43 protein-coding genes and 2 pseudogenes are annotated in these 47,397 nt (G+C 44.9%); 34 read left to right on the plus strand and 11 right to left on the minus strand.

Annotated features, from left to right (window positions below):
* Window positions 1-10: 10 nt before the first annotated feature.
* From ACKX2L_RS10455 to ACKX2L_RS10470, 4 genes are all read left to right on the plus strand, one after another.
* Window positions 11-1,087 carry a GTP-binding protein gene (locus tag ACKX2L_RS10455; protein WP_497553234.1) on the plus strand — a complete coding sequence of 359 codons (1,077 nt, stop codon included), beginning with the start codon at window positions 11-13 and terminating at the stop codon, window positions 1,085-1,087.
* A gap of 278 nt (window positions 1,088-1,365) precedes the next feature.
* The gene (locus ACKX2L_RS10460; RefSeq protein WP_497551887.1) at window positions 1,366-2,574 is read left to right on the plus strand and encodes a hypothetical protein; all 1,209 of its coding nucleotides are present in this window, start codon (window positions 1,366-1,368) and stop codon (window positions 2,572-2,574) included.
* Window positions 2,575-2,664: 90 nt separating this feature from the next.
* Entirely contained in the window at window positions 2,665-4,290 is a 1,626-nt protein-coding gene (locus ACKX2L_RS10465; protein ID WP_497553235.1) for a DUF8451 domain-containing protein, read from the plus strand.
* Between the two features lie 390 nt (window positions 4,291-4,680).
* Complete coding sequence (locus ACKX2L_RS10470) at window positions 4,681-5,037, plus strand: DUF1304 domain-containing protein (protein ID WP_497551885.1); 357 nt, start codon at window positions 4,681-4,683, stop codon at window positions 5,035-5,037.
* Between the two features lie 180 nt (window positions 5,038-5,217).
* On the opposite strand, the gene ACKX2L_RS10475 is transcribed toward ACKX2L_RS10470, so the two are convergent.
* The 3 genes from ACKX2L_RS10475 to ACKX2L_RS10485 all read right to left on the minus strand — a co-directional run bounded on the left by ACKX2L_RS10475 (window position 5,218) and on the right by ACKX2L_RS10485 (window position 8,046).
* Window positions 5,218-5,562 (minus strand): type II toxin-antitoxin system HicB family antitoxin, encoded by a 345-nt coding sequence (locus ACKX2L_RS10475; protein WP_497551884.1) that lies wholly within the window; start codon window positions 5,560-5,562, stop codon window positions 5,218-5,220.
* The gene (locus ACKX2L_RS10480) at window positions 5,559-5,813 is read right to left on the minus strand and encodes a type II toxin-antitoxin system HicA family toxin (RefSeq protein WP_497551883.1); all 255 of its coding nucleotides are present in this window, start codon (window positions 5,811-5,813) and stop codon (window positions 5,559-5,561) included. Before ACKX2L_RS10480 ends, ACKX2L_RS10475 begins: the two co-directional genes overlap by 4 nt.
* A gap of 898 nt (window positions 5,814-6,711) precedes the next feature.
* Entirely contained in the window at window positions 6,712-8,046 is a 1,335-nt protein-coding gene (locus ACKX2L_RS10485) for a sodium-dependent transporter (RefSeq protein WP_497553236.1), read from the minus strand.
* Between the two features lie 456 nt (window positions 8,047-8,502).
* On the opposite strand from ACKX2L_RS10485, the pseudogene ACKX2L_RS10490 reads away from it, so the two are divergent.
* From ACKX2L_RS10490 to ACKX2L_RS10500, 3 genes and pseudogenes are all read left to right on the plus strand, one after another.
* Window positions 8,503-8,619 (plus strand): annotated as a pseudogene (locus tag ACKX2L_RS10490) (zinc transporter); the annotation flags it as partial.
* Window positions 8,620-8,633: 14 nt separating this feature from the next.
* On the plus strand, window positions 8,634-9,089 hold the full coding sequence (locus ACKX2L_RS10495; protein WP_497553237.1) for a GAF domain-containing protein: 456 nt from the start codon (window positions 8,634-8,636) through the stop codon (window positions 9,087-9,089).
* A 106-nt stretch (window positions 9,090-9,195) separates the two neighbouring features.
* Window positions 9,196-10,116: an alpha/beta fold hydrolase gene (locus ACKX2L_RS10500; RefSeq protein ID WP_497553238.1), complete on the plus strand. Its 921-nt coding sequence runs from the start codon at window positions 9,196-9,198 to the stop codon at window positions 10,114-10,116.
* A 388-nt stretch (window positions 10,117-10,504) separates the two neighbouring features.
* Here ACKX2L_RS10500 and ACKX2L_RS10505 read toward each other — a convergent pair whose 3' ends face one another.
* Window positions 10,505-11,791, minus strand: a complete 1,287-nt coding sequence (locus tag ACKX2L_RS10505) for an IS4 family transposase (protein ID WP_497553239.1) — start codon at window positions 11,789-11,791, stop codon at window positions 10,505-10,507.
* 393 nt (window positions 11,792-12,184) lie between these two features.
* On the opposite strand from ACKX2L_RS10505, the gene ACKX2L_RS10510 reads away from it, so the two are divergent.
* The 4 genes from ACKX2L_RS10510 to ACKX2L_RS10525 all read left to right on the plus strand — a co-directional run bounded on the left by ACKX2L_RS10510 (window position 12,185) and on the right by ACKX2L_RS10525 (window position 13,357).
* Window positions 12,185-12,301 (plus strand): LysM peptidoglycan-binding domain-containing protein, encoded by a 117-nt coding sequence (locus ACKX2L_RS10510; protein ID WP_497553240.1) that lies wholly within the window; start codon window positions 12,185-12,187, stop codon window positions 12,299-12,301.
* Window positions 12,302-12,494: 193 nt separating this feature from the next.
* Window positions 12,495-12,620, plus strand: a complete 126-nt coding sequence (locus tag ACKX2L_RS10515) for a hypothetical protein (RefSeq protein WP_497553241.1) — start codon at window positions 12,495-12,497, stop codon at window positions 12,618-12,620.
* Between the two features lie 79 nt (window positions 12,621-12,699).
* Window positions 12,700-13,014 carry a type II toxin-antitoxin system RelB/DinJ family antitoxin gene (locus ACKX2L_RS10520; RefSeq protein WP_497553242.1) on the plus strand — a complete coding sequence of 105 codons (315 nt, stop codon included), beginning with the start codon at window positions 12,700-12,702 and terminating at the stop codon, window positions 13,012-13,014.
* Window positions 13,001-13,357 carry a type II toxin-antitoxin system RelE/ParE family toxin gene (locus tag ACKX2L_RS10525; protein WP_497553243.1) on the plus strand — a complete coding sequence of 119 codons (357 nt, stop codon included), beginning with the start codon at window positions 13,001-13,003 and terminating at the stop codon, window positions 13,355-13,357. Before ACKX2L_RS10520 ends, ACKX2L_RS10525 begins: the two co-directional genes overlap by 14 nt.
* A 650-nt stretch (window positions 13,358-14,007) precedes the next feature.
* Here the strand turns inward: ACKX2L_RS10525 and ACKX2L_RS10530 are convergent.
* Entirely contained in the window at window positions 14,008-15,129 is a 1,122-nt protein-coding gene (locus ACKX2L_RS10530; RefSeq protein WP_497553244.1) for an IS110 family RNA-guided transposase, read from the minus strand.
* A 126-nt stretch (window positions 15,130-15,255) separates the two neighbouring features.
* Here ACKX2L_RS10530 and ACKX2L_RS10535 point away from each other — a divergent pair, with 126 nt between their 5' ends.
* Both ACKX2L_RS10535 and ACKX2L_RS10540 read left to right on the plus strand, forming a co-directional pair.
* The gene (locus tag ACKX2L_RS10535; RefSeq protein ID WP_497553260.1) at window positions 15,256-15,534 is read left to right on the plus strand and encodes an HNH endonuclease; all 279 of its coding nucleotides are present in this window, start codon (window positions 15,256-15,258) and stop codon (window positions 15,532-15,534) included.
* Between the two features lie 96 nt (window positions 15,535-15,630).
* Entirely contained in the window at window positions 15,631-18,777 is a 3,147-nt protein-coding gene (locus ACKX2L_RS10540; protein ID WP_497553245.1) for a type I restriction endonuclease subunit R, read from the plus strand.
* A 590-nt stretch (window positions 18,778-19,367) separates the two neighbouring features.
* Here ACKX2L_RS10540 and ACKX2L_RS10545 read toward each other — a convergent pair.
* Both ACKX2L_RS10545 and ACKX2L_RS10550 read right to left on the minus strand, forming a co-directional pair.
* Window positions 19,368-19,541: pseudogene (locus tag ACKX2L_RS10545) on the minus strand (phage tail tape measure protein); the annotation flags it as partial.
* 195 nt (window positions 19,542-19,736) lie between these two features.
* Window positions 19,737-20,129: a hypothetical protein gene (locus tag ACKX2L_RS10550; RefSeq protein ID WP_497553246.1), complete on the minus strand. Its 393-nt coding sequence runs from the start codon at window positions 20,127-20,129 to the stop codon at window positions 19,737-19,739.
* A gap of 44 nt (window positions 20,130-20,173) precedes the next feature.
* Here ACKX2L_RS10550 and ACKX2L_RS10555 point away from each other — a divergent pair, with 44 nt between their 5' ends.
* From ACKX2L_RS10555 to ACKX2L_RS10605, 11 genes are all read left to right on the plus strand, one after another.
* Window positions 20,174-20,503: a hypothetical protein gene (locus ACKX2L_RS10555; RefSeq protein ID WP_497553247.1), complete on the plus strand. Its 330-nt coding sequence runs from the start codon at window positions 20,174-20,176 to the stop codon at window positions 20,501-20,503.
* Window positions 20,504-20,505: 2 nt separating this feature from the next.
* Window positions 20,506-20,694 carry a hypothetical protein gene (locus tag ACKX2L_RS10560; RefSeq protein WP_497553248.1) on the plus strand — a complete coding sequence of 63 codons (189 nt, stop codon included), beginning with the start codon at window positions 20,506-20,508 and terminating at the stop codon, window positions 20,692-20,694.
* A gap of 128 nt (window positions 20,695-20,822) precedes the next feature.
* Window positions 20,823-22,601: a GmrSD restriction endonuclease domain-containing protein gene (locus ACKX2L_RS10565; protein ID WP_497553249.1), complete on the plus strand. Its 1,779-nt coding sequence runs from the start codon at window positions 20,823-20,825 to the stop codon at window positions 22,599-22,601.
* A gap of 407 nt (window positions 22,602-23,008) precedes the next feature.
* Complete coding sequence (locus ACKX2L_RS10570) at window positions 23,009-24,004, plus strand: Fic family protein (protein ID WP_497552018.1); 996 nt, start codon at window positions 23,009-23,011, stop codon at window positions 24,002-24,004.
* 767 nt (window positions 24,005-24,771) lie between these two features.
* Complete coding sequence (locus ACKX2L_RS10575) at window positions 24,772-25,242, plus strand: flavodoxin family protein (RefSeq protein ID WP_497553250.1); 471 nt, start codon at window positions 24,772-24,774, stop codon at window positions 25,240-25,242.
* 249 nt (window positions 25,243-25,491) lie between these two features.
* Window positions 25,492-26,265 (plus strand): nuclear transport factor 2 family protein, encoded by a 774-nt coding sequence (locus ACKX2L_RS10580; protein WP_497553251.1) that lies wholly within the window; start codon window positions 25,492-25,494, stop codon window positions 26,263-26,265.
* A gap of 57 nt (window positions 26,266-26,322) precedes the next feature.
* Window positions 26,323-26,763, plus strand: a complete 441-nt coding sequence (locus ACKX2L_RS10585; RefSeq protein WP_497553252.1) for an Rrf2 family transcriptional regulator — start codon at window positions 26,323-26,325, stop codon at window positions 26,761-26,763.
* Window positions 26,764-26,822: 59 nt separating this feature from the next.
* Window positions 26,823-26,975: a 4Fe-4S binding protein gene (locus ACKX2L_RS10590; protein WP_497553261.1), complete on the plus strand. Its 153-nt coding sequence runs from the start codon at window positions 26,823-26,825 to the stop codon at window positions 26,973-26,975.
* A 4-nt stretch (window positions 26,976-26,979) separates the two neighbouring features.
* On the plus strand, window positions 26,980-27,774 hold the full coding sequence (locus ACKX2L_RS10595) for a protein-ADP-ribose hydrolase (RefSeq protein WP_497553253.1): 795 nt from the start codon (window positions 26,980-26,982) through the stop codon (window positions 27,772-27,774).
* Complete coding sequence (locus ACKX2L_RS10600) at window positions 27,755-28,744, plus strand: SIR2 family NAD-dependent protein deacylase (RefSeq protein ID WP_497553254.1); 990 nt, start codon at window positions 27,755-27,757, stop codon at window positions 28,742-28,744. Before ACKX2L_RS10595 ends, ACKX2L_RS10600 begins: the two co-directional genes overlap by 20 nt.
* A 259-nt stretch (window positions 28,745-29,003) precedes the next feature.
* Window positions 29,004-30,149: a glycerate kinase family protein gene (locus ACKX2L_RS10605; protein ID WP_497552015.1), complete on the plus strand. Its 1,146-nt coding sequence runs from the start codon at window positions 29,004-29,006 to the stop codon at window positions 30,147-30,149.
* A gap of 6 nt (window positions 30,150-30,155) precedes the next feature.
* On the opposite strand, the gene ACKX2L_RS10610 is transcribed toward ACKX2L_RS10605, so the two are convergent.
* The gene (locus ACKX2L_RS10610; protein WP_497553255.1) at window positions 30,156-31,094 is read right to left on the minus strand and encodes a DUF2238 domain-containing protein; all 939 of its coding nucleotides are present in this window, start codon (window positions 31,092-31,094) and stop codon (window positions 30,156-30,158) included.
* A gap of 156 nt (window positions 31,095-31,250) precedes the next feature.
* Window positions 31,251-31,664 carry an EamA family transporter gene (locus tag ACKX2L_RS10615; RefSeq protein WP_497552034.1) on the minus strand — a complete coding sequence of 138 codons (414 nt, stop codon included), beginning with the start codon at window positions 31,662-31,664 and terminating at the stop codon, window positions 31,251-31,253.
* A gap of 177 nt (window positions 31,665-31,841) precedes the next feature.
* On the opposite strand from ACKX2L_RS10615, the gene ACKX2L_RS10620 reads away from it, so the two are divergent.
* The 10 genes from ACKX2L_RS10620 to ACKX2L_RS10665 all read left to right on the plus strand — a co-directional run bounded on the left by ACKX2L_RS10620 (window position 31,842) and on the right by ACKX2L_RS10665 (window position 46,030).
* Window positions 31,842-32,420 (plus strand): uracil-DNA glycosylase family protein, encoded by a 579-nt coding sequence (locus ACKX2L_RS10620; protein ID WP_497552013.1) that lies wholly within the window; start codon window positions 31,842-31,844, stop codon window positions 32,418-32,420.
* 282 nt (window positions 32,421-32,702) lie between these two features.
* The gene (locus ACKX2L_RS10625) at window positions 32,703-33,986 is read left to right on the plus strand and encodes an O-acetylhomoserine aminocarboxypropyltransferase/cysteine synthase family protein (RefSeq protein WP_497552012.1); all 1,284 of its coding nucleotides are present in this window, start codon (window positions 32,703-32,705) and stop codon (window positions 33,984-33,986) included.
* Between the two features lie 158 nt (window positions 33,987-34,144).
* Window positions 34,145-37,774: an EAL domain-containing protein gene (locus ACKX2L_RS10630; RefSeq protein WP_497552011.1), complete on the plus strand. Its 3,630-nt coding sequence runs from the start codon at window positions 34,145-34,147 to the stop codon at window positions 37,772-37,774.
* A gap of 152 nt (window positions 37,775-37,926) precedes the next feature.
* On the plus strand, window positions 37,927-38,760 hold the full coding sequence (locus ACKX2L_RS10635) for a flagellin N-terminal helical domain-containing protein (RefSeq protein WP_497552010.1): 834 nt from the start codon (window positions 37,927-37,929) through the stop codon (window positions 38,758-38,760).
* 158 nt (window positions 38,761-38,918) lie between these two features.
* A complete protein-coding gene (locus ACKX2L_RS10640; RefSeq protein WP_497552009.1) occupies window positions 38,919-40,964 on the plus strand; it encodes a LicD family protein in 2,046 nt (681 codons plus the stop codon).
* 87 nt (window positions 40,965-41,051) lie between these two features.
* Complete coding sequence (locus ACKX2L_RS10645; protein ID WP_497552008.1) at window positions 41,052-41,723, plus strand: ribulose-phosphate 3-epimerase; 672 nt, start codon at window positions 41,052-41,054, stop codon at window positions 41,721-41,723.
* A gap of 46 nt (window positions 41,724-41,769) precedes the next feature.
* Window positions 41,770-42,477 (plus strand): IspD/TarI family cytidylyltransferase, encoded by a 708-nt coding sequence (locus ACKX2L_RS10650; protein WP_497552007.1) that lies wholly within the window; start codon window positions 41,770-41,772, stop codon window positions 42,475-42,477.
* A gap of 78 nt (window positions 42,478-42,555) precedes the next feature.
* Entirely contained in the window at window positions 42,556-43,779 is a 1,224-nt protein-coding gene (locus ACKX2L_RS10655; protein WP_497552006.1) for a galactitol-1-phosphate 5-dehydrogenase, read from the plus strand.
* A 313-nt stretch (window positions 43,780-44,092) separates the two neighbouring features.
* Window positions 44,093-45,238: a DUF4422 domain-containing protein gene (locus ACKX2L_RS10660; RefSeq protein ID WP_497552005.1), complete on the plus strand. Its 1,146-nt coding sequence runs from the start codon at window positions 44,093-44,095 to the stop codon at window positions 45,236-45,238.
* A gap of 54 nt (window positions 45,239-45,292) precedes the next feature.
* On the plus strand, window positions 45,293-46,030 hold the full coding sequence (locus ACKX2L_RS10665) for a glycosyltransferase family 2 protein (RefSeq protein ID WP_497553256.1): 738 nt from the start codon (window positions 45,293-45,295) through the stop codon (window positions 46,028-46,030).
* A 46-nt stretch (window positions 46,031-46,076) separates the two neighbouring features.
* Here ACKX2L_RS10665 and istB read toward each other — a convergent pair whose 3' ends face one another.
* Together istB and ACKX2L_RS10675 are read right to left on the minus strand one after the other, a co-directional pair.
* The gene (gene istB / locus ACKX2L_RS10670; protein WP_497550999.1) at window positions 46,077-46,838 is read right to left on the minus strand and encodes an IS21-like element helper ATPase IstB; all 762 of its coding nucleotides are present in this window, start codon (window positions 46,836-46,838) and stop codon (window positions 46,077-46,079) included.
* On the minus strand, window positions 46,831-47,397 hold a 567-nt coding region (locus tag ACKX2L_RS10675; protein WP_497553257.1), incomplete at its 5' end, for a Mu transposase domain-containing protein. The genes istB and ACKX2L_RS10675, both read right to left, overlap by 8 nt.

The following is a 47,397-nucleotide window of genomic DNA, read 5'->3' on the forward strand; positions in this document are numbered from 1 at the left end:
AGAATAAGTTTTGCCCATAGTAGACTCCTTTCGGCGATTGTTTTGTGGTGATTCAATTCTACCAGAAGATCTGCTATGGGTCTTTCTTTATTCAGTTGTTCAATTTGATTTTACAATCTACCTCCAGGAACAAAAGGCCATATTTGCTATAAAGAAATGGTCAGCTGATAGTGCGAAAGCTGGACATGAGGACGCTCAGATTAATGAACTCTGGTTTTGCGTAGATGGCACGTCTGGGAAGTTGTTCAAAAATGAATTGGAGAGCTTTAAACATGCAACTTCTCTCTGGCAAAGCCTTCCAATCATAATTGTTATTACAAAATCATATTCTAAGGCAGATCAGGATGCTAATAAAAAAATGGTTTCCGAGGCTCTGCAAACTGATCCTAAATTGAGAAGCAGAGTAAAAGGCATTATTCCTGTTGTAGCAAAACCATATCCGATTGATGATGAGATTATCGTACCTCAGTCAGGTGTGTTAGAGCTTATTGAGTTATCGAATTCTTTACTTCCGGAAGGATTTAAATCTGCTCAGAAAGATGTAGCAGCCTTTAATATGGCTAGAAAAAGAGGGATGGCAGAGGGCTTTACTGGGGCATGTACAGCAGCTGGAGTTGGTATCGCATGGGCTCCCATCCCATTTGCAGATACTCCGGTACTAAGTGGGTTGGAAACAGGAGAAATACAGGGGATTGCAAAGATTTATGAAATTAATCAGGGAGAGAATGCAAAAGAATTTATTGCTTCTCTGGTAAGTGCAGGAACAATAGGTATTGCAGCAAAGACAATTATTAGTGGTTTAAAAGCAATTCCTGGAGTCAACATAGCCGCATCTATTCTGAATGCTATTGTCGCTGGCTCGATTATAAGTGCATTAGGGGCAGCATGTATATACATATTTGAGGAAGTTGCTAGAGGAAACAAGTCTTTCTCTGATATCGAGTGGGCCCAAAAGATCATTTCGGATAATATTAACAATCAGGCACTGAAGAAGGTAAATAATATTATCGATAGTATAAAGAATAAGGACGTGAATAAGAAGGATATTGCAGATCTTATAAATAACTTAAACAAGTCAATAAGTTGATAAGATATCAGGAATCTATGGCCTTTTCGCCAAGTACCGCATAGAAAATAATAATTGACGATACCTGGTTCAAAAGGCCATTATAATTTTCTGAAAAAAGTGTAGGCACTGTTAAGAAAATATAAAATGTCTCTTAACAGCCTTAACGGTGCCTGGCACCTCCTTCGGCCAGGGTAGGAAGTGCCAGGCACCTACATTCAGGGTTTTCGGGATGGCTTTGACAATAGATAACAGGCATACGCTATTATGGCAAGCTGATGAAAAAGGAGAAATGGATTATGGAATCAGATGGTAACAAGAAAGAAGAGATTATCAAAGCAGCTACAAGTATGGAGTTTTATCCTGTGGAAATAGTAGATCAGGATAAAGCTTATGAGGGGTACAAGAAGATACCGCTTACCGAGATTTCAGGATTGGGTTCGATGTTTGCCGAGATGGTGCCGTCGTTAAGGACAGTGACTTCAACAACGAAAGTGAATGTAGAGGGACTCTATAAGTGCACTTTCCCGCAGGGAGTGAAAGGAACCTTGGCCCAGTTTAAGGACGGGAGCGGTTCTCTTGGCACTATAATGAAAAATAATAACATAGTAGGTCAGGCAAGATGGAATCCTGCCGGACCGGTATCTGCAACGCAGAGCATTGTGGCACCGGTTAGTCCTGTCAGTATGTTTATGGCTGCAGCTTTGATTGAGATAAATCATAAGATTGATAATATACAGAAGACAGCAGATGACATTCTTGATTATCTGCAGGAAAAGGATAGAGCAACTCAGAAAGCCAATTATGATGAACTGCTGGATGTCTATAATAAGTTCAAATTTAATCTGACAGATACCACTTGGCAGATTGCGAAATATCATGAAGTTCAGGATATTCGAAGAGAAGCTTCTGCTCAGATAAAACAACTTCATACTCGTATTGAAAAAACCATGGACAGGCATGATCTGGTGCATTTTGAACAGCAGACCAGAGATATGGTGGCAAAGGTTCAAGGCGATTTTTATTATTATCGACTTGGCGTTTTCATGTATTCCTTTGCAACTTTTCTCGAGATCCTTCTGCATGGGAAGTTCGACCAGGAGTACCTTGCATCTGTCAAAGATGATGTTGCAAAGATTGAGAAAGAATATGAGGATTTCTACGATGAATGCTATAGAAATATCGAACATTCATCAACTGCAACGGTCGAATCAAAAGCACTAAAAGGTATCTCTGGAGCTGCTTCGAATGTAGGAAAGTTCATTCATGGTATACCCGTGATTGAAAAGGGCCCAGTAGATGAATTGCTGTCTGATGCCGGCGAAAAGCTGAATAATTACAACAATAAGCATACCACCCAGCTCCTTGAAAAATTCAGCGAAAAGAATGACAGCGGTGCAAGGCAGTTTGAGGAGGGCATAGAAAATTTAAGCAGGCAGTATAACTCCCCTATGGAAGTCCTTGTTGATAAGGATAATGTGTATATCAAGCTGGAAGGTGCGCAATAATAGGAATAAAGCATAAGGTTTACCAACAATAAAGAAAGGTAGGATTATTTGATATATACAGACGCTCAGTTGAAGGGAAAAATCTATCAGATGATTAAGAATTCTGAAAGTGAAGTCGTAGAGTTCAAAGAAGCTAATACTAACTTTTCTTTTAAAGAAATTGGAAAATATTTTTCTGCTCTTGGAAATGAAGCAAATATTAGAGGTAAGGCTGAAGCATGGCTCATTTTTGGCATCACAGATACGAGAGAATTTAAAGGAACAGATTACCGTCGAAGTGGTAACCTGCAGGCTTTGAAGAAAGAAATTACAAACGGTACAAATAATAGACTGACATTTTTTGATATCTATGAGCTTATCATTGAAAAATGTAGAATTGTTGCATTTCAGATTCCTCCAGCTACGCCTGGAATTCCAACTACCTGGTATGGAGCAGCGTACGGCAGAGAAAATGAATCACTGGTACCACTTTCAATGAACAAGGTAGATCTAATTCGCAGTCAGGTTGGTATGGACTGGTCAAAAGAAATAGTAGAAGACGCTACAATTGATGATTTAGATCCAGAAGCTGTCGTTTATGCTAGGAAGATGTTCGCACAGAAACAGTCAGATCGAAAAATGTCTCAGAAGATTTTATCCGACTTATCGGATATAGACGTGCTTAACAAGGCCGGCATCTGTTTCAAAGGTAAAATCACTAGAACAGCACTTCTTTTGCTGGGGAAAAAAGAGTCTGCATTCTATTTTGATGGATTTACGCCACGAATTACATGGACCCTTTATAATGCAGATAAAACTGTTAAGGCATACGAGCATTTTGATATGCCGTTTCTGCTAGCTGTTGATAAAGTATATGCAAAAATCAGGAATGAAAAGTATAGGTATATTGCTCAGCAGCAGACTCTTTTCCCAGAGGAGGTTCAGCAATACGATGCAGATCTTGTAAAAGAAGTCATAAATAACTGTATTGCACACTCTGATTATCGTCGCCACGGTAAGATTAATGTTGAGGAGTTTGAAGATCATCTTGTATTCATCAACGAAGGGTCATTTATTCCGGAAACGATTGAGAAGGCACTAGAACCAGGTTATAAGCCACCATATTACAGGAACGCCTTTTTATGCAATGCCATGGTAAATATGTACATGATAGATACAAACTCGATGGGCATTCCGATGATTTATAATATTCAAAAGAATAGATGCTTTCCTTTACCAACATACGATCTGAGTGTTGTAGATAGAGTAAGCGTTACAATATATGGGCGTGTTTTAGATAAGAACTATACTCGGTTATTACATGATAATGAAGATTTGGATTTAAAAACAGTATTTCTTTTGGATCAGGTTCAGAAAGGTCAAACTATAACGAAGGAGGATTGCCGAGTCCTTAAACGTAAGGGTTTGGTAGAAGGACGTTATCCGACATTATTTGTTTCTTATAGAATAGCCGAGGCTGTAGGAGATAAGGCTGGGTATGTACGTAATAAAGGACTGGATGAGAAAATCTGCAAGGAGCTTATTTTAGCTGCTCTTAATAATGACTCTCTAAAAAAGTCAGATATTTTTCAAGCTGTAAAGCATGCGCTTCCTGAGGTATTATCTGATAAGCAGAAGTATAAAAAACTTTCAAACTTACTGCAAAAGATGAAAAAGGAAGGCACAATAGATGTTAAAGGTGTTGCTTCACATTCGGAATGGTTTCTGCGGAAATAAGATTAGTCAAAGAAAATAAGATATTAGTCAACGATTTAGTCAAAGAAAGTCAATAGTTTGGTCCATAGAAATTTTAAAAACCTTGAAATATCGGGCTTTTTTATGACTAACTTTTCATTTGCTTCATTTGTATTTAGTCAACAAAATAGGCTAATGAAGAATTTATCAAATAGAAGAGAATTTTGAACGCCGATTAAAGATTACTGATAAGAATAAAGGAGAGTTCTGGGGGTGAGTACAAGGCTGGCGCGGATCATGTTGCTGGAGGGGAGTGACAAGAAGAATCTAGCTGAATGATAGAATTACGCTTCGATTGCAGTAGGGCTGATGACTGGAAATGATGGAATTGGTCTATATTTGAACCAAAGGGACTGAAGAAAGGACAGAACTATGAATATTATAACAAAGATTCTGGCTGTGCTGGTGGCGCTGGAGTTTCTCTATATCTTCTATCTGGAGACGATTGCGACGGCTTCGGAGAAGACTTCGAAGGTTTTCGGCATGACCAGGGAAGAGCTGGAGCAGAAGAATGTGAATGTCCTCTTCAAAAATCAGGGTGTCTATAATGGGCTGCTTTCGGTGCTGATTCTTCTGGCGGTCTTTGCTTTTGCTAGTAAGACGGCGGTTATCTGTCTCATGGTCTATATTGTGGCGGTTGCTTTGTACGGGAGCTTCACCAGCAATCCGAAGATCATTCTGATGCAGGGCGGACTGGCGATTCTGACTTTGATTTCCTGTATTTTCTGAAGGTTCGATTGGCTGCAAATGTTGCAGCTGTTTTGAATCTATATTAGGAAAGGCGGAGGACGATCTATATTTGAAGAGGATGACTGTCAGCGGGATTCTATGAAATCTCAAAATAATTAAGGGCAGGTTAGAACCTGCCCTCAGTTACGGATCGCACTAAGAATTGCAAAATATGTATTTTTAGCTTTCCTTTGCGGCCGGAGATTTCTTCAGAGTTTCTTCAATGTAATGGTTTATAGACATCTGATGTGAAACAGAATAGAGATAAATCTTTCTATGGAGTTCAGGTGAAATCCGGATATTAAAACTGCCCTTAAATGCGACCTCAGGCTTTTTCCCGTTTTCCTTACATTCTTTCAGATAATTATCTACAGCGTTATGAAAATCTGTAACCAGTTCATGGGCGTTTTCTCCCTCGTAGGAAACCAGTGAGCGGATTCCCATGACTTTTCCATAGAAGATGCCGTCTTCTTCAGAAAATTCAACGCTGCCGATGAATCCCTTATACTGCATTGTGTTATTCATAACAGGCCCTCCTGTTCTAGAAATTCCACTAGCTGTTTTACCTGGTAGGCTTTCAACTCTTTTTGAGGATGAGGTTTATGGAGCAAAATACTTCCATGCTCTTTGCTTACAAAAGCAATTCTCGATCCACTGGTTTTACCTTTGTCAGTTTTTACATAATCAAAGTATTTTAGTAGTGCTTCCGCTTCTTCAAAAGTAAAATCTTTCGGCTTGGACTTCAGCCGCTGTATAAGTTTTTCTTTCCTCCCCATAATTTTACCTCCCCGTTGATCTTATTTTATACCTAAGAAGTTAAACATGCAACTATTAATAGTTGCAACAACCTGAAAATTAACCACGCTGTTGCCAGGCACCAGGCTACTCGAAGATCATTCTGATGCAGGGCGGGCTGGCGATTATGACTTTGATTTCCTGTATTTTCTGAGGGGTGGATAGGCTGCAAATGCGGCGGCTGACTAGTATCTATACGAGGAAGGGCAGTGGCGGTACGCTTACTTTAATTCTGGGAAAAAAGTGCCAGGCACCAACGTGGTATATCTAGCGTCAACCGAGAGCACTTGTAGGTTATACTAATTTCTGCTGCTCCAATTTTTTTGATGGAAATGACAGCCGGAGCTAGGCAAATGCTATTTTTTAGACATGATGAATAAGCTGTCAAGAGTTGAGACAGCTTGAACTATTTGATAGTATCAGTTGTGAAGGTGCGCGGTATTTATAAAACGAATTTGCGATTATTAAAGTGCTTCCGGTCGCGGGCGTCTGCTTTCTTTTTTCGGGGATCGCGTCTGCCTGGTTGAATCTGCGATCGGTTAGCACACGCACCTTCAAATATGTTGTCCAATAAGGAAAGACTGCAGGTACTTGCAAGGAACCTGGCAATAAACATTTTTCTACGTCCTATGATATAGGCCCTGTTTGCCTGGTAGCGGTATCTGTTCTTTTCTTTTTTATGAGATTCAATTTTCTGATCTGCTGCACATTTGACCAAGGCAGACAGATTTGAGAGCAGCAGATTAATATAAAACTCCTGCTCAATTGATGTGCTGGTAGCGCCTGAAAATTCTTCCAATAGGAACTGATTTTTCAGCTCTTAGGAATCTTGGTGACAGGCACCGTTAACACTGAAAAACCAGCACATTCATTTGGAAATCAGCCGATTCCACCGAGGATCGCACCAGCGATCAGGGCAAGCAGAGCAGCTCCGCAGTAAACATATTTACCAAAAGTATACCACTTTGTGCCCCGCGGTTTCGATGCACTTTGATTGACAGCGGCCAGAGCATATTTCTTCCCGAAGACCCAGAAGAACATGATGCCTGCGATCAGGGCGCCCAGAGGGCAAATATAGATCGATACCACATCCATCCACTGAGATACAATTCCCTGAATCAGTAGAGACACGACAAGACCGATGCCGCCGATGATAAGAACCGCCGGAAGGCGGTGCATATGCAGCTGCTGCTGAAGGGTGGCAACCGGAGCCTCGAACATATTGATGAGAGAGCTTAAGCCGGCAAAGAGAACGCAGACGAAGAAGATAATTCCGATCAGGCGTCCGCCGGGCATCTGATTCAGGACATTGACGAGATAGATAAACATGAGACCGGGACCGCCGGAGGAAAGCTTAGCTCCTGAGGTTGCCATTGCCGGTATGATGACAAAGGAGGCCAGAAGTGCAGCAATAGTATCAAAGAGGGCTACATTTCTTGCTGCAAAGGGGATGTCTTCCTCATCCGGCAGATAGGCACCATAGATGACCGTGCCGTTTCCGGCAACGGACAGGGAGAAGAAAGCCTGGCCGAAGGCGAAGATCCAGAGACGGGGATCCAGAAGTCCTTTGGGATTCATTGTAAAGATGTAGCGGTAGCCGCCGCTGGCACCCGGCTGGAAGGCCACATAGATGGCCAGAATCACAAGGAGGAAGAAGAGGATCGGCATCATGAATCGGTTGGATTTCTCAATGCCCTGGGCAACACCGAAGGCCATGATGAGAAAGGTAATGACCAGAGCGATGGTCAGCCAGAAATTGTTGCCGAAGGAGGAGGCCGTCTTTCCGAAGGTGCCTCCGATCTTGTCCAGATCGCCTCCCATACCGATTAGCTGGCCGGAAAGGGCCATGAAGACGTATTTAAAAATCCATCCGACAACACAGGTGTAGCCGATAGCCAGTGACAGAGAGCCGATGACAGGGACAATGCCGATCCCTTCACCGAGTTTTCTGCCTTTTCCGGCGTGCTCCGTGGCAGTGCCGAAGGCTCCGATGGGGCCGGATTTGGTGCTTCGGCCCAGGGCAATCTCTTCCGCAACACCAGTCGAGCCGATCAGAATAACAAATAAGACATAGGGGATGAGAAAGGTCATTCCGCCCCAGGCAGAAACCAGGACCGGAAAGCGCCAGAGATTTCCCATGCCGACAGCAGAGCCGATGCAGGCCAGAATAAAGCCGTATCGCCCCGAAAAATGGTCACTTTTTTCTTTTTTCATAATCTTCCTTTACTACTTTTTCATCTCTGGATTTTAGAATCAGAACACGCTTATGAATGTGAAACATGGCATTCCCTCCTGCTTATTCCTTCTGATTTAAGATTGGTCTCAGCACTGAGATTTGTCAATATTTTTCAATTACTATATTTTCAGTCAATCTGTATCCGGTAATAATGTATCTCGTAAAATGTAGTTCCACACGTTTGTTTTTATATTGAGATCCTGCCGTCCCGATTGGGACAGGTGCATCCGGAGGACAGAGAGAGTTTGTAGATTTTCTGGCCATATGCAGTTTTCAGCACTTCTGAGATGGTTTTATGCATGGGATGCCTCTGGTATAAATTACTGCCGCAATCTAATTCCCGATCATGCTATAATTTTATATTATCTTACGGAAATCTCCAGAGGAATCGGAGAATCCGAAATAAATGGATTGATTAACTGTCAGAGACGAACGTTGTTGTCGAGGAGCTGATTCCTGAAATGATGGAAGGAAAGCATTCCCATATCGGAGTTCTGTCCTATGCTTTTGGATTCACGCTTATGATGGTACTGGATGTGGCTTTGGGATAAGGAGAGGAGTCAATATGAATTATTCTATGATCGCAGAACAGATCAGAGCCTTATGTGCAGTTGAAAACGGCTGGGTTCCGGTATTTTCCAATGCATCTGCCGTGCTGTTTCAGGAGATGCCGGATGTCAGCTGGGCCGGCTTCTATGTGGAAAAGAATGGGAGTCTTCTGATCGGCCCTTTTCAGGGGAAGATGGCCTGCATTCGAATCCCTCATGACAAGGGCGTATGCGGCAGTGCCTACGCAAAGGATACCGTCATGCTGGTCCGGAATGTTCATGAATTTCCGGGACATATTGCCTGTGACTCTGCTTCCAACTCTGAAATTGTTCTTCCAATCCATGGGAAAACCGGCATTGTGGCAGTTCTTGATATCGACAGTACCTCCATAGGGAGGTTTACAGAGGAAGACAGGGAGGGTCTCCTTCAGGTGGTGAAGGTGTTTGAAGAATGTGTGGATTTAAATATCTGAAAATAAAAGAAAAATTTTAGAATTGAATATACATAGAAAGAAGCTATAATTTGGATAGAAGAACCTTATAAATCTGGGGTTAAAGCTATACTTGGAGGTGATTTTTATGCTTTATGAGGATTCTTTTCTATCTACTAACCAGAGAGATCAGGTACAGTACTGGATTTATGTGCCGGCAGCAAAGCCGAAGGGGGTCATCCAGCTGGTACATGGTTTCGGGGAGCATTCCCGCCGTTTCCTGTACATGATCGTCCGTTTTCTTGAGGCAGACTATATTGTCGCAGCAGATGATCATGTCGGCCACGGTAAGACGGCAATCGCAAATCCAGGTACCTGGGGTGACTGGGGCGATGGCGGATTTGAAACCATGGTAAAGGATGAGCATCTTCTGAAGGATGAAGTTCAGAAGAAATTCCCGGATATCCCTTATTATATCTTTGGACATAGCATGGGATCAGTCATTGTCCGTGAATTTATGGCCAGATACGGTGAAGAACTGGAAGCTGCAACCATCTGCGGCACCTGCGGTGATTTCCCGACCGAGAAGGCAGAGGAAATCCTGAAGAAAGATATTGCCGAGGGCAAGGGCAAGGAAAGCGATCCCGAAGCTGCCGTTGTGGCAATGGGCTGGATGGGTGAACGATGCGGAGAGATCAAACTCGGAAACGAGTGGATCTGCCATGATCCCTATGTGCAGACCGATCACGCCAATGATCCCTTTGATGCTTTTACCAAGCCTACAACGAATCAGTCCATGCTTTATTTCATGGAAATGATCGATGATGTCAAAGGCACAAAATGGGCTGAAAAGGTTCCGAAGGATCTGCCGATCTACAGCATTGCCGGTGATCAGGATCCTTTTGGCAGCTATGGAAAAGGCGTTTATGAAGTTGCAGACTGGCTTTATAGGACAGGCCATGTTGTAACAACAAAGATGTATTCCGGCTATCGTCATGAAATCCATAATTACAAGGAAATCAAGGGTGAAGTAGTTGACGGAATCATTGAATTCTTTGATGCGCACTGATACCGCTCCATCAATAAAAAATAAAAATACCCTCCCGGGCATGTAGGAGAATGGAAATGCCATTCTCTTGGATAGCCTGAGGAGGGTATTTTACTAACAATCATGAGATACTGCCATATAGAAAATATAAGAATCTGAAAGAATATTAGAATTGAAAAAGGAGTGCCTGGAGTGAAAATATGGGATCTTGGTGACAGGCACCAACGTGGTATACCTAGCGTCAACCGAGAGCACTTGAAAGTTTGATAATTTCAGCTGCTCCTATTTTTTTGAAGGAAATGACAGCCGGAGCTAGGCAAATGCTATTTTTTAGACATGATGAATAAGCTGTCAAGAGTTGAGACAGCTTGAACTATTTGATAGTATCAGTTGTGAAGGTGCGCGGTATTTATAAAACGAATTTGCGATTATTAAAGTGCTTCCGGTCGCGGGCGTCTGCTTTCTTTTTTCGGGGATCGCGTCTGCCGGGTTGAATCTGCGATCGGTTAGCACACGCACCTTCAAATATATTGTCCAATAGGGAAAGGCTGCAGGTACTTGCAAGGAATCTGGCAATAAACCACTTCATACGTCCTATGATATAGGCCCTGTTTGCCTGGTAGCGGTATCTGTTCTTTTCCTTTTTATGAGATTCAATTTTCTGATCTGCTGCACATTTGACCAAGGCAGACAGATTTGAGAGCAGCAGATTAATATAAAACTCCTGCTCAATGGATGTGCTGGTAGCGCCTGAAAATTCTTCCAATAGGAACTGATTTTTCAGCTCTTCGTACTTTGACTCGATTGGCCAGCGCATAAAATAGAGTTCCTTGAAATCATCAGATGTCAAGCTTTCATCAAAGATCGTAGTTGCAAGATATTCCGTCTCACCGCCATCGAGGGGAACTGAGATCACGCGGATAGGGATATCCTCAGTTCCCTTTTTCTTGTTTCCGGGCAGCGTAAGGATACAGTCGCCGGTACATTTTTTGGAGATCTTGAGACGTTCCCGGATCCGCATCACGCAGAGATAGCCTTTAGATGAGAAATAGCGGAACATATCTTCTGAATAGTAACCTCGGTCAAAGATGATCACGGCATCCTGGAAGAGACCGAGAGCCTCAAGTTCGGAACAGTGCTGCATGGCTGCAGCTCGTTCAGAGCCTAGATAACGCTTAAGTAAACCATGAACAATAACGTCATTGCAGACGTCATAAATGGTCGATCCGAGAGCCATGGACCATTTGCGGTTTGGATTCATAAGGGAGAACATCTCTCCATAGTTCTTAAAGTTTGACTTTGAAACTGGTAAGTTGATTCGGGATCCATCGACAGCAAAGATATGGTAGAGTCCTCTCCATTTCTTGCGATGATCGATCGAATTGTAGTAGGTGTCTACAGAGATATCGAATAGTTCTTTGAAAAGAGAGGGAAGGATGCCCTGCCTAGCCTTTGAGACAGCTTGTTTCGTCACCTTGGGAAACTTCAGCTCAGGGAGTTCGAGCTGGATATTGCTCAGGTTGATGCTCATAGACTGCTTAGAAGTATAAAGAAGATAGACAATGATATGAGTCATTGTGAGAAGCCCCTTCCGAATGAATCGATTTTTCACTCGATGAGATTCGAGGAAACTTTCGGAATGGATTAGCCCGGAAATTTTTTGCAGGATTTCCCGGCAGATCGATAGAGAATTCATACAGCACCTCCAAATGATAAAAGATTCGTCCCGTCCCTGCGACGGAACACACTTCTTTAATCAATGGGCCGCTTTCACTACCTCTTTAAACATCAGTAGTGAAAGCGGCCGCACATTTGGAGATGCCTGTCAACTGTTTTATTGTATTTTTGCGGGAATTTTAGACATGAGAAAAGGCCGGAAACCCGCATGGTTACTGAGCTTCCGGCTTAGGTTGACCACGTTGGTGACAGGCACTGTTAAGGAAACATTACAATATTACGAAAATATTGAATATTCCGGTGCGGCGGAGCCGCCCTTCCGGTGGCGGGTGAGCCAGGTGTCCGGAAGGAACTGAGCCACCTCCGTCGCGATTACTTGTGTAGACCATAGACTTCCCTCATGGAGATGTCTTTGGTTGCAATCGCCAGAAGGTATGGAACCAGCGTATCTGCCATCCAGAAGTTGAACGCATCCCTGATCCAAAATGTAAACCTGATTCAGGCAGGGTGGAAGATCCGGTTGAAGTAAAAAGAACCTGTGGGCACCTAACAAGATGCCTACAGGTAATTTTAAGCAGAAAAATAGAGCCCGATCTCTCGATAAGGCCCTTGCAAAAGCATTGCTACTTTTTCCTTGTGGTTATACTTTAGGTGATTTGGAACCAGTTGTCAATAACTAATCGCAATTCTTGGTGACAGGCACCGTTAAGAGGGCGAAGCAGATGGTACTGACACTATCTGAGCTGGACGAGGGGACTGTGATGGACATGATCATCGAGTCTGAAAATGACCTCTGTGATGATGAATACCGGCAGGTGGCGACACAACAGGATTTCGATTTGTTCTGACAAATGCATTCAAAGTGATTGCGAAACGATATACAATTTGTTATTATCCTCATAGGAAGAATGTAAGGAGGGTGATCGTATGGCAACAAGAACAGCGAATGTCATTGCAAGGGTAGAACCTGATGTCAAAGAAAAGGCAGAAAATATCTTAAAAGGTATGGGTATCCCATCCTCTGTAGCGATCAACATGTTCTACAGACAGATCATTACGGACAACGGTCTTCCGTTTCAACCATCAAGGAATGTGCGGGCTCCGAAGGCACTGAGCGAGATGTCTCGTGAGGAGTTCAACGCAAGAATGGCAGAAGGCCTTCGTCAGGCGGATCATGGAGAAGTTTCGTCTGTAGAGGATGTTCGCAAGAGGATTATGGGGGAGCTGCATGGACTTCTATAAGGTTAATATTACAAAACAAGCAGAAGAATCAATGCGTGATATTGCCTTATATATTGCCCGGAATCTTATGAATGTATCGGCGGCAGAGGGACATGTAGAAGCATTCCTGAACGCGATTGAAGAGCTTTCCTACAGAGCAGCAACTGTGAAAACAATTCCGGAGAACCCTTGGGGAGAAATGGGATTTCGCCGGATCAGTGTCAAGAACTATTACATCTACTTCAAAATATATGAAGATAGAAAAGAGGTTTCTGTTCTTGACATCATCTATCAGGGACGAGATCAGCAAAAAGGTTTGAGTGAGGGAGACTACGAAGAAGAAAATCCCGAAACGAATACCTGAGAATAGTTAGAAGCATATTTTCAATAGACCAGAACATCACATCTGTGTGGTGCTCTGGTTTTTTATGCCATGAAGGGAGGAGGACGCTATGGCAGATCGCATTAAAGGAATCACAATCGAGCTGGACGGCGATACGACCAGGAATCTTGGTGACAGGCACCGTTAACATGAGCTTATAATAGCCGATATATTTATTTTAGAAAAAGGGTAAAAGTGCCCAAAATCTGATATGTAATGACCTTTGTCAAGAGGCAACTTAACAAGAATCACCACAAACTTATTCTTTTGTAACCGAAGGCATCATGAAAGAGCTTTAGGGTATCAGTTCCCGGCATTGGCCACTCTGATATACGTGGATTCAGGAGATTGCTCTCCCTACCGACAGGTCAATGGTCCGCCGTGAGCTCTACCGTCTAAAAGCGTGGATCACGAAAGTGCCAACATAGATTTATCGTAGATAGCTCAAACCTTGAAGAGTCTAAAGCTCTTTCAGGATGTCTCCGGTGTTAGTAGTTACGTGCCGTTGGAAACGGCGTAAGCCGGCTTACAACGGCTTGATTGCCCACCATCTCAGCGGGATGGCAGGGTCAAGGCTGCGGAGCACCGCCACAGGCGGCTTGGCCTTGACGCTGACAGCGCGATGTGATACCTCAACCGACATTGCCAGTGATCATGCCCCACATGAAGCAGGCAAGTTCCCTGGCAACAGCAGTTTTTGCCACATTGGTTTTCTTGTTGTTTTTAAGAACCATGCGGTAGTACTTCCTCCGTAAGCGTTCGTTGGCTTTATCCGCATAGGCTATGACCACCGGTGAATTTCCAGCCTGCCTGGCTTTGAGCGCTTTGGATTTAAATCCAATCTGTCCGTGGCTGTAACCCTGTGCTGCTTCTATCAGCAAAGAACGCACATGGCGATTCCCTGCTTTGGTAATCCCAAGGCGGTTCTGATCGTCACCGCTCGAATCCTCTCCGGGTGTAAGTCCAATGTAGGAAGCAAAGTGTTGGGCAGAAGCAAACCGTTTGAAATCGCCGACCTCTGTAAGCACAGCCAAAGCTGTCACAGTCTTTACACCGATGAAGCAGGACAGCTTATGAACATTTTCCTGATAGGTTTCATTTGATGCAAGCTCTTCAATGCGTTTGTCGAATCGTTCCAACTTATTGGTAAGATTGTCATACGTAAGGAGATACTCCTGCAGAATCTCTGCGTACAATCCTTCCGGTTTTAAGGATCTGAGCCATTTCAGATGAGCTTGTGTCCAATGATTGATTGTACCGTCAAACCTGTAGTTGTGCCGCAGGCAGAAAGAAAGTATCTGCTGCTTCACCTTTTTGAGGGCAAGCTTATGGTCGTCCCTCATGCGGATGTATTCCTTGGTCTGTTCATCCTGCTCTGTCGGGATATGTACAGGAGAGTAATCATGATGAGCCAGGCATCTGGCAATAAGCGCGGCGTCACGTTTATCAGTTTTAACCTTTTTCCTGCCCTTCTGCTGTAGCATGGTAGTCGGTGCAAGGATGATGCACTTCACGTTATGATCCGTTAACTGGTGATATAACGTGAAGCCGAGGCAGCCTGCCTCATAACCGCATATGAACAGAGCATCGTCTCCGTAGTGGAAACGCATGGCTTCAATGTAGTTGATAACCTTACTGTAATGGCCGTCAACCTTCTGAGGATACTCGGCTTGTTCTTTTTCGTTTGTGTAACAGCAGAGAGAAAAAGTTTCCGTGTGTACATCCATACCAACGTAGACTGTGCTATACTTCATTTGATGACCTCCATTTGTATGCGGTAATCCCTGTTACCATTTGTCTTTTCCGACTTGTAGTATACAGGTAAATCCACGAACCTACAAATCGGAGGTCATTACATATTGTCTAAAGCCAGTTCTTCTATGCTTCGGGCGAAGGTGTACCATCGAGATCCATCAATCGCTGCGTATGTAAAAAAGAGGGCAGATGGTCACTGCCAATTGTGTGGATTATCAGCTCCATTTATAGATAAAAACGGCGATCCATATCTAGAATGTCATCATATTGAATGGCTTTCTAACGGAGGAATAGATTCAATCGATAACTGTGTGGCTTTATGCCCGAATTGTCATAGGAAGATGCATATTGTGAATTCTGATGCTGATATTCAGCTGTTAAAAAAACGAATTAGTAACAAGTAGCCGATATAGGGAATGTAGTGGCCTGATAAAAAATACTATTACTGAAGTGTGGAAGTTCTTCTTGAGTTTAAAGACATCATATGAAGGGGTGATTTTATGTCAGATAGTTACAGCGAAGCGGACTATGAAAATACGATCATAGAGCTGTTCGAAAACATGGGATGGCGCCATGTATATGGTCCGGATATTCAACGAGATTATAAGGATCCGCTCTATGAAGAAGAGCTGAATGACGCAATTCACCGCATCAATCCTGAAATGCCGGAAAGAGCAATTCATGAAGCACTGTTTAAACTGAAGAATTTCGATAATGCTGATCTGGTTCAGCAGAATGCGGTATTTATGGACTACATTCAGCACGGTGTTGAAGTGCGCTATCTTGTCGGAAGCGAAGAACGCTCTGGACTGGTTTATCTGGTTGACTATAAGAATCCTGACAACAACTCCTTCGTTATTGCCAACCAGTGGACTTTTATTGAAAACAGCAATAAGCGCCCGGATGTACTCCTTTTTTTGAATGGACTGCCTGTCGTGTTGATGGAGTTGAAGAGTCCTTCGCGCGAGGAGACAGACGCATCGGAAGCCTATACTCAGATCCGAAACTACATGCATGAGATTCCATCTATGTTCATCTATAACTGCATTTGCGTGATGAGCGACCACCTGACGAGCAAAGCAGGCACGATCACTTCAGGCGAAGATCGGTTCATGGAATGGAAGACGAAGGATGGTAGCTACGAAAATACACAGTACGCACAATTTGATACGTTCTTTGAAGGTATGTTCCAGAAAGAACGACTGCTTGATATCATCAAGAATTTCATCTGCTTCTCCAATGAAGGATTGAAGCAGTTCAAGATCCTTGCCGGATACCATCAATACTTTGCTGTTCGTAAGGCTATTGAATCTACGAAGAAAGGCATGGCGACAGACGGCAGAGGTGGTGTGTTCTGGCATACGCAAGGCAGCGGGAAGTCTCTGTCTATGGTCTTTTATGCACATCTTTTGCAGGATGCGCTGGATTCCCCGACGATTGTAGTCATTACTGACCGTAACGACCTGGATGATCAGCTGTATGGACAGTTTACTAAGTGCAAGGATTTTCTCCGACAGGTTCCAATTCATGCGCAGAGCCGACAGAACCTGAAGGAACTTCTCGATGGCAGACAGGCTAACGGTATCATCTTCACCACGATGCAGAAGTTTGAGGAATCCCATGAGCCGCTGTCTGAGCGTCATAACATCATCGTCATGGCCGACGAGGCACACCGCGGGCAGTACGGATTAAAGGAAAAGATCGATTCTAAGACAGGTGAGATCAAAGTCGGCACAGCGCGTGTCATCCGGAATAGTCTGCCACATGCAACCTACATCGGATTCACTGGGACACCGATCGCACTTAAAGACAGAAATACACGCGAAGTGTTCGGCGATTATATCGATATTTACGATATGACTCAGGCTGTGGAAGACGGTGCAACAAGGCCAGTCTATTATGAGAGCCGTGTTATCAAGTTAAAGCTCGACCAAAACACGCTTGCTCTGATTGATAAAGAATATGACATTATGGCGGAGAACGCCGATCCTGATGTCATTGAGAGAAGCAAAAAAGAACTCGGCCAGATGGAAGCCATCCTTGGGAACGACAAGACTATCGAATCCCTTGTGAATGATATTCTTGATCACTACGAGAATTATCGTGAGAATCTGTTGACCGGTAAGGCTATGATCGTCGCCTATTCTCGCCCGATTGCAATGAAAATCTATAAGAGAATCCTTGAATTACGCCCCGCATGGACGGACAAGGTTAAGGTCGTAATGACCAGCTCAAACAAGGACCCGGAGGAGTGGGCAAAGATTATTGGGAACAAGCACCACAAGGATGAACTGGCAGCAGAATTTAAGGACAATGACAGTCCGTTTAAAATTGCTATCGTTGTTGATATGTGGCTGACAGGTTTTGATGTGCCATCTCTTGCCACCATGTATATCTATAAGCCGATGAAAGGCTATAACCTGATGCAGGCTATTGCCCGTGTCAATCGTGTCTTCAAAGACAAAGAGGGTGGTTTGATCGTCGACTACGTTGGCATCGCATCGGCGCTCAAAGAGGCTATGAACGATTACACGGCACGTGACCGCAAGAACTATGGTGATACCGATGTGGCGAAGGTCGCATATCCGAAGTTCCAGGAGAAGCTGTCCGTTTGCCGGGATCTGTTCTATGGTTATGACTATTCTGACTTCATTCATGGCAGCAATCTCGCCCGTTCGAGAGCTATCAGTGGTGCGGTGAACTTCATCGTTGCTGTGGGTAAGGAAGATGACCGAGATACGTTTCTCAAGGAAGCCCTTATGCTCAAGCAGGCTCTGTCCCTCTGTTCGTCCCTTGCAGCAGAGGACGAACGGATTGAAGCTGCGTTCTTTGAATCTGTCCGTGTTTTGGTAAATCGTCTTGTAAATCAAGGCGAAGGGAAGAAGATCTCTTTGCCGGAAATGAATGCGCGAATCAATAATCTCCTGAAGGCCAGCATTCACAGCGATGGCGTAATTAACCTCTTCCAAGATGCCAACAGCGATTTCTCACTCTTTGATCCGAATTTCCTTCAGGAAATCGCAAACATGAAAGAGAAAAACCTTGCAGTGGAGCTTCTTAAGAAGCTTATCGCTGAGCAGGTGGTTGTGTACAAACACACGAATGTTGTTAAATCAGAAAAATTTAGTGAGATCTTGCAGAAAGCAATGAACCAGTATCTCAATGGAATGCTTACAAATGAGCAGGTAATTGAGGAGATGCTAAATCTTGCAAAGCAAATACAGGCGGCGCAGAAAGAGGGAGAAAAACTCGGACTTACAGCCGATGAGCTTGCCTTCTATGATGCGCTGACCAAACCGCAGGCCATAAAGGATTTCTATGAGAATGAAGAGCTGATTGCTATCACAAAGGAATTGGCAGATACGCTCCGCAAGAATAGAACGATCGACTGGCAGAAAAGGGATTCTGCCCGCGCCAAAATGCGGATGCTTATTAAGCGTCTCCTGAAACATCATAGATATCCGCCGGAAGGTATGGATGATGCAGTCCAGACCGTGATGACACAATGCGAGCTCTGGGCCGATAACAACGACATGGGAGAGCGTGTCAGCGCTTATTCAGAGCGGCTTAATCAGTATGCAAATGAAGCATATGATATGGATAAGGTGGCAGAACCAACAGCAAAGTACGGAAAGAATAAGAGCTGATGGAGGTCGTCTAACCAATGAATAATTGATCAGACAGCGTCTGACTAATTTTATAAATTTGTCATTGTGTATTCGGAAATGACATCTGTGAGACGTTGGTGACAGGCACATTTCATCGAAGAGTTGTCCTACAGAGCAACAACTGTGAAAACAATTCCGGAGAACCCTTTGGGAGAAATGGGATTTCACCGGATCAGTGTCAAGATCACAGGACAGAAGAGCTTAGTATCATCAAAGTATATTGGAAAATTCTTCAGCATAAAACCCTCCATTTTTAGCAAAGCAATTGAACATTTTTTCATTTTGGCTATATTGGAATTGAAAGAGCCCACCACGCATAAGGCGGAAACGCACTGCGGACCACGGTTGGGACTTTTTTTATGTAGAAATATATGAGTACAGAAATATCACACCCTTGATGCCGCCTCTGTGCTGGGCAACGATTGACTTTATCGCGCTCTATGCCGCAGTAGTATTGGCCTTTACAGTACTCCATGCATTCGAGATATTTGTCTTTATCCCATTAAATACGCTGAATGCGCCTGCTTAAATTTCTACTTTGTATCGGAGATCGCTTCAGAAAGGTACTACTGCTTCTGAACGAGAAAATCGGCATTGCCGGGGTCAAGTTTTAAGAGCTTGTTTACATCCCGAAGCTGATCCTGTGTCTCACGTATCGACTTGTTTACGCCCTTTAAGGCATCGGACAGCTTAGCCGTATTGCCGCCGATTTCTACAGTGATTCCTTTAATACGGTCAGCAATCGCTGTCCTCCTTCCTGAAATGTGGCATCAAAAAATCGGAGCACCACGATGGGGTAGTGTTCCGGTGAGAAAACAGATCTATAATCTCTAAATATTCCAGCAATCTTAGATAGACCTTATGATTCTTAGGATAATGAAATAGAATGACATTGCACTATGATAGTTGTAAAAACTGAGTACTCTGCACAATAATATTTAAAGTCTTTTATTAAAATCATCATTATCAGGGTCTTCATCCCCTGATTGTGGAAGGTCTGTTGTATTTCCGAATTGCGCATCTATTCCAATGGCGGCGCCTACTACTAAGAAGGCTCCTACAATATAGAATCCAATTTTGCTTATCGCATCTAAAAAGAATTTCTTATTTCTCTCATCTGCCATTGCAATTTTATCTGCAACAGATATCATATCTTCTGTAATCAATTTACGCGATTCTTCTGTCAGATTTGGTTTCTCCAATTGTTTGGCAAGAGCATCAAGAATTGTCTGATACCCTTGTATCACGGCAGTCTGGCTTTTATCATTCTTTTCAAGAATTGAATTACAAATTTGAGTATAACTCTCGATTGCTGATTTGGCAAATTCCACAAATTTGGGGAATTGATCGAATACTTATCAAGATTGGAGGTATTATGAGTAATTATCCGGTTATAACACTGTGTGGAAGTACACGTTTTAAAGATGAATTTATGATGGCACAGAAGAGGCTTACACTGGAGGGCAACATTGTCATCAGTGTGGGCCTCTTCGGCCATTCAGGGGATGAGGAAGTCTGGGATGGTATGGATGAAGGTACTTTATCTAAGACTAAGGAAATGCTGGATGATATGCACAAGCGAAAAATCGATATGTCTGATGAAATATTTGTTATCAATGTTGGTGGTTATATCGGAGAAAGCACACGCTCTGAGATTGAGTATGCTAAGGCACATGGAAAGAAGATTCGATATTTGGAGGACTAAGCATGGGTATTTTTACCGATGGAGATGATGAAGAAGACGAGTTATTTGATCTGTATATGCTAAATGAAATACATGAAGGTAGTAACAAAGACGGAAGTACAAATCATACAGGCGGATGCCTGACAAGCTTTCTTCTTATTATGATTGTTCCTATCGGAATAGTTTTGGGGGTGATTTCCATAATCGTATAAGTGAAAGGTGGTTTTTCTTATGAGTATTTGGTTATTTAGAGCAGGAAGAAATGGTGAATATGAATCCAAGTTTCTTGAAAGGCGTTGGTGACAGGCACATTTCATCCGAAAAAAGATAGGAATGACACATGGGTAAAGAACTATTCGACGACGTTCAGAGTAAGATCGGGGATCTTCTTTCGGACGTAAAAAACGGAAAAGTGGGGCTTCCGGATCTGCAACGCCCCTTTGTATGGAAAGATAGTAAGGCGCGTGATCTGCTTGATTCTATGCTTAAAGGATATCCGATAGGTTACATAATGCTCTGGAGATCACCGGAAGATTATGAGACAGTAAATAAAATCGGGACCAATGATAAAGCCTATAAAGAGCCGGATTATCTGGTGATCGACGGACAGCAGAGGCTCACTGCACTCTTGGCGGCTATTTCCGGTATTAAAGTAAAAGACAAGAACTATGCAGAGCGATCTATCCGCATCTCCTTTAATCCGCTCACCAGGGAGTTCGCGGTCTGGACAGAGGCTTATGAGAAGAATCCTGAATGGATCAACGAAATCAGTTCAGTATTTAAGGCTCATGACGACAACACGGTATCAAGATTTCGTAAGCAATTTATTAAAGATTGCAATGCAGGTCGTGAGAAAAATGGCAAACCTCTTCTTACTGATGATGAAGAAGAGTTGATTGAGGCAAATTTGAATGATCTGCTCAATCTGCTGATCTACACCCTGCCTACGCTTAGGATCAACAGTAAGGCATCGGAAGAGGATGTAGCTGATATCTTTGTCCGTGTGAATTCCGGCGGTCAGAAGCTTACAGAAAAGAACTTTATTGAGACTCTTCTTGCTGTGTATGACAATGAAGTACATGATAAGATCGATAGATTCTGCGCTGAGTCACGTATACCTAATGATAAAACATCTTATAACTTCATCCTTAAAGTGGATCCGTCGCATCTAATACGGATGGCGGTCGGCCTTGGGTTCAGACGAGCTCGTCTTCGCTATGCTTATATGTTGATGCGTGGTAAAGATCTGGATACCGGAAAAGTCACAGCGGAAGAGATGAAGACTAATCTGAGCAAATTTAAGGAAGCACTGGATAAGGTGATGAATCTCAACAACTGGCATGCATTCATGGGACTTTTTGCTGATGCAGGATATGTAAATAGCAGTATTGTGGCTTCTTCGAATGCAGTCGTGTTCTGTTATGTTCTTTACCTTATTGGAAAGTATGATTATAAAGTTGCATCGTTAGAACTTCAGAATATTATCAAACAGTGGATCTTTATGTCTACGATCACTCTTTTCTACACCGGCTCTACTGAGTCTGAAGTAGAAAAGCAGTTTGCTGATTTAAGAAGCGTAAAGACCGCAGATGAATTTGTAGCCTATCTTAAGAGTGTGATCGAGACGAGATTAAATGACGACTACTTTAATTTAACGCTGCCGGCTGCTCTTGCAAGTGCTTCAGCACAGTCTCCGGCTTGGTATGGGTATATTGCTGCGCTGAATGTGTTAGGGACGCCAATGCTCTTTAGTACGACGACACTTACTTCAAAACTCCTTCCTGGAGCGAGTGGCGATAAGAAAGCAATCGATAAGCATCATATTTTTCCGAAGCACTATTTGACTGAGATCGGCTATACCAGTGACCGTGAGCGGAACCAGATTGCAAACTTCACATATCTGGACTACAGTACGAACATCGATATTTCTGATGATCCGCCATCAGAATATGTAGCAAGATATCGTGAGAAGTTGGGAGAAGATGGATATAAGAAGACTTGCGAAGAGAATGCACTTCCAGAGAATTTCGAGAACCTTTCTTATCCGGAGTTCCTTGAGAAGAGAAGACGGCTAATGGCTGGGATCGTTAGGAAGGCATACATAAAACTTTCTGAATAATCGCAACTGGTAAACAATAACGAGCACCGTTCAATCGCGGACTGCATACGATGGTGTCAGGCACCGTTATTCCGGGGCTTAGTCGTAATCAGATCCAAGTCTTAATGCGCGACCTTAGGAAAGAAGGAAAGGTCGTTTGCAAAGGGAAGACAAGCGCTGCCAAGTGGTTTGCTGTTTAAAAACTTGCGACTAACTTGCGACTTTGTTACAACTAGGTCGCAATTAATAATAGTAGTGGTGCATAACTTTTCGCAGAAATTGTTCACTTAACTTGAAACTAATTGTGACTAGTTTAAAACCTAATTGCAATTAAGTTGTCGTTAATGAAAAAACGTAACGATGGTGTCAGGTACCGTTAATGATGAATAACCTGCAGCAGAACGAAGAACAAAGAGGTGCAATATTACATGAGTGAATACAAACCGCCTTTCCATATGACGGACAGGATAACAAATTTGGTCGCAGAGATAAGCGAGCAGATTGGTCGGATCAGGGTGCTTTCGCGCGGCAATCTGAATCCGCATCTGAGAAAAGAGAACAGAATACGAACAATTCATTCGTCGCTGGCCATAGAGCATAATTCGCTTTCCCTTGAACAGGTCACGGCCATCGTCGATGGCAGGCACATTCTCGGAAATCCGAATGAGATCAGAGAGGTGAAGAACGCCTATGACGCCTACGAAATGATGCTGTCCCTTAATCCATATTCTGTGAAGGACCTGCTGAAGGCACACAGGATGATGATGGAGGGACTGATCCCTGAAAATGGAAAGTTCCGCTCCGGAGGGGTCGGAGTATTCGATGGTAACGTAGTTGTCCACATGGCTCCTCCGGCCAGACTTGTGCCGGGAGAAATCGATGAACTTTTCGCTTGGTACAGATCATCGGAGATCCATCCGCTGATTCGTAGTGCAATCTTCCATTATGAGTTCGAGTTTATACATCCGTTTGCGGACGGGAACGGACGCATGGGCAGGATGTGGCATAGCATCCTACTTGGAACATGGAATGAACTGTTCTACTGGCTGCCGATCGAGGAACTGATCCGTTCCAGACAGCAGGAGTATTATGAGGCTCTTGGCAAATCGGACATGGAAGCGGACAGCAGCGCATTTGTGGAATTGATGCTCGAGATAATCCTTGATACGCTGAAAGAGACAACCGTGGTCGGAAAAGCAGAGAAGGATGGAACAGACAGGCTCAGTCCGTCTGTGCAGAAACTTTTGGATGCGCTGGGAGATGAAGAACTCTCTGCTGCGGAAATCATGGATAGACTGGGACTTTCCCACAGGCCGACCTTCCGGACAAATTATCTGAATCCGGCTCTTGATCAGGGACTGATCGAGATGACGATACCTGACAAGCCGAGCAGCCGGAATCAGAAATACAGAAAAAAGAAATAACTTAGTCGCTCACCGATCAAGATAAGCGACTAAGATAGCGACCAAGATACCGACCAGATGGAAATCACAAACAGTCAGTTGTTGCCGAATGTTTGTGCCCTAGCACTGGAAGAACTTGGAAAAATGCCAACATTTTTTTACGATGGTGTCAGGCACCGTTCAGCTCACCGTGTAATAGACGGCGGATTGTTTTGCCGTTGCTCCGAGCTTCTCCTTGACAGAGTTTTTTCCAGCCAGCGCCGGGATGTTTGCCGCCGCGACCGCCCCAGGATACTGGAAATACATAAAATTAAGTGATTAAGTGATATACTTATGCGAAACAGAAAAGAGGTGTCAGGATAATTGCAATGCAGTAAGAAAACAGTTACTAAGCTCGTAACTATTTTATCGTTTGTTCTCCTCCTGGTCATTTTCCTAATTTGGATATTCACGCCAACAGTGACACCACTAGAGCCCAAATCCGCATCTGGTGTTCAGCTTGTAGCTAAAACTACCCAGGATTTTCGAAGCGCCACCAGCAGAATTTATATTAAATATCTAGATCGGCATCAGCTCGTAGAAACAGAGGCTGTTTTTCCAGACGATGAAGGATATGCATTGGCAAAGCAGGACGACAGTTTGCACATTGAATGGATAGATGATCATCACGTATCGGTCTCTTTCCAAGGAAGAACATATCTGGAACCGTCGATCAAAATACTTGAGTACTGATGATAGGTGGATTATCAGTACTCAATCTTTTTACTGTTGGAAGGAGGAAAACAACTATGAAGGTACTAATTGTAAATGCATCACCCAGACGTAATGGCAACACAACGATAGCTCTTGGCGAGATGGTTAATGTGTTTGAGAAGGAAGGTGTGGAGGTGGAAGTCCTGAACATCGGGAATCAGGATATCTACAGTACACACTTTGAAAAGACTATGAAGGTAGGTGCTTCGGTCGTAGTGGCGAGACGAGGGGGTCTATCTGCTACGTTTGATGAGTTGAATAAGTATTTTACTATATCGGGTATGCCGGTGGCTTCTAGTGAATACTGGAACAGTATACATGGTATGGAGAAGGGTGAGGCTGCCTATGATAAGGAGGGACTCTACAATATGCGAGTTCTTGCCAGGAACATGACATTTTTGATGAAGAGTATAGCGCTTGGCAAGGCTGAGTATGGCATGCCTGAAAAGGAAGAACACGTATGGACAAATTTCATCTCCAAAGGCAATCCGGCTCAAAAAGTGTGAGAGCTCCGTTGCCAAGTTAGATGTCACTATGTCCCGTTGCCAGGTTGGATGTCGGGGAGTTATGGCTGTGAGATAGATGTCAGAATAAGATATTAATTCCGGATGCACAAAAAGCGTCCGGAAATTTTTTTGAAATTTTTTGATGTAACTATTGACATTACATCACAACGTGCTATATTAATATCATCAGATGAAACCACGAAGGTTACATCAGAAACACCAATTACAGATTTTAAGGAGGATACTACCATGACAAACAAAGAAAAGGCACTGGCTCTCATTAACACTTTTGCAACAGGAGACACAGAGAAGGCAAAGGAGCTTCTTGCTCCCAGCTACATCCAGCACAACCTCGCTTATGGCACGGGCGCTGAGGCTTTTGTTGGAAGCGTGTCTTACCTTGCATCTGCTCCTGTAAAGACCACAGTCAATAACATCCGCGCTTTTGAGGACGGAGACAAGGTATTCCTGCAGACGATCTACAACTTTGCAGGAGCTGGTGAGCAGGTAGCCTTTGACATCTTTCGTTTCGATGCTGATGGTAAGATTGCAGAGCATTGGGACAATCTTGCGGCAAAGGCAGCTCCGAATCCGTCCGGACATACACAGGTTGACGGCTACGAATCGCTTGAAGACCTCGATAAGACTGAGGAGAACCGTGAGATCATAAGGAACTTCCTTCATGATGTAATGCAGGGCAAGGCTCCTGAAAAGACATCTTCATACTTTGACGGCGACACCTATATTCAGCACAACACAGGAATTGCTGATGGTCTTTCCGGTCTCGGTGCAGCGCTTGAAGCGCTTGGTAAGCAGGGCATTCAGATGATCTATGACAAGGTTCATCAGATCCTTGCACAGGGCAATTATGTGCTGGCTGTTTCCGAAGGTGCTTTTGGCGGAGCTCCTACTTCCTACTACGATCTGTGGAGGATTGAGAACGGCAAAGTGATCGAGCATTGGGATGTCATGGAAACCATTTCTGACAAATCAACATGGCAGAATCAGAACGGTAAATTTTAATGTAACCGTTGAAATTACAGCAGACGTAATGTAGAATGATAGCCGGAGGTGTTTTATATGCAGATATCAAGCAGATTTACCGTGGCTTTGCATATCTTCACCTGTGTGGATACATTTAAGGATGAACATAAGGTTACGAGTGATTTTCTCGCAGAGAGCATAGGAACGAATCCGGTTATCATTCGAAAAATACTCACACAGCTGCAAAGAGCAGGGCTTATTAAAGTAGCAAGAGGAACCGGCGGAATCTCGCTAACAAGAGCGCTGTCGGATATATCCTTCTATGACGTATATCGGGCCATAGAGCCAGTGGAAGGCGGAAACTTGTTCCGCTTCCATGAGAATCCGAGTCCGCAGTGTCCCGTAGGACGAAACATCCATGCTCTTTTGGATGACAAGCTGAAGGACATTCAAAATGCTATGGAAAATGAAATGAAAAAGTACACCATAGCAGATTTAAGGACGGGATTGCAGGATATTCTCGCAAAAGAAGCCTGACAAAACGGGACTCCGGGGCAGACTGCTTCGGAGTCCTTTTCTTTTCTAAGGCAGATCGTATTCCCTATGTTATCGAGCAGGAACACTGCCTGCATTGTGGAAACTGTATGACGAAATGCCCTGTCGGTGCAGTGGAAAGAAGGGCGCACGACGTCCAGTGGACGTCGGCTTTGCGCGGACCGGAACGGAGTGTAGACCATCATGAGAACTGAGAAAATGACACAGAATCAGCGGCTGGATTATCTCGTAGAGAAATTTAAAACAGATTCTGTTCAATATGAAGATTTGAAAACGCCTAAAGACACCGAAGGAAAACGACGCATTCTTCGGTCACTTATGAATATCCGTATGCCGCGAAGGATGGACGAATCTGTCCTCCGTGTTCAGGACGATTACCTGAAAGAACGCATCCGTGAAAACGGTGTCGTTGAGCTTTCAGACATTCCTGTGATACGGGGCGGGCTTTCTATCTGGCAGGGCGATATTACGCGGCTTGCCGTGGATGCCATCGTGAACGCAGCCAATTCCCAGATGCTGGGCTGCTTTGTCCCAATGCATACCTGTATCGACAACTGCATTCACACCTTTGCTGGAGTCCAGCTTCGAGAAGAGTGCAGCAGGCAGATGAATCAGCTGCGGGAAAGATACGGCAGAGATTATGAGCAGCCGACGGCTGTTCCGATGCTGACGGATGCCTATAATCTTCCTGCGAAAAGGGTCATTCATATCGTAGGCCCGATTGTGCAATATGAGCTGACGCCGGAACTTGAGAAGGATCTGGAGGATTGCTACCTGAACACCCTGGATATGTGTCTTGATCATAATTTGAGAAGCGTGGCATTTTGCTGTATTTCTACGGGAGTATTTCATTTCCCGAACAAGCGGGCGGCGGAGATTGCCGTCAGCACTGTGGACAGCTGGCTTTCGCAGCATCCGGGTGCTATGGAAAGGGTGATCTTTAATGTTTTTAAGGACGAGGACAAAAAATACTATGAAGAACTTATACGATGAAATGCCGAACGGCTATCAGGAGAGCATTCAGAAGGGGCTCAGTGCGGTGCGGTATTTCAGTAGAAATATGTCATTCGGAACAGGCTCTGAGGAGGAACGAATCGCCAGATTAAAGCAAGAAATCGAATCAGCAGATGCTATTGTAATCGGAGCGGGTGCCGGACTTTCCACTTCCGCCGGACTGACCTATAGCGGAGAACGATTTGAAAGGTACTTCTTTGACTTTGCAAGGAAGTATGGCATTCGGGATATGTATTCCGGAGGGTTCTATCCTTTCCCCGATGAAGAAACACGCTGGGCATGGTGGGCAAGGCATATCTATTTCAACCGATATATGGATGCACCGAAGCCTGTCTATCAGGAACTGCTCTCACTTGTGAAAGATAAGGATTATTTTGTTGTTACAACGAATGTAGATCACCAGTTCCAGAGAGCAGGCTTTGATAAAAAGCGTTTGTTTTACACCCAAGGAGACTATGGACTTTTCCAGAGCGTCAATTCCTCCATGCAGAAAACCTATGATAATGAAGAATGGGTCATGAAGGCAATGGAAGCACAAGGGTTCATAAGAGATGAGCATGGATTGTTTCAGGTTCCTGAAAGTGATGAACTGAAAATGAAGATTCCTGCATCACTCATTCCGAAATGTCCGGATGATGGGTCTGATGTTACTATGAATCTTCGTGCGGATGATTCCTTTGTCGAAGATGGAGGGTGGCATAGAGCGTCTGCGGCATATGCGGATTTCCTGCGCAGACATGAGAGCCTTCATGTGCTTTATCTGGAGCTTGGCGTGGGAGCCAATACACCTGTCATTGTGAAGTATCCCTTCTGGCAAATGACACTGGCAAATGAAAAGTCAGTGTATGCTTGTATCAATTATGGCGAGGCGTTTTGTCCGGGCGAAATTTCAAACAGGAGCATCTGCATCGATGGGGATATTGGTGATGTGTTTGCGAAGATGAAATAACAACAGGTCTTTAAAAGAAAAATCAGGCTCCAAAACTGACATCAGCATCAGCTCGTTTTTTGCATAATATACATAAAGAGTACATTTTCAAAATGTATTATTCTTGAAGTAAAAATGTAATAAAATGTAAAAAGGTTCAAATCCGGAGGGTGACCGACCATGCATATCAAAGAACTGATTGGAGATTTCATCCCCCGGGGCATTTTATGAACAAGTTCACTTGCATCAAAGAGATCATCACGTAGGGAGCAGAGTGGAAATGAAGATCGTAATTGCAACAGATTCTCTGAAAGGGTCCCTGTCATCCTTAGAGGCCGGGGAAGCGATCAAGGAAGGAATTCTTCTGGCAGACCCCGGGGCAGAGATCGTGATCCGTCCGGTTGCAGACGGCGGCGAAGGCACCACAGAGGCCCTGACCCTTGGTATGGGCGGTCATCTGGAAGAAGTTCAAGTGACCGGCCCCTTCCGGAATCAGGTCAAGGCCCATTATGGCATTCTGCCGGATGGTGGTGCCGTGATGGAAATGAGTCAGGCAGCAGGGATCACTCTGCTTCCGCCCGGAGGCAGTCTGGATCCTATGAAGGCCACAACGATTGGCGTTGGCGAGATGATAAAGGATGCGATTCAAAAGGGATGCAGATCCTTTATTCTCGGCATCGGCGGTTCGGCGACCAATGACGGCGGTGCCGGAATGCTTCAGGCGCTTGGTTTTTCCTTACAGGATTCCGAGGGCAGGGAAATAAAGCCCGGGGCAGAGGGACTGGCAGAACTGGTCTATATTTCAACCGAAAATGCTCTGCCGGAATTAGAGAAATGTCATTTTCGTGTGGCTTGCGATGTGAAGAATCCGCTCTGCGGTAACAAGGGCTGCTCGGCGATTTTCGGCCCGCAGAAGGGGGCAGGTCCGGAGGATATTGTTCGGATGGATGCCTGGCTTTCCCATTTCGCAGATCTGTCGGGAGGAGATCCGGAGGCAGAGGGAGCAGGTGCTGCCGGCGGTCTTGGTTTTGCCCTGCAGACTTTCCTGGGTGCAAGGCTGGAGTCCGGCATAGATCTGGTGCTGGAGGTGACGAGGCTGTCCGATTATGTCAAGGATTGCGACCTCTTGATCACAGGCGAGGGTCGGCTGGACTCCCAGTCCGCCATGGGTAAGGCGCCGGTCGGCGTGGCTCGGATCGGAAAGAAATACGGGAAGCCGGTGATCGCATTCTCCGGAAGCGCCACCAGGGATGCCCGGATCTTAAACACCTGTGGCATTGATGCCTTTTTCCCTACCCGGCGGGTCTCCATCTCTCTCGAGGACGCCATGAAGGCGGATAATGCACGTCAGGATATGATCGATACGGTAGAGCAGGTGATGAGGCTCTGGGAAATGCGCCAGGACAGCGTGGGCTATCAATCATAGTCCGCCTCACTTTTTTCCTGCTTCTTCGTCTGAGAGCTTCCGTTTCCGAAGCTCTCTTTTTCTTCTCTTGCCCGCCAGCTCGGTCTTTCGGTCCAGGATCGTTTGCTTCTGCTTCTCCAGATCTTCGTCCGTCAGAGGCGAAACCATAAGAGAGGCCGCGATATTGGCCGCCGGATTCCGATCCTTTCCGGACAGGGATTTGGTCTTCTCGTAGATATAACCGAACACGGAGAAAACCAGAGCACCGGCGCAGTTGACCAGAAGATCCTTCATGGTGTCATTGATGCCGATGTCCAGATAACCGCCATTTACTGTATAGGTCTTTCCGCCGGCGGTGGAAATGACCGTCTTTGTGATGTGGTCGATAACGACCGGGGTCTGTGTCTTGGTCGGATCGAGAGTCACCGTTCCGATCTTTGTCACAATGAAATCCTTTTGCATATCCAGGAAAAAGAGGCTGTCCATCGTGTATTCGAAAAACTCCCAGATCACGCCGACCGTCATCGAGAAACAGAAGCCGACGATGGCCAGGTAGAATGGAGAGAGGTTTATATTTTTACTCTTTTTATTCAAAATGTAGACCAGAGAAAAACCGATTGCTGCACAGAGGAAGCCGTTCAGGGTATGAAGCATGGTATCCCAGCCGGGGATCCGGGTGTAGTATTTATTGACTTCGCCGAGGATCTCGGCGGCAAAGATAAAACCATAGATAAAACATTCGAACAGAGGCGGCAGGTCAACTTTCAGCTTCTCTTCCAGGAAAGACGGGACAAGAAACAGTAAAAGAGAGAGGATGCAGAGGGCCAGGCCTTCGAAATTGCCCTGGAAGAAACAGCGGACTGCTGTCAGGATCACAAGACCTCGTAAAACCATGTAGAGGGTGAAAGCCCTTTTATTCAGTGAAATCCGTTCTTTCAGATAGGTGATTTTTTTTCGCAGATTCATACGTCCTCCCTTTGAAGAATCTTATTTATAGATCGGCACTTTTTTTTACAAATAGAGGAACCTGTAGAGATAAAGGAACCTGTAGAGATAGCGAAACCTCTAGAGATAGAGAAACCTCTAGAGATAGAGAAACCTCTAGAGAACCTGACAATCCTCTTACAGAATCATAACCAGTGTTCCTGCCGTAAGAAGCAGCATGCCGATAACCGACTTTATGGTGAAGGATTCATGGAGGAAAAGAAAGGCCAGAATCAAGGTGATGACGGTACTCATCTTATCGATGGGAACGACCTTTGAAACTTCTCCGATCTGCAGGGCACGGTAGTAACAGAGCCAGGATGCACCGGTTGCCAGCCCGGAAAGAATCAAAAAGATCCAGCTTTTTGTGCCGATATTCGTGATACCGCCCTGGGCGTGTGTCAGAAAAACCATTCCCCAGGCCAGAAGGACGACCACGCAGGTTCGGATGGCGGTGGCGAGGTTGGAGTTGACGCCATCAATACCGACCTTGGCAAGGATCGAGGTCAAAGCTGCGAAAATTGCGGAACCAAGTGCAAAAACAAGCCACATCATAGATTTCTCCTTTTTCATTTCAATCTCCCGTTCTTTTTAAAATTTGGGCCATGCAATGGGCAGGTCCTGCCCACCTTTGATGAAACATATTATAGTCGATTTACACAGATTTGTTATATAATATGTAGGAAAAATGTATAGGAACCGGAGCAAAACCATCGGAGGAAACTTGCTTTGTCACCATTCGAAGAAATCATAGAAGAACTGAAGGCGGATCCACGGAATCAAACTTATACCGAAGCCGGGATTCCACCCATATTCCAGGCCTCGGATCAGGCGAGGATCCTGATCATCGGCCAGGCGCCCGGTCGGAAAGTAGAAGAGACTGGGATCCTTTTTAACGATAAGTCGGGCGAGAAATTGATGCAGTGGATGGGTATCGACCGGTCTACATTTTACTCAGAGAAAATTGCGATCGTGCCTATGGATTTCTATTATCCGGGCAAGGGCAAGACCGGCGATCTGCCGCCGAGAAAATTCATCGCAGAGGAGTATCATCCGAAAATGCTGCCTTTGATGCCGAACATCCGGATGACGATCCTGATCGGAAAATATTCGATGGATTACTATCTGAAGGACAGGAAAAGAAACCTGACGGAGACAGTTGCTGCCTTCCGGGAATATCTGCCGGAATTTTTCCCGATCGTGCATCCGAGCCCTCTGAATTTCCGCTGGCAGGCGAAAAATCCCTGGTTTGAAGCCGAAGTCGTGCCTGAACTAAAGCAGAGAGTCGGGGAGATTCTGGGGCAGTGACTGACTTTGCCCTCCTCTATCTCATGGGTCTTGTGCTCTCAGGGATCCCGGCTGTAACCATGGAGTTTGCCATGGCCTGCAGGACAGACAAGCCCGGAGAAGATGTTTTGTAAATTGAAATGTAAGGAAATAGATCAAACGATAAAGCATAAGAGATTAAATTCATGATATAGTAAGAAAAAAGGAAAGTAAAAAGTAAGAAAAAAAGGAAAGAAAACAGTAAGAAAAAAAGGAAAGAAATAAGTAAGATAATAGGAAAAGGAAAAAGAAAGGGAAAAAGAGATGGAAAAGAGAAGACTTGACACCACTTGCGTACAGGGAGGCTATCATCCCGGCAATGGAGAACCCAGAGAGATCCCCATTATTCAGTCCACAACTTTTAAATATGACACCAGCGAGGATATGGGAAAACTCTTTGATCTGGAGGCCAACGGCTATTTCTATACCAGACTTCAGAATCCGACCAATGACTATGTCGCAGCGAAGATTGCAGAACTGGAAGGCGGTAGTGCAGCCATGCTGACAAGTTCCGGTCAGGCTGCCAATTTCTTCGCTCTTTTTAATATTGCAACGAATCATGATCATATTGTGGCTTCCGCCAGTATCTATGGCGGAACCTTCAACCTGATCGCTGTCACCATGAAGAAGATGGGGGTCGATGTCACTTTCGTAGAGCCGGATTGCAGCGAAGAAGAACTCAACGCAGCCTTCCGTGATAATACCAAGTGCGTCTTTGGTGAGACGATTGCCAATCCGGCGCTGACCGTCCTGGATATTGAGAAATTCGCCAAAGCAGCCCATGCTCACGGTGTCCCGTTAATTGTAGATAATACCTTTGCAACACCGATCAACTGCAGGCCTTTTGAGTGGGGCGCTGATATCGTTACACACTCCACGACCAAATACATGGATGGACATGGCACAGCAGTCGGTGGAGCCATTGTAGACTCCGGCAAGTTCGACTGGATGGCTCATGCCGATAAGTTCCCCGGACTCTGCACACCGGATGAATCCTATCATGGCATCGTCTATGCGGAAAAATTTGGCAAGGAAGGCGCCTTTATTACCAAGTGCACTTCCCAGCTCATGCGGGATTTCGGTTCCATCCAGTCACCACAGAATGCTTTCTATCTGAATCTCGGCCTGGAAAGCCTTCATGTTCGTGTGGCCCGTCACTCAGAGAACGGCCAGAAGGTGGCGGAATTTTTGAATCAGCATCCCAAGGTTCTGCATGTGAACTACTGCGGCCTTCCGGACGATCCTTATCATAAATTGGCGGAGAAATATCTCCCCAATGGCTCCTGCGGCGTCGTTTCCTTCGAGCTGGCCGGTGGCCGGGAAGCCGCATCGAAATTCATGAAGAGTTTGAAACTCATCGCCATTGAGACCCATGTGGCAGATGCCAGAAGTTGTTGCCTGAACCCGGCAACATCCACCCATCGGCAGCTGACCGAAGATCAGCTGCGGGAAGCAGGCATTCCGGCAGGCCTGATCCGTGTCTCCTGCGGACTGGAAGATGGGGACGATCTGATAGAAGACATTTCGCAGGCACTGGACCAGATTTGAGAAAGTAAGACCAAAGCGGTTCTGGCCGGTTATTCGGCAAGAGATTAGAGCAGTATGGGGCAAGGACTTTCATCCCGACATCATCACAAGATACGACGATGGAAGACCTGTAACTGGAAACAAGAGAAGGGAAAATTCCTCAAAAGGGGGGACTGACTGTGATCAATCAGGAAGACAAGAAACAAGCGACCCAGATCAAATCGGCAGGGGAATGGAATGGTCAAAAGACTGAGAGCCCGGAAATGATCGATGTTGCCGGCGACTGTCTGCCCGCTGCGGCCCTGCAATATTTCGAGGTTGTCCCGATGGCAGTCTCTGTCTTCTCCTGCCAGAATGACAGGTTGAAGGCGGAATACTTTAACCAGACCTTCTTACAAGTTTTCCATTACAGTTCCCGGGAAGAAGCCGCCCGGCATATCGAAGAGGACCTGAGGCAGGATATCAATCAGGAGGATGCAGCCCGGGTATTCGACCAGTCCAGTGCATTTATCCGCCAGGGGGCCCCATACAATGTCTACTACCGTAACCGCAGGCCTGATCAGACCGAGTGGCATACCATCCACGCGGTCGGAAGCCAGATCGACTGTGAGGGCAAGCGCATTTTTACCGTGTTTTATATGGATGAAACGACGGCTTTGTCAGAGAATCTCCACCCTTCGGCCTTTCAAAATCCAGACCAGGCCCGGGATCTCAAGCAGCGTATGTGGGGCAGAATCGATCGTGATAACGGCTTCCATAGAAACCAATATGATGATCTGACCGGTCTTCCCAATCTCAGCCACTTCTTTGAAGTTGCGCCGGAGCAGATGGAAGAAATGCAAAAGACCGGAAAGAAAGCTGCCCTCCTCTGGATCGAGCTTAGCGGCCTTCGTGAGTACAACACCATGAATGGCTTTAAGAGAGGAAATGAACTCCTGCGGGGATTCGGCTCTTTGATCCGGAAGATCTTCGGCGTAGAGACGTCTGCCCGCAGCAGCGGCGAGCGGTTTACCACCCTGACGGATGAGGAAAGGATGGATGATGAGATTCAGCGTCTCTTTCAGGAAACCGGTCAATTGAATGAAGGCAATTCCCTGCCGGTCAAAGTCGGAATCTATTGCTTTGCAGACGACAGGGAAGAATCAACCCAGAAGGCTTCCAATCAAGAGACCCGGGCGGCAGAGGCCAAGCCCGGATCCGTGAAAGAGTTCGAGATCAATGACATTTCCGATGCCTGCGACCGGGCCCGGATGGCGGCCGGGACACTGGCGGATTCCATTCATTCGGAAGCTGCCCACTTTGATTTGAGTATGCTCAAAGACAATAATATCCGGAAATATGTCCTGCAGAACTTTCGAAAAGCCATGAAGGAGGGCTGGATCCAGGTCTATTATCAGCCGGTTGTCCGAACCCTGACCGGAAAGCTCTGTGGAGCCGAAGCCCTGGCCCGCTGGATCGATCCGGTCTATGACATGATCTCCCCGGGACAGTTTATCCCGGTCCTGGAGGAGCACGGCCTGACCACGGATTTTGACATCTATATCGCAGAACAGGTCTGCAAAGATTACAAGGAGAGAAATGACAGGGGTATGAAATCCGTCCCGGTTTCCATCAATCTCTCCCGGAAAGATTTCCGCCAGCCGGATCTCATTCAGAAGCTGGAAGGACTGGCACAGAAATACAGTGTTCCCAGGGAAAACATCAATATCGAGATCACGGAAAGTGCTTTTGTTCGTCATCAGGAAAGGATCCGAAGCTATATCAATGACTTTCATAATCTGGGTTTTCAGGTTTGGATGGATGATTTCGGCACGGCATATTCTTCCCTTGGATCGCTTAGAGAATTGAATTTTGATGAGCTGAAAATCGATATGAGCTTTCTGGCCCAGTCTAATTACAGAGCCCGGAGCATTGTGACATCCATTGTCCAGATGGCGAAGAAGATCGGTATCCAGACCCTGGCAGAAGGTGTTGAAACCAAGGAACAGTATGACTTTCTCCGCCGGATCGGCTGCGAGAAGATCCAGGGTTACTATATCGGAAAGCCTATGGATAAGAAGAGTTTCGTAGAAAGGATCCGGGAACTTCATATCGAAGAAGAGAAGACCTCCTGGAAAAATTACTATGACGCGATCGGCCGGGTCAATTTCCAGACCAATCAGCCCCTTTGCATCATAGAAGACGATGGAGAGAACCTCAGCTGCCTCTATATCAATCAGGAATATACGAATGTTCTTCGAAGGGACGGAGTCAACGGGATCGAGGAATGGCTGAAGGAGATCAATGCAAAGTCCAGTCCGGCCTACATTTTCCATAGGAAGTACTGTGACGAGCAGCTGCGAAAACGGGAGGGACTGCAGATCGCGACCTATCCGTCCGGAAACCACTATATGGAGCTTTCCGGCGTAACCATTGCAAGGCACGGAAATTACTATGCATATGCACTCGAACTTCGCTATATCAGTCTGGATATGCGGACGCAGAATCAAAAGATGGCGGATTATATCCAGCTCCTCTATTATCTCTGCCACGATATTGCAGTCATCGATCTCGAGGAATCGACCATCACAGGCCTGAAATCCGCCGATAGTGATCAGCCGATCGGGACCGGCTGGTCGCCGGTGGGCTTAAACCAGGCGCTTCAGGACTACTGCGAGCGATTCGTCTATCCGCCGGATCATGAGAAATACTGGGACTTTGTGAATCCTATGACCTTACGAGAACGGATTCAGAAGGCAAAAGGACAGAATCTGACAGCTTTCCTTCGAAGCGGAAAGTCAGACGGTGAATATGAGTGGCTCCTCCATATTCTGATGTCGGTTCCAAAAACCGATTCCATGCGCTATCTGGATGTTACGCTGCCGATTGATCTGTTTCCGGAATTGATTCAAACGATTGCGCAGGAAGAATCGTTCCAATCTGAAGGAGAGACAGACCGGAATTTGGGGCCTGTCATGACAGATGCTCTGCTTTGGAGGAATCAGGTGCTCTTCGGCAAAGAAATGTACTTCTGGAAAGACAAGGAACGACGCTTCCTCGGAGCCAGCCAGAGTTTCCTGGATTTCTACGGCTTTGATTCCGTGGATGACATCCGGGGCAAGACAGATGAGGACATGGGCTGGCATGTGGAGAAGGATCCCTTCCGAAATGATGAACTGGATGTGCTTCGACACGGCCAAAGCTTCTACAATGTGCTGGGAAACTGTATCAGTCGCGGTCGGCAGGAGAAAATTCTGGCAAGCAAGATGCCGGTCTATAAGGATGGCCGGATCATCGGCCTCATGGGGAAATTCGCACCATTGGAAGAATTCCTCGGTCTGGCGGACAGGTCCGGACAGATGGTTATGGTGGATCCTGTGACCGGCCTGCAGAATAGCCTTGGAATTGTGGAAAGCTGCCGGAATTATCTGGAGGCGCTTTGGACTGAGGGAGAAGTTTTCAGCCTCATCTATCTGTGGGTGCCGGAACATGAGAGTTTTAAGGATCGTTACGGATCCGAGGCCGGTGATAAGCTGCTTCGCCAGATCGCAGAGATCCTTCGAGAGTTAAGCGGAAGAGTGTCCACTACCGCCAGACTGACAGGAAGTCACTTTGCCATGCTGATACAGACCGGAAATAAAGAAGGCCTGGAAAAGATGAAGCGCCAACTGCAAGAAGCCATCGGTCATCTTCGAAATGTCGAGGATCTGCCCTGTGCCCTGACGGCAGAGGTGAGGATCACGATCATGGACGAGAACAATGCCAACCAGATCCGCTATATCGATGCGCTCCACCATCTGATCCGCTATATGGTGGGAGAGAAAGAATAGAATTATTTTTTTCAAAACGCCTTATATTTCAGAAAAGGGGTTCGATATAGTAAATGTAAATAAAAAAGCGGTGCTTCCGACCCGGGCCCGGCCGGAAGCAGAAATCAGGACAGGGAAGTTCTGGTGAAGCAAAAACAAAGGAGAAATTAATTATGGTAATTCAGCACAATATTTCAGCAGTTAATTCTTATCGTCAGTTAAACACCAACCAGAACGCACTCTCTAAGAACCTTGAGAAGCTGTCTTCCGGTTACAGAATCAACCGTGCAGCAGACGATGCAGCTGGTCTTGCAATTTCCGAGTCCATGCGTTCTAAGATCAATGGACTTGATCAGGCAGAAGCTAACGCAAATGATGCCATCGGCCTCATCCAGACCGAAGAGGGCGCTCTGACCGAGACTCACTCCATGCTTCAGCGTATGACCACACTGGCTACACAGGCTGCGAATGGTACATATTCTACCCAGGACGAAGGTAAGACTGCTAGGTCCGCTATTCAGAGCGAGATCACAGAGCTGGCAGACGAGATCACCCGGATCGCAAATAACACAAAGTATAATGGGCTGTCTCCTCTGGCTACATCATCAACTAAGACAATTCAGTTACAGATTGGACCTACTTCAACAGAGGTTCTTTCTATTCCTCAGGCGAAGATGACAGCTGTCTCTCTTGGCGTAAATGCTCTTTCCATGAAATCTGTCTCTGGGGCAAATCATGCAATCACAGCGATCAAGAATGCAATCAACACAGTGTCTTCCTATCGTGCAAAACTTGGTGCTAAGCAGAATCGTCTGGAGCACACCATCAACAACCTGAAGACCACTAACGAGAATGTTACTGCAGCTGAGTCTCGTATCCGTGATACCGACATGGCAAAGGAAATCGCAGCATACACCAAGAACAATATTCTGTCTCAGGCTGCACAGTCTATGCTTGCACAGGCGAACCAGTCCGGTCAGGGTGTTCTGACTCTGCTGAGAGGTTAATTTAAGAACGAATTCTTAGAATTAACCTGGTAATAGGAAAGGCTCCTTGTGAACAAGGACAAGGAGAGCCCTTATTATCACAGCGTATGGGATTGTTGTAAGTAAAATGCCTTCCGGTTTTCGGGAGGCATTTTTAATTAATAAACGGAGGCCAATCCATGGGATTACCAAAGGAATTTGAAGAAGATGAAGTCAGAGAAGGATTTTATGTAAATGGGATGGTGAAGAAAATCTGGGCTGCGCAGGTAGATGCACTGGATTTTCTGAATGAATATTGCAAGAAGCATGGCCTCCGTTGGTTTATGGCATATGGTTCCCTCCTAGGCATCGTCCGCCATCATGGTTTTATTCCATGGGATGATGATTGCGATATCTGGATGCTCCGCAATGATTTTAACTGTTTACTTAAGCTTTTGAATAGTGAAAAAAGCTGCAACTTTCAGATCTTGGAGTCCAGAATGTCAGATTATGATTGCTACACACCAATCCTTACGAATTCAAAAGTCCGGATTTCTTTTGATAAAGATGAGCTCAGGAGGAATCGTGACCAACCCTATACTACCACCATCGACCTTTTTGTATTGGACTATGTATCCAGAAATGAGGAAGATGAAGAGTGGAGAGATGTTGCGGTCAAAGCTGCAGTGAATGTAAATCTCTCCCTAAATGCTTTAGACAAGAAGCCGGATTCATCAGAGAATACTGGAGTGCATGCATCGTCTGCAGATTTATCATTTGAAGGGGTTAATAGCAAGGCAAGAAATATTTCGATAGACGAACTGGAACAGGGCAAAATGGAAAATGCAGCTTATAATGCAACTCTGAAGGAACTGGAAAATCTGGTCCTTTTGACAGATCATAAATTTTCCAAGACAGAACCCTTACTTCCACAGATCAATCTTGTCTATACCGGGCTAGTGTCGTATTTCAAAGAAGAGGAATCCGACCTGGTGAGAGCCTATCCGAATGATCTTTATAATGGGTTCTCGGGATGGGATAAACACTTCTTTGATGAGGTGGTAGAAATGCCCTTTGAAGGGAGATTTTACCCGGTACCTGCGGCCTATGACAAGATTCTTCAAGGTATTTACGGAGACTACAATAAGAGAATAATCGGCACAGCCGTTCATCAATACCCTTTCTTCGATAAATTTGAAAGGGAAATGTTACAATACAATGAGCTGGAGTTCAATCCCTACCATTTCACATGTAAGAAAGAAGAAATGCCGACTCCGGATAAGAGACTTCCTTCTCCCAAGCAGACGGTTCGAGAATATTTGTCGATACTGGCAAGGCTTCAGGATATGATTGACAACAGACTTGCAGAGATGGATGCATCTGATATCGAAGAGGTGAGTCAGAATTTGCAAAAATTGGCTGTTGCTATTGGAAATCAGATTGAAAGCAGCCGGGGAACGAAGCATGTTTGTATTCCGACCATAGAGGCGTACTGCGAACAGGTATACCAATGTTTTGTTTTATTGACCAAAGGAGAGCTGACACTGGAGAATCTCAAATGCCAGAAGAATCTTTTTGATATCATGAGAAACCAGATTCAGACAGAATACCTGGATCGAAGGGAGGTATTATTTCTTCTTGATCGAAGGAAAAACTGGAAAGCAATCGAAAGCCTCTGGAAAGTGTTTTCCGAAGATCCTGCTGCCGATGTCTCTGTTTTAATGATGCCTTTCTTTTATAAGAATGCAGATTCCAGTTTGAAAGAAGATAAAAAGATGGACCCCCCAAGTGGTATACCTGATGAGGTCCAAATGGTCACGGAGGAATCTTATCCCATTGCATCGCGCCATCCGGATTTGATTATTACGGTAAATGGATATGATTATTTTAATTACATTCGTTCCGTCCCCCTTTCCCTTTATACAAAAGTTCTTTGGAAATATACGGATCAACTGATCTATATTCCATGGTTTAAGATAGATGCCTTTACAGAAAATGACCCTCAGTGGGTCACTGTAAAATACTTTGCACAGATTCCGGGTGTCTTTTATGCAGATCGGACTGTTGTACAGTCAGAACCTGTTCGGTGTCTGTATATCAAGGCTGCGGAAGAGATGGAAAAGGACATTCCTGAATCCTATTGGGAAGAGAAAATTGCAAGCTGGGGGTCCCCTCTGGACGACTCTGAGAAGAAGACAAAAGTGGCTGAAAATATATATCAACACTTGGTGCAAAACGTGGACTGATGGTATTGTTGATGAAATAAAAATCAGTATCTGCCGGATCACAGAGCCTTGAATCTATAGCGTTTAGCTGCGATAAGTGAGGAAAAAATGGGATACAAATTTACAGCATCAATGATGTGTGCGGATTTCCGCAATCTTGAGAAGGAGGTTCATGACCTTGAAGAAGCTGGAATTGATTCCTTCCATGTCGATATCATGGACGGACGTTTTGTTTCAAACTTTGCTATGTCATTGAATGATCTCCGATGTATTGCGGGACTTACAGACCGGCCGATTGATGTGCATCTTATGGTGGAGCACCCGAATGGCTCGATTGAATGGTTTCTTCAATGCCTTCGACCTGGTGATACGGTTTATATCCATCCGGAGGCAGAGTATCATCCGTCAACAACGATTCAGAAGATCATTGATGCCGGGATGATTCCAGGCCTTGCAATCAATCCCGGAACCAGTGTCGAGACGGTGACAGAGATGCTGCGAATCGTCGATAAGGTTCTCGTCATGACAGTAAATCCAGGAAATGCCGGTCAGATGTTCCTACCTTTCGTGGACACAAAAATTCATAAACTCTACAAGCTGAAACAAGAAATGGACTTTCAGATGTTCTGGGACGGCGCTTGTGGAGAAGATAAAATTCGAAAATATGGTCCTGAAGGAATGGATGGGTTTGTATTGGGTACTACAGTATTATTCGGTAAAAATCGTTCCTATAAGGATATTTTAAACGATATTCATAGCTGGATACCTGATAGAGAATAAAATATTGCTCAGAATAAGAAAGCAATGATGCTAAGGGTGAAATCGAATGAATACAGTAATTCTGTTGTCCGGTGGCGTTGGTAGGCGTACCGGATCAAGTGTTCCAAAGCAATATATCGAGATTAATGGACGTATGATGATTTATAACCCACTTTCTACGATCCTTAATTGTAATGAAATATCCCATCTGCAGATTGTGGCCGCAGAGCCTTGGCATAATAAGATTCGAAAGATCATTGATCAAATATGTGAAAAACGAGTTGTCAAGACCTATGCTTTTTCAGAGCCGGGAGACACTCGTCAACTATCGATATTTCATGCATTGAAAGATTTAAAAGACATGCTGTCTGAGGATGACTTCGTATTAATACACGATGCAGCTCGTCCATTCGTAACAGTTGATCTGTTGAACAAAACACTTGATACCGCACAAAAGCATGATGGTGCAATTCCGGTACTTCCTGTTTCCGATACTATCTACTGGAGTATGGACGGTAAATCATTAAGTGGCTGTATTCCAAGGGAACAGATCTACGCTGGACAGGCACCGGAAGCATTTCGGTTTGGACCGTATCTTAGAGCGAATGAGTCCCTGCTGCCGGAGCAGATTCGAACAATCAAAGGATCCACAGAGCCGGCTCTTCTGGCTGGATTAGATATGGCTGTCCTGCCTGGAGATCCAGGTAATTTCAAGGTAACAACATTCGAAGATCTGGAAAGAGCAAAGCAGATCCTCTCCAATGCAACTACATGAGAATACTTAGGTTCGAATAAATTTCCTGTTTCGTAAATCTTAATCGTATTTTTGTCAAAAATTGAAATGGTGGCCATTATGAAGGCAAATGTTCTGTATGATATCGGAGATATTCGTTTTACTGAAGTTCAAGATCCGGAGCCAATCGCTGATGAAGTGTTGATTCGGGTATTCTGCGCAGGCATCTGCGGATCGGATATCCCCCGTATTTATCAAACTGGTGCCCACGTCATGCCATTGATTCCCGGACATGAATTTTCAGGAGTTGTAGAGAAGATAGGAGCCCATGTTGATAATATGTGGATCGGTAAACGTGTCGGTGTCTTCCCACTAATTCCATGTGGAAAATGCGGACCATGCCGGCAGAAAAGATATGAGCTCTGCCGCCATTATAATTATCTGGGATCCCGCTGTGACGGGGGATTCGCTGAACTAGTGCGCGTGCCGGCCGCCAATCTGATAGAAATTCCGAATTCGGTATCCATGGAGGCGGCGGCGATGCTGGAGCCGATGAGCGTTGCCATGCATGCGATCCGGCGGACAATCCCTGATTTCGGAACGGAGGGATTCACATCGGATCCGTCGATCCGGATTGCGGTCATTGGTCTCGGCACGATAGGACTGTTGCTCACATCTTTGCTTTGCAGTGCGGGATATCAACAGATTCTGGTCTCCGGAAAAAAAGATTATCAACGGGATATTGCACAAAGACTTGGAATTCCGAAGGAAAATATTTATCCAGCGGCTTCGGATAAGCAGCAATGTCCCATATTCTTTTCTTCTGGGAAGGATAATGTGAAGAGGATTACAGCTTATGGATATACCCAGGGAAATATCAGCGGTGTGGACAGCGATTGCCCTGTGAATGATGAGGATAATAGTTTGCAACGTTGGATTTTAGACAGGACAGATGGACAGGGAGCGGATATCGTCTTCGAGTGCGTCGGAAAAAATGAGACGGCGGTGCAGGCGATCGATGCAGCGGCTCCGCTTGGCCGCGTTGTATTTGTTGGCAATCCGGCTGGGAATATGCAATTTCCACGAGATGTGTATTGGAAGATTCTGCGAAATCAGCTGACCGTCATCGGCACATGGAATTCCTCCTTCACAGGCGAAGAAAACGACGACTGGCACTGCGTGCGCAGGCTATTGAAAGAAGAAAGAGTGAAACCGGAAGCACTGATCACGCAGAGATTGCCGATGGAGAAACTGGAACAAGGGCTGCGGATTATGAGAAATAAGACGGAAGAATATGTGAAGGTGATGGTTGTTAATCACACAAGTGAAATGGAGAGGGTTTAACTATGAAAAGGAAATTGGCGATTGGGGGGAACATCTTTATTTTCTTTAAAAGTTTTTGATGCACTTACAGACTTGACTCTTGCCATTTACGGAACATTATCTTAATGATGCATTTCATTTGCATCTCCCTGAAAATGAAGCTGTTGACCCTTATAATCCGGAACTAAAATCGGCACGAGATTTGAAGAAGAAATTGTATCGCCCATTAGAGCTCTGCCAATATTGCGAAAAGAATGTAGGAGTGCCATGGCAGCAGATGCATACGAGTAAGGTATTGAGCGATTATCTTGTGGAGTGAGGGAGATTATTAAAAATGATCCAGTATATTTATATAGCGGGTGCATCCTCAAGAGCCCGGACAACACGCGAATATTTGGAATTTTTAAATGGCAACCTTAAGGTATCGGCATATCTTGTATCTCCGGAGATGCCTGATAGGGATAAAGTATTCGGAGGACTTCATATCTACCCAATCTCGGAACAAAGCAAATTAAATACGCAATATCCTGTATATATTGGCACGCGTGGGGTAAATCAACGGAAAATTGAACGCGAGCTTCGCGAGATCGGCTTTCATGAAATCATTTCTGTAACACCTGAACTGGATACGTCTTTGCGTAATCAATATGTAAAGGCAATTTTCGCAAGGCATCACAGGCAGTTTACGAAGATTGAAGATCTGACGTACAATCGGCACATACAGACTGAGCCAGATGACACTTTCCATTTAAAACCTGTTTTAAAATTAAGTGAGACCGGGGACAAGATAAATACGGCTTCTATTTATGTGGTTAATACTGCTGGAACGGATCATTTAAAAGATACTTACACATTTCTTTCGGAAGAGAAAATCATACAGGCCGGAACCGCTCTGACAAGAGGGAGAATACCCGATGCCGCTTATGATAATGTGGGTGATAATATTTCCGAGAAGAACCATCAATTCTGTGAGTTAACAGCTCTTTACTGGATCTGGAAGCATGTGGAAGATGATTACATTGGCATGGTTCACTATCGGAGACATTTCCTTCTGCCTGATCACTGGCTGAATCGAATGCAGGATAATCATATTGACGTACTTCTTCCCGTACCCCTCTATGTGGCACCGACGCTGGAGGAGAATTTTAGAATGCGACACATACCGGTTGTTTGGGATGTCATGCTTTCAAAACTGAAAGAAATTCATCCTGAAGATTATGGCTTTATTTCTGATTATCTGAGATCATCCGGATTGTACAGTCCTTGTAATATGTTCGTGATGAAACATCAGATTCTGAGAGATTACTGTGAGTGGCTTTTCCCAATCCTCTTTGCAGTAGCGGATGAAGTTGGATATGTGAACGATTCTTATCAAAACCGATATCCAGGATTCCTGTCGGAACGACTTATGACAGCGTATTTTCTGATGCATAAAGATCAGTACAGAATCGTTTTTGCAGATAAAAACTTTCTGAATTAGTTTGAGTATTTCGGAATGATTGTAAATGTTTTTATTCGTATGGGGGGAGAAAATATGGAAGAGTTAATTTCAATTATTGTTCCTATTTATAATGGTGAACGCTATTTGAATGAATGCTTAGATAGTCTAAAAGCTCAGGACTACCAAAATATAGAAATTATGCTGATCGATGATGGGTCGACAGATGATACAGAAAATATTTGCCGGAGATATGCATCAGCAGATCAAAGATTTCACTATATCTATCAGGAAAATGGCGGCCCTAATACTGCCAGGAAGAGGGGGGTGGAACATGCGACAGGGTCTTGGGTGTTGTTTGTTGACGCGGATGATCTCGTTACAGCGGATTGCTGTAGTTCTTTAATTGCGAGACAACATCAAACTTGTGCGGATATGGTTTTTGGAAAACTCCAGCGCTTTCAAAGTGAAAAATATGGGAAAGAATCAAAAGTATTACAAGGGGTGTTATCCGGTGAGGAAGTCTTAACTCATTTATTGAAACCGAGGCCCTTTGATGTTTCTGTGTCGTGTACTATGTATCCAATTTTATATAACAAAAAGATTATTCAAGATGTATTAAGAAATATGGATCTTCGGATACGCTTTGCTGAGGATGAAGCCTGTACGATAGCCTGCCTTCGTTATGCTAAGTGTGTTTCCTGCTTGCCACAGGTAATCTATTTTTACAGGCAGTCAGAAGTATCATGCTGCCATACACATACTAAAAGTTGTGTGATAGATCAAAAACTCTTTCGTTTCTTCACAAATCATGTGGTTGAAGGCACTTATTAACTGTCAAGTAGAAATGTACAAATAATCCTAAATAAAAATGTACAGTTTACGGTAATGGCTCCTCCTGTTCAAAGTCCTTCAACCGATAGGATTTTCCTGTGATCGATACGACATGGGAATGATGTAGAACACGATTCAGGATTGCATCTGCAACGACTGCATCATAAAAAACGCTGTCCCAATCTCCGAAATTGATATTTGTCGTCAGGATTGTACTTTTCTTCTCATAACGCATATCGATCAGTTGGAAAAACAGGTTGGAATCCTCCTTGTCAATCGGAAGGTACCCGATTTCATCAATAATCAAAAGCTTGTAGTGGTTGAAATGCTTCAGCCTCGCTTCCAGACGATTCTCCAGCTTTGCTTTTCTCAACTGCTGCAGAAGATCGCTGCATTTGATGAAATAGGTGATGTTATGGTGTTCTGCAGCAGCAACCCCGATGGATGTTGCCAGATGCGTCTTACCCACTCCGCTCGATCCGAGAAAGACGATATTCTCCGCCTTCTCCATAAATCCAAGGGTGCAGAATTCCTGCATCTGGGCTTCGCTCACGGAAGGTTGGAAGCTGAAGTCAAAATCCGAAAGTGTCTTTACGAACGGAAATGCCGCCGCATGAATCGTACTATGTGCTGCAGACTGTTCCTTGAAGTCCACTTCATAATTCGTTAGTTTTAAGAGTCCCTCCGTAAAAGAAAGATTCTTTGTTCCCACATCTCCGGCGACTTCTTCCAGATGGAGTTTCATCTGGTTCAGCCGGAGTGTTCCAAGGTTCTGTATCGTCTGTTTGTAGATGCTGCTGTTATTCATACACTGCTCCTAATGCCCTGAGATTTTCCTTTGCCCGTGCTGCGATATTTTCTTCTGCAAACGAATGCGTTCTGCAGATGAGATCCCGGTAATGGTCCTCTTGATAGTTGATTTTCTTTCCCGACAAAGAATGCAGTGCGATGAGTTTCATGTTACAATACACATGGATGTAGTCATCGTAAACCTGCAGGGTAACGCTTTTTCCAATGTATTCCGGCGGTACGGAATACTGCTTTCCGCGGTAGCGGAAGAGGCTGGCGTTGTCTATGCGGACTTTATGATCGACCAGCTGATAAGGATTCCTGATGGTCTGCTGCGGTAACGGGCCGAAGGAATCCTTTTCTTTTTTCAAATACATCAACGGAATTTTCCCGGTTCCGGGGTGTACTTTCGAGTTTTCCCTGTCGTTGATCTTTGCCAGAAGTTCCACGAATCCAAGGTAAGTCAGCCGACCGTTGTATGCACGGAGTTCATCGAGAATCCGCATCGGAGATTCCACTTTTCCTTTTGTCTTTGGCGTGGCGGCAATACATGGCTGGACACGGAATCCATAATCATC

This window comes from Porcibacter vitabionis, from assembly GCF_046263795.1.
GTDB lineage: Bacteria > Bacillota > Clostridia > Lachnospirales > Lachnospiraceae > Lachnocurva.

Coding starts and splice junctions, on each gene's coding strand:
- ACKX2L_RS10475 (WP_497551884.1), bottom strand. CDS start 5,562: ATGAATAACACAATGCAGTATAAGGGATTCATCGGCAGCGTTGAATTT.
- istB (WP_497550999.1), bottom strand. CDS start 46,838: ATGAATAACAGCAGCATCTACAAACAGACGATACAGAACCTTGGAACA.
- ACKX2L_RS10635 (WP_497552010.1), top strand. CDS start 37,927: ATGGTAATTCAGCACAATATTTCAGCAGTTAATTCTTATCGTCAGTTA.
- ACKX2L_RS10470 (WP_497551885.1), top strand. CDS start 4,681: ATGAATATTATAACAAAGATTCTGGCTGTGCTGGTGGCGCTGGAGTTT.
- ACKX2L_RS10665 (WP_497553256.1), top strand. CDS start 45,293: ATGGAAGAGTTAATTTCAATTATTGTTCCTATTTATAATGGTGAACGC.
- ACKX2L_RS10595 (WP_497553253.1), top strand. CDS start 26,980: ATGACACAGAATCAGCGGCTGGATTATCTCGTAGAGAAATTTAAAACA.
- ACKX2L_RS10520 (WP_497553242.1), top strand. CDS start 12,700: ATGGCAACAAGAACAGCGAATGTCATTGCAAGGGTAGAACCTGATGTC.
- ACKX2L_RS10460 (WP_497551887.1), top strand. CDS start 1,366: ATGGAATCAGATGGTAACAAGAAAGAAGAGATTATCAAAGCAGCTACA.
- ACKX2L_RS10500 (WP_497553238.1), top strand. CDS start 9,196: ATGCTTTATGAGGATTCTTTTCTATCTACTAACCAGAGAGATCAGGTA.
- ACKX2L_RS10610 (WP_497553255.1), bottom strand. CDS start 31,094: ATGAATCTGCGAAAAAAAATCACCTATCTGAAAGAACGGATTTCACTG.
- ACKX2L_RS10525 (WP_497553243.1), top strand. CDS start 13,001: ATGGACTTCTATAAGGTTAATATTACAAAACAAGCAGAAGAATCAATG.
- ACKX2L_RS10465 (WP_497553235.1), top strand. CDS start 2,665: ATGATTAAGAATTCTGAAAGTGAAGTCGTAGAGTTCAAAGAAGCTAAT.
- ACKX2L_RS10515 (WP_497553241.1), top strand. CDS start 12,495: ATGGTACTGACACTATCTGAGCTGGACGAGGGGACTGTGATGGACATG.
- ACKX2L_RS10495 (WP_497553237.1), top strand. CDS start 8,634: ATGAATTATTCTATGATCGCAGAACAGATCAGAGCCTTATGTGCAGTT.
- ACKX2L_RS10600 (WP_497553254.1), top strand. CDS start 27,755: ATGAAGAACTTATACGATGAAATGCCGAACGGCTATCAGGAGAGCATT.
- ACKX2L_RS10650 (WP_497552007.1), top strand. CDS start 41,770: ATGAATACAGTAATTCTGTTGTCCGGTGGCGTTGGTAGGCGTACCGGA.
- ACKX2L_RS10535 (WP_497553260.1), top strand. CDS start 15,256: ATGCTTCGGGCGAAGGTGTACCATCGAGATCCATCAATCGCTGCGTAT.
- ACKX2L_RS10540 (WP_497553245.1), top strand. CDS start 15,631: ATGTCAGATAGTTACAGCGAAGCGGACTATGAAAATACGATCATAGAG.
- ACKX2L_RS10480 (WP_497551883.1), bottom strand. CDS start 5,813: ATGGGGAGGAAAGAAAAACTTATACAGCGGCTGAAGTCCAAGCCGAAA.
- ACKX2L_RS10565 (WP_497553249.1), top strand. CDS start 20,823: ATGGGTAAAGAACTATTCGACGACGTTCAGAGTAAGATCGGGGATCTT.
- ACKX2L_RS10505 (WP_497553239.1), bottom strand. CDS start 11,791: ATGAATTCTCTATCGATCTGCCGGGAAATCCTGCAAAAAATTTCCGGG.
- ACKX2L_RS10570 (WP_497552018.1), top strand. CDS start 23,009: ATGAGTGAATACAAACCGCCTTTCCATATGACGGACAGGATAACAAAT.
- ACKX2L_RS10660 (WP_497552005.1), top strand. CDS start 44,093: ATGATCCAGTATATTTATATAGCGGGTGCATCCTCAAGAGCCCGGACA.
- ACKX2L_RS10605 (WP_497552015.1), top strand. CDS start 29,004: ATGAAGATCGTAATTGCAACAGATTCTCTGAAAGGGTCCCTGTCATCC.
- ACKX2L_RS10560 (WP_497553248.1), top strand. CDS start 20,506: ATGGGTATTTTTACCGATGGAGATGATGAAGAAGACGAGTTATTTGAT.
- ACKX2L_RS10580 (WP_497553251.1), top strand. CDS start 25,492: ATGACAAACAAAGAAAAGGCACTGGCTCTCATTAACACTTTTGCAACA.
- ACKX2L_RS10645 (WP_497552008.1), top strand. CDS start 41,052: ATGGGATACAAATTTACAGCATCAATGATGTGTGCGGATTTCCGCAAT.
- ACKX2L_RS10655 (WP_497552006.1), top strand. CDS start 42,556: ATGAAGGCAAATGTTCTGTATGATATCGGAGATATTCGTTTTACTGAA.
- ACKX2L_RS10625 (WP_497552012.1), top strand. CDS start 32,703: ATGGAAAAGAGAAGACTTGACACCACTTGCGTACAGGGAGGCTATCAT.
- ACKX2L_RS10575 (WP_497553250.1), top strand. CDS start 24,772: ATGAAGGTACTAATTGTAAATGCATCACCCAGACGTAATGGCAACACA.
- ACKX2L_RS10555 (WP_497553247.1), top strand. CDS start 20,174: ATGAGTAATTATCCGGTTATAACACTGTGTGGAAGTACACGTTTTAAA.
- ACKX2L_RS10585 (WP_497553252.1), top strand. CDS start 26,323: ATGCAGATATCAAGCAGATTTACCGTGGCTTTGCATATCTTCACCTGT.
- ACKX2L_RS10485 (WP_497553236.1), bottom strand. CDS start 8,046: ATGAAAAAAGAAAAAAGTGACCATTTTTCGGGGCGATACGGCTTTATT.
- ACKX2L_RS10640 (WP_497552009.1), top strand. CDS start 38,919: ATGGGATTACCAAAGGAATTTGAAGAAGATGAAGTCAGAGAAGGATTT.
- ACKX2L_RS10530 (WP_497553244.1), bottom strand. CDS start 15,129: ATGAAGTATAGCACAGTCTACGTTGGTATGGATGTACACACGGAAACT.
- ACKX2L_RS10615 (WP_497552034.1), bottom strand. CDS start 31,664: ATGTGGCTTGTTTTTGCACTTGGTTCCGCAATTTTCGCAGCTTTGACC.